Below are 57,671 nucleotides of genomic sequence, written 5' to 3'. Positions count from 1 at the left end.
CTCGCTGGAGGTGTTCTACGGGGAGCGGGTGGCGGTGCTGGGCTCCAACGGCTCCGGCAAGTCCCACTTCCTGCGGCTGCTGGCGGGCGACCCGGTCGCGCACACCGGGCAGTGGCGGCTCGGCGCGCGGGTCGTCCCCGGCCACTTCGCGCAGACGCACGCCCACCCGGAACTCCTGGGCCGCACCCTGGTGGACATCCTGTGGACGGAGCACGCCAGGGACCGGGGCGGGGCGATGTCCGTGCTGCGCCGCTACGAGCTGGAGCGGCAGGGCGACCAGCCCTTCGAGAAGCTGTCCGGCGGGCAGCAGGCGCGGTTCCAGATCCTCCTTCTGGAGCTGGCCGGCACCACGGCCCTGCTGCTCGACGAGCCCACCGACAACCTCGACCTGGAGTCGGCCGAGGCGCTCCAGGCGGGCCTGGAGGTGTACGAGGGGACGGTGCTGGCGGTCACGCACGACCGCTGGTTCGCCCGGTCCTTCGACCGCTTTCTGGTGTTCGGCGCGGACGGCCGGGTCCGGGAGACGCCGGAGCCCGTGTGGGACGAGCGGCGGGTGGAGCGCGCGCGGTAGCGGGGAGGCCCGGCAACCGGGCCGCTCCCCGGGCCCAGGGGAGCGTTTTGACCCGTGCGGGGGGCCACGGGTATTCTTCTGGTTCGTTATGCGTATTGGCTTGCTCTATCTCACGTGAGGGGCCCTTACGCCGGTCCACCGGGCCGACTCTCAGCGACCAGCACGCGGTTTGCGTCACCGAAGTGCGGTCAGGGCTGGCATGTCGTCCGGGTGGCCTTGTCAGGACCCCGTCCTGGGCGGCCTCGCGGTCGCGCAGGATCCCCATCACTGAAGAAGCGAAGGCTACGACCGTGCGTACGTACAGCCCCAAGCCCGGCGATGTGACGCGCCAGTGGCACATCATCGACGCGCAGGACATCGTCCTGGGCCGTCTGGCGACCACCGCCGCTACCCTTCTCCGGGGCAAGCACAAGCCGATCTACGCGCCGCACGTTGACACCGGTGACTTCGTCATCATCATCAACGCGGACAAGGTGCACCTGTCCGGCAACAAGCGGACCCAGAAGATGGCGTACCGCCACTCCGGCTACCCGGGTGGTCTGCGCTCCGTCCGCTACGACGAGCTGCTGGACAAGAACCCCGAGAAGGCCGTGGAGAAGGCCGTCAAGGGCATGCTCCCGAAGAACTCCCTGGGCCGTCAGATGCTCTCGAAGCTGAAGGTCTACGCGGGCGAGAACCACCCGCACGCTGCGCAGCAGCCGGTTCCGTTCGAGATCACCCAGGTCGCGCAGTAAGTCCGGCCACCCCCTAAGACGAAAAGAATCTGAGGAGAATCGTGGCTGAGACCACCGCCGAGACCCCGCTCGAAGAGGTTGACGTCGAGCAGTACACCACCGAGACCGAGGTTCCGGTCGAGGGCGAGTACACCTCCGAGTCCATGGCGTCCCGCTTCGGCGACCCGCAGCCGGCCGCCGGCCTGGGCCGTCGCAAGAACGCCATCGCCCGTGTCCGGATCGTTCCGGGCTCCGGCAAGTGGAAGATCAACGGTCGCACCCTCGAGGACTACTTCCCGAACAAGGTGCACCAGCAGGAAGTCAACGAGCCCTTCAAGGTGCTCGAGCTCGACAACCGCTACGACGTCATCGCCCGCATCGCGGGTGGCGGCGTCTCCGGCCAGGCCGGCGCCCTGCGCCTCGGTGTGGCCCGCGCCCTCAACGAGGCCGACGTGGACAACAACCGCGGCGCCCTGAAGAAGGCCGGCTTCCTCTCCCGCGACGACCGTGCGGTCGAGCGCAAGAAGGCCGGTCTCAAGAAGGCCCGTAAGGCCCCGCAGTACAGCAAGCGCTAAATCGCAGGCTGGCTCTTCGTACGCCCCGGCGGCACTCGGTGCCGCCGGGGCGTTCGTCTTACCGGCCCCGCCGCCGCACCGGTTCACCCACCCTGCGACGGCCGGCTCGACGACCTCGGGCGTATAACAAAGGTTCGAGCACTCAGTTTCTCGGAGGACAACAGTGGGACGACTCTTCGGTACGGACGGGGTACGCGGCGTGGCCAACGCCGACCTCACGGCCGAGCTCGCGCTCGGCCTGTCGGTCGCGGCGGCGCATGTGCTCGCGGAGGCGGGGTCCTTCGCGGGCCATCGCCCGACCGCGGTGGTGGGCCGCGACCCCCGCGCGTCCGGAGAGTTCCTGGAGGCCGCCGTCGTGGCCGGCCTCGCCAGCGCCGGTGTGGACGTGCTCCGGGTCGGCGTGCTGCCCACGCCCGCCGTCGCGTACCTCACCGGCGCCCTCGGCGCCGACCTCGGCGTGATGCTCTCCGCCAGTCACAACGCCATGCCGGACAACGGCATCAAGTTCTTCGCCCGCGGCGGCCACAAGCTCGCCGACGAGCTGGAGGACCGCATCGAGGAGGTCTACGAGCAGCACCGCACCGGTGAGCCGTGGGACCGGCCGACCGGCGTGGGCGTGGGCCGGGTGAAGGAGTACGACGAGGGCTTCGACAAGTACGTCGCCCACCTCGTCGCCGTCCTGCCGAACCGCCTCGACGGGCTGAAGATCGTCCTGGACGAGGCGCACGGGGCGGCCTCCCGGGTCTCGCCGGAGGCGTTCGCGCGGGCCGGGGCCGAGGTCGTGACCATCGGCGCGGAGCCCGACGGGCTCAACATCAACGACGGCTGCGGCTCGACGCACCTGGACCTGCTGCGCGCGGCGGTCGTGGAGCACGGGGCGCACCTGGGCATCGCGCACGACGGCGACGCCGACCGCTGCCTGGCCGTGGACGCGGCGGGGGAGGAGGTCGACGGCGACCAGATCCTGGCCGTCCTCGCCCTCGCGATGCGCGAGGCGGGGACCCTGCGCGGGGACACCGTGGTCGCCACCGTGATGTCCAACCTGGGCTTCAAGCTGGCCATGGAGCGGGAGGGCGTCCGGCTGGTGCAGACCGCCGTCGGCGACCGCTATGTCCTGGAGTCGATGAAGGAGCACGGCTTCGCCCTCGGCGGCGAGCAGTCCGGGCACGTCATCGTGCTCGACCACGCGACCACCGGTGACGGCACCCTCACGGGTCTGATGCTCGCGGCCCGGGTCGCGGCCACCGGCCGTCCGCTGGCCGAGCTGGTGAAGGTGATGGAGCGCCTGCCGCAGGTCCTGGTCAACGTCCGGGACGTGGACAAGGCCCGGGTGGCGACCTCGGGCGAGCTGTCCCACGCGGTGGTCGAGGCCGAGCGGGAGCTGGGCGCCACGGGCCGGGTGCTGCTGCGCCCCTCGGGCACCGAGCCCCTGGTGCGGGTGATGGTCGAGGCGGCCGACATCGAGCAGGCGCGCACGGTCGCGGGCCGGCTGGCCGACGCGGTGAAGTCCGCGCTGGGCTGAGGCGCGGTCCCACCGGCGGGGTCCGGGCGCGCGCCGCTCAGGCGCGGGCCCGGGCGGCTCGCCGGGTCTTCAGGCGCGGGCCGGGGGTGGTCTGCGGCAACTTCAGGCCCGGGCCCGGCGGCTCGCGGGGGCTTCAGGCGCGGGCCCGGGCGCGCCGCCAGAGGTACTTCTGCGTCAGCAGGGTCGCCGTGCCCGCGAGCACGATCCCGGAGAGGTTGAGCAGCAACTGCTCGGAGGAGCCCCGGGCCTGGGCGTAGTCGGTGTAGCTGAAGGCCACCGCCGCGTTGGCCGCCGCCGGGACGGTCGTCACCGAGATCGCCACGCCCACCAGCGCGCCGGACTTGGCCGAGGTGAGGGAGAGCATCCCCGCGATCCCCGCGAGCACGGCCACGATGAACGAGAACAGGTCCGGGTCGTACACGAAACGGGTGTTGGGCCGGTCGGCCTCCAACTGGGCCAGGGAGAACAGCCCCAGAGAGTCCATCAGGAAGCTGAACCCGGCGGTCACCAGCATCGCGGCGGCGAACCCGGCGACCAGCGCGAGGACCGAGCGCCACGCCAGCTTCGGCGCGCCCCGCACCAGCGCCGTGCAGATCCCGGCCAGCGGTCCGAACTCCGGCCCGACCGCCATGGCCCCCACGATCAGGATCGCGTTGTCCAGGACCACACCGCAGGCCGCGAGCATCGTCGCCAGGCAGAGGAAGGCCAGATAGGTGGCGCTGAGGGTGGACTCCTCGTGGGTCGCCTTGGTCAGCTCGTCCCAGACCACCGCGTCCGCGGCGTCTCCCGGAGCCGCGCGTTCCGCCTCGTCGGCCCGCCGGGACAGGGTGAGGGCGGTGTCCTCCAGGCTGATCGACCCGCAGTCGTCGATCCCCAGTCCGCGCAGGCCGGTGACGAGCGCGTCGGCCGCCTCCCGGGCGACGTCGCAGAGCACCACGTCGCCGCGCGGGTCGCGGGCGGCGCCCTCCAGCACGGCCAGATGGGCCGTGCCGGTGGTCCGCTCCAGCAGGGCGACCACCTCGTCGGTGCGGTCGGACGGCGTGATCAGTCGCAGATGCAGCACCGGGGGATCCTACGCGCGGCCCCGGCGGCCGCGGCTCACAGCTTGCGCAGGGAGAGCCGCTGCACCTTGTGGTCCGGGCCCTTGCGCAGGACCAGGGTGGCGCGCCCGCGCGTGGGGGCCACGTTCTCCAGCAGGTTGGGGCGGTTGATCGTCCGCCACATGGTGCGGGCGTAGTCCAGCGCCTCCTCCTCGGAGACCTGGGTGTACTTGCGGAAGTACGAGAACGGGTTCTGGAACGCGGTCTCCCGCAGCTTGCGGAAGCGGTTCAGGTACCAGGTCTCGATGTCCTCGGTGCGGGCGTCCACGTAGACGCTGAAGTCGAAGTAGTCGGCGAGACCGACCCGGGTGCGGCCGTCCTGGCCGGGCAGGGCCGGCTGGAGGACGTTCAGCCCCTCGACGATCAGGATGTCCGGGCGGCGCACGGTCAGACGCTCGTCGGGGACGATGTCGTAGATCAGGTGCGAGTAGACCGGCGCGGTGACCTCGTCCTTGCCCGCCTTGATGTCCGCGACGAACCGGGTCAGCGCCCGGCGGTCGTAGGACTCGGGGAAGCCCTTGCGGGACATCAGCCCGCGGGCCCGGAGCTCCTTCATCGGCAGCAGGAAGCCGTCGGTGGTGACCAGCTCGACCCGGGGGTGCTCGGGCCAGCGGGCCAGCAGCGCCTGGAGGAGACGGGCCACGGTGGACTTGCCCACCGCGACCGACCCGGCGACCCCTATGACGAAGGGTGTGCCCCGCTGGGCGCCGTGGCCGCCGCCCGCGTCGCCCAGGAAGGTGTTGAGGGCGCCGCGCAGCCCGGCGGTGGCCTGCACATAGAGGTTGAGCAGCCGGGACAGCGGCAGATAGACGTCGCGCACCTCGTCGAGGTCGATCACGTCACCGAGGCCGCGGAGCTGCTCCACCTCCTCCGCCGTGAGCGGCAGCGGCGTCTTCTCCCGCAGCGCGCTCCACTCCGCGCGGGTGAGGTCGACATAGGGCGTCGACGGGTGCTCGGCCCGGCGGTGGGCGCTCCGTGGCGGCGAAGAGATCACACGGCCCATTGTCGGGGGTGGGCTGTGCCCGTGGAGGGTGGGGTCGGTCACGCCGCGCCGGACCTGGCGACCGGACGGTTGGTCCGCTTGCGGCCGGAATGTCAGTGGCGTGGGTCACAGTTGTGGAAGGAGTGGGTGCCGAACCGCGGCGCCCGCGATGTCCGCGGAGTCGGCCGAGAGTCGCAGGAAGTCGCGAGAGGTGTCCCATGACGTACGCCATCCAGGCGGAGGGTCTGGTCAAGCGGTTCAAGGAGACGGAGGCCCTGGCCGGGGTCGATCTGGCGGCCCGCACCGGCTCGGTGCTGGGCCTGCTCGGGCCCAACGGCGCCGGGAAGACGACGGCGGTGCGGATCTTCGCCACCCTGATCGAGCCCGACGCCGGGCGGGCGCTGGTCGCCGGCCACGACGTCGTCCGCGAGGCCCGCGCCGTCCGCTCCCTCATCGGCCTGACCGGCCAGTACGCCGCGGTCGACGAGAACCTCACCGGCACGGAGAACCTGCTGCTGATAGGCCGCCTCCTCGGCCTGTCCCGGCCCGACGCCCGGGCGCGGGCGCGCGAGCTGCTGGACCGCTTCCAGCTCTCCGACGCCGCCGGCCGCGCCGCCAAGACGTACTCCGGCGGGATGCGCCGCCGGCTGGACCTCGCCGCCAGCCTGGTGGGGCGTCCGAGCATCCTCTTCCTCGACGAGCCGACGACCGGTCTGGACCCGCACAGCCGGGGTGAGCTGTGGGAGATGCTGCGCGGCCTGGTCGCCGACGGCGCGACGGCGCTGCTCACCACGCAGTACCTCAACGAGGCGGACGTCCTCGCGGACGACATCGTCGTCGTGGACAAGGGCCGGGTCATCGCCGAGGGCACGCCCGACCAGCTCAAGTCCGAGGCGGGCGGTCAGGTCCTGGAGGTCCGCCCGCTCGCCCCGGCCGATCTGGGCGCGGTGCACGCGCTGGTCGGCCGGGCCGCCGGGCCGGGCACCCGGATCGAGGGCGACGCCGTCACGGCCCCCGTCAACGACCCGGAGCTGATGCCCGCGGTGGTCCGGGGCCTGGACCGGGAGGGCATCGCGGTGGGCGAGCTGGCCCTGCGGCGCTCCTCCCTGGACGAGGTCTTCCTCGCCCTCACCGGCCACCGGGCCGAACCCCGCGAGGAAGGCGCCGGCGGCGACGGCTCCCGGCCCGACGAGCCCGACGGCTCCGGCCCGGGCTCCGGCTCGGGGGACGGGTCCCGGTCCACATCCCGGGACGAGAGCGGGGCGGCGAAGGCGGTGAGTTCGGCATGACCGCCGTGACGGCCGCCCCCACCGCACCCGTGGCGGGCCCCGGCCGGGCCGGGCCCCTGACCTGGGCGCGCCAGACGCTGACGATGGCGTGGCGCAGCCTGGTGGCGGTGAAGCACAACCCGCTGGAGCTGGTCGACTACAGCGTCACGCCGATCATGTTCGTGCTGCTCTTCACCTATGTGCTGGGCGGGCAGATGGCGGGCTCCACCGACGCCTATCTGCAGTACGCGCTGCCCGGAATCATCGTGCAGAACACCCTGTTCATGACCACCTACACGGCCATGGCGCTCAACACCGACCTGACCAAGGGAGTCTTCGACCGGCTGCGCAGCCTCCCCATCGCCCGCTCCGCCCCGCTGATCGGGCGCATCACGGCCGACCTCACCAAGCACATATGGGCGATGCTGCTGATGATCGGCCTCGGCCTGATCATGGGCTTCCAAATCACCGGCGGGCTCGGCGGCTTCCTGCTCGGCGCGGTCCTGCTGGTGGTGTTCGCGGCGGCGGTCTCCTGGGCCGCGGTCCTCATCGGGATGCTCGCGGGGGACGCCGAGAAGGTCCAGGCGTTCGCGTTCACCCTGATCTTCCCGATCACGTTCACCAGCAGCGCCTTCGTCGTCGTGGACACCATGCCCGGCTGGCTCCAGGCATGGAGCGATGTGAACCCGGTGACCCATCTGTCGGACGCCTACCGAGGGCTGCTGGGCGGCGGCGCGGTGGCGGAGCCGGTGCTGTGGTCGCTGGTGTGGGCCGTGGGCATCGCCGCGGTGTTCTGCCCGCTGGCGATGCGGGCGTACCGGGCGAAGGCGTGAGCGGGCCCCGGAGAGACCGGCGGGGTGCGGGCCGGGTCACTCGGTCCGGGCGGGGACCCGGCCGGCGGCGATCGCGTCGAGCAGGGCCCGGTGGTCCCGCTCGTTCTGGTCCGCGTAGCGCTCGGCGAACTCCGTCAGCGCCCCGTCGAAGACATCGCTCCCGCCCAGGTAGGCGGCGATGGCGATGCGGTCACCGGAGCGCGCGTGCGCGCGGGCCAGCGTCCAGCCGCACAGCTCCCCGAAGACCCGCATCCCGCGCGGTGCCATCCGGGAGGCGTCCACCACGAACTTCCAGTCCCGCAACTGGCGCAGGTAGAAGTCCCGGGTGCCGCCGTCGATCCCCTCGGCCCGCTGCCAGCCGAGGAAGATGTCGCTGGCCGCCTGCATCAGCCGCTGCCCCGCGACCACGCGCTCGCCCTCGGTGGCGTACTCGGAGTTCCCGAGGTGCGGGGCGAGGACGGAGACGCCCGCCTCCTTGGCCTGGATGAAGAGGGGGTCCTCCTCGTCCCGGCCCAGCAGCAGCACGATCCAGCAGCGGGTGCCCACACTGCCCACGCCGACCACCTTGCGGGCGATGTCGACCGGGGTGAACTGCGAGAGCAGATGCTGCCGGTCGGTCGGCAGGCTCGCCCGGTAGCCGAGCAGCAGATCGGTGATCCGCTGCCGCAGCACGCCCTCCTCCACATCGGGCAGCAGGTCGGTGAGCGGGGTGACCACGGGCGGATCGGGCGTGATGCGGCGCTCCCCGTCGATCACGGAGGTCAGCTTGGCGAAGGCCTGGAGGTTGTCGTGCCGGCGCGCCGAGACCAGCGAGCGCTCCAGCTGCTTGCGCCCCCGGGTGGGCAGCCGTCCCGAGGCGAGGCCCGCGAGCTGGTCCGCGTCCGCCCGTGCGTACCAGACGTCCAGCAGGCGCATCCCGGCGAAGCGGCGCATCTGCTCGCGGTAGGAGCGCACGGTGGCGCGGACGACGCGGCGGCGCTGCACGGTGGAGAAGCCGTTCTCCCGTCCTGCGATGACCAGGCTGGCGGCGAGGCGCTTGACGTCCCACTCCCAGGGGCCGGGCAGGGTCTCGTCGAAGTCGTTGATGTCGAAGAGGAGCCGGCGCTCGGGGGAGGCGAGCAGGCGGAAGTTCAGCATGTGCGCGTCGCCGCAGAGCTGGGCGCGCAGGCCCGAGTCGGCGGTGGCGGCCAGGTCCCCGGCCATGATCGCGGCGGCGCCCCGGAAGAAACGGAACGGCGTCTCGGACATCCGGCCGTAGCGCAGCGGCACCAGGTCCGGCACCCGGGTCGCCGACTGCTTCTCGATGACGTCGACGGGGTCGGGGCGGTGCCGGGTGGGCGCGAACTCGGCGTGCGAGGAGCGGGGCGCCCGGTTCCGCGCCGCCCGCCCGCGCGCGGCGCGCTCCGCGGGGGAGAGCCGGACCTGCCGGGTCGCGGTCATGGTCGGGGTGCTCGCCACTGCCGTTCCGGGCTTGCGCTTCATGGCGGTCCTCGCGTTCCTGGCGCTCTCGGGGTGGCGGGCCCGCCCCGCGGGGCCCGGTCCGTTTCCAGGAGAACCCCGCGCCCCGGCCCGCGCACCCCGGGCCGACGCGCACGGCCCGGACGGCGCGCGGCGCGAGCGGCCCGGCCCGGGCGGTGCGCGGCGCGTGCGCCCCGGCCCGGGCGGTGCGCGGCGCGAGCGGCCCGGCCCGGGCGGTGCGCGGCGCGTGCGGCCCGGCCCGGGCGGTGCGCGGCGCGAGCGGCCCGGCCCGGGCGGTGCGCGGCGCGTGCGGCCCTCATGGCCCTTCGTCGGGATCGGGCCGGGCTCGCGTGCCCTGGCACCGCGCCTCGCCCCGTCGTCCGGGCTCACGAGCCCGGCACCGAGCCTCGACGGGTGGTCGTCACTCGCCATGGCTCTGCCATGGCTCAGCCGTGTCTCGCCCCCTGGCCTTCGGCCCCTGGCTTTCGGCCGGGAGGTACCACCGTCCTCCGCCCTGCGATCCGCCTGGGCCCCCGCGGGCCCGGGGAGGCCCCATGCCCCGGACCCCGCTGCCCCGGAGCCCGCTGCACCGGACGCCGCTCACCCTCCGACCCGATCCAAAAGAAAGGCCATAGGCTGCCGCCATGTGCGGAATCGTGGGTTACGTCGGCGGACAGTCGGCGCTCGAAGTGGTCATCGCCGGGCTCAAGCGGCTGGAGTACCGCGGGTACGACTCGGCCGGGGTCGCGGTCCTCGCGGACGGCGGGCTCGCCGCGGCGAAGAAGGCGGGGAAGCTCGTCAATCTGGAGAAGGAACTGGTGGAGCGGCCGCTGCCGAGCGGCTCCACGGGCATCGGGCACACCCGGTGGGCCACCCACGGCGGCCCCACCGACGCCAACGCCCACCCCCACCTGGACAACGCGGGCCGGGTGGCGGTCGTCCACAACGGGATCATCGAGAACTTCGCCGCCCTGCGCGCCGAACTCGCGGAGCGCGGCCACGACCTGGCGTCCGAGACGGACACCGAGGTCGTCGCGCACCTCCTCGCCGAGGCGTTCTCCTCCTCCGGCGATCTCGCCGAGTCGATGCGCATGGTGTGCCGGCGGCTGGAGGGCGCGTTCACCCTGGTCGCCGTGCACGCGGACGAGCCGGACGTGGTAGTCGGCGCCCGCAGGAACTCGCCGCTGGTGGTCGGCGTCGGCGAGGGGGAGTCCTTCCTCGCCTCGGACGTGGCCGCCTTCATCGCGCACACCCGGTCCGCGATCGAGCTGGGCCAGGACCAGGTGGTGGAACTCCGCCGCGACGGCGTGACGGTCACCGGTTTCGACGGCGCGCCCGCCGAGGTGCGTTCGTACCACGTCGACTGGGACGCCTCCGCCGCCGAGAAGGGCGGCTACGACTACTTCATGCTCAAGGAGATCGCCGAGCAGCCCAAAGCGGTCGCCGACACCCTCCTCGGCCGGATCGACGCCTCCGGGGTGCTGAGCCTCGACGAGGTCCGCATCCCGGCGCACGTCCTGCGCGAGGCGACCAAGGTCGTCGTGGTGGCCTGCGGCACCGCGTACCACGCCGGTCTGATCGCCAAGTACGCCATCGAGCACTGGACCCGCCTCCCCTGCGAGGTCGAGCTGGCGAGCGAGTTCCGCTACCGGGACCCGATCCTGGACCGGCGGACCCTGGTCGTCGCGATCTCGCAGTCCGGCGAGACGATGGACACGCTGATGGCGCTGCGCCACGCGCGGGAGCAGGGCGCGCATGTGCTGGCCATCTGCAACACCAACGGCTCGACCATCCCGCGCGAGTCCGACGCCGTGCTCTATACGCACGCCGGCCCGGAGGTCGCGGTCGCCTCCACCAAGGCGTTCCTCACCCAGGTCGTGGCCTGCTACCTGGTCGCGCTCTACCTGGGCCAGGTGCGCGGCACCAAGTGGGGCGACGAGATCCGGGACGTCATCCGGGACCTGGCGGGCATCTCCGGCCAGGTGGAGCGGGTGCTGGAGACGATGGAGCCGGTGCGGGAGCTGGCGCGTTCGCTGGCGCACAAGAACACCGTCCTTTTCCTCGGCCGGCACGTCGGCCACCCGGTGGCCCTGGAGGGCGCGCTCAAGCTCAAGGAACTGGCGTACATGCACGCGGAGGGCTTCGCCGCGGGCGAGCTGAAGCACGGGCCGATCGCGCTCATCGAGGAGGACCTGCCGGTCGTGGTGGTGGTGCCCTCGCCGCGCGGGCGCTCGGTCCTGCACGACAAGATCGTCTCCAACATCCAGGAGATCAGGGCCCGGGGCGCCCGGACCATCGTCATCGCGGAGGAGGGGGACGAGGCGGTCGTCCCGTACGCGGACCATCTGGTCCGCATCCCGGCGACGCCGACCCTGCTCCAGCCGATGGTCGCGACCGTCCCCCTCCAGGTCTTCGCCTGCGAGCTGGCGACCGCCCGGGGCAACGAGGTGGACCAGCCGCGCAACCTGGCGAAGTCGGTGACGGTGGAGTGAGCCCGGCACGGCGGATCACGGGCGGGGCGGGAGGCCCCGGCCGGTGATCATCGGGGTGGGGATCGACGTGGCGGAGGTCGACCGCTTCGCCGCGGCGATGGAGCGCACACCGGCGATGGCCCGGCGGCTGTTCGTGGACCACGAACTCCTCCTGCCGAGCGGCGAACGCCGGGGGTATGCCTCCCTCGCGGCGCGCTTCGCCGCGAAGGAGGCGCTCGCGAAGGCACTGGGCGCGCCTGCCGGGCTGCTCTGGACGCACGCGGAGGTGTACGTCGAGGACTCCGGGCGCCCGCGCCTGCGCGTCAGCGGCACGGTCGCGGCCCGGGCGGCGGAGCTGGGGGTGCGCTCCTGGCATGTTTCGCTCAGCCATGACGCGGGGGTGGCGTCGGCGGTGGTGATCGCGGAGGGCTGAGCACGGGCGGTCGGCGGTCGGCGGTCGTGTGGCGACGGCCTGTGTGGTGCCGGGCCCACACGGTGTGGACCCGGCACGTGTTGGCCCGGCACGTGTGCGGTGGGTCCACATGGGCCCGGCACGTGTGCGGTTCGTCCGTGAGGTGTCCGCAGGTGGCCTGGCCCGTGTGGGGCGGGTCCGTGTTGGGTCGGCACGTGTTGGCCCGGCATGTCTGGGGCGGGCCCGAGCCCCGGCGGGTTCGCCGCCGCCGGTCGGGGCAACTCGGCTCCGCGGGGCGCCACTTGCCCGCGCCCCGCGTCCGACCGGGGCAGGGGCCGGTGGGGCAGACTCGGGGCATGCGTACCGCGTACACCGTCGAAGCCATCCGTCACGCCGAGGCCCAGCTCATGGCGCGGCTCCCCGACGGGGCGCTGATGCACCGCGCCGCCGCCGGGCTGGCCGCCGCCTGCGCGGGACTGCTGGGGCGGGTGTACGGCGCCCGCGTCGTTCTCCTCGTCGGCAGCGGCGACAACGGTGGCGACGCCCTGTTCGCGGGCGCCCGCCTCGCCCGGCGCGGCGCCGGGGTGACGGCCGTGCTGCTGGCCCCCGGCCGCGCGCACAGGGCCGGGCTCGCCGCCCTCCGCGCCGCCGGCGGGACGGTCGCCGACGACCCGTTCGAGCCCCTGGCCGGTGCGGACCTCGTCCTGGACGGGATCACCGGCATCGGCGGCCACGGCGGACTCCGCCCGGACGCCGTCCCCGTCGCCCGGGCCGCCCGCGGCTCGGACGCCGTCGTGGTCGCCGTCGACCTGCCGAGCGGCATCGAGGCGGACACGGGCGAGGTCCGGGGCGAGGCCCTGCGCGCCGATCTGACGGTCACCTTCGGGGCGTGCAAGGCGGGGCTCCTCGTCGACCCGGCGCGGGAGCTGACCGGGACCGTCCGCCTGGTGCCCATCGGGATCGAGGACGACCTTCCCTCCGTGCCGGAACTGGAGGCCCTCCAGCACGTGGACGTGGCACGGCTGCTGCCGCTGCCCGCCGCCGAGAGCGACAAGTACCGGCGCGGGGTCGTCGGCGTCGTCGCCGGGTCCGCCCGGTACCCGGGGGCGGCGGTGCTGACCGTCGCGGGGGCGCTGCGCGGCGGCGCGGGGGCCGTCCGGTACGCGGGGCCGGGTGCCGACGCGGTGATCGCGCGCTTCCCGGAGTGCCTGGTCACCGGGGGCCGGCCGAGCGAGGCGGGCCGGGTCCAGTCCTGGGTCGTCGGCCCGGGCATCGGCGAGAACCGGGACGCGGTGCGCGAGGTGCTCGCCTCGGACGTACCGGTCCTGGTCGACGCGGACGGCCTGCGCCTGCTGGAGGCGGCCGAGGTACGGGGCCGGACCGCGCCCACCCTGCTGACGCCGCACGCCGGGGAGGCCGCGGCCCTGCTCGGCGCCGCCCGCGAGGAGGTCGAGGCGGCCCGCCTGGCGTCCGTCCGCGAACTGGCGGCCCGCTACGGCGCGACGGTCCTGCTGAAGGGATCCACCACCCTGGTGGCCGACCCCGACGGGCGCGCCCCGGTGCGCGTCAACCCGATGGGCACCCCCTGGCTGGCCACGGCGGGCAGTGGCGACGTGCTCTCCGGCCTCGCGGGCTCCCTCCTCGCGACGGGCCTCGGCGCCCGCGACGCCGGCTCCCTCGCCGCGTACCTCCACGGCCTCGCCGCCCGCCTCGCGGCCACGCGGGGCGTCCCCCTGACGGCGTACGAGGTCGCCGCGGCCCTCCCGAACGCCTGGCACGACATCCACGAGGGCGCCGCCCCGCCCGCCTCCCTGACCTGAATCCACCGGGCGGACCGGTCCGGGCCGGGGTGTGTGCAGGGCGCACATGTGGGGGGCGCGCCGTGTCGACAGGGCACACCCCCTGGCAGGCCGGCATCCATGTGCCCCGGGCTCATGTGCCCCAAGCCCATGTGGCGCCGCCCCATGTGGTGGCCCTCCACCGCCCGGTCCCGCGCTCCCGGCCGCGCGCCACGCCCGGCCTGGCGGGGGCCGGTCCGGACGGTCGCCGGGGCCCTGGAACACCCGCCCGCCCCCGCGTGTCGCCCCGGGGTGCGGGCGCTCCCCGCGCGTGGGGCGGCGGGTGCGGACGGGGCACAGGTGACGCGGGTGGCCGCCGGGCGGACGGAGCACGGCGGGGGGCTCTGAGAGACTGGGCGGGATGAGCCAGACACCGCCACCGCAGCCCGCACCGCCGAGAGCCCGTGCCGAGGTCGACCTCGGCGCGCTGCGCGCCAACGTCCGCGCGCTGCGCGCTCGCGCCCCGCGAGCCGCGCTGATGGCCGTCGTCAAGTCCGACGCCTACGGCCACGGCATGGTCCCCTGCGCCCGCGCCGCCCTCGCGGCCGGCGCCGGCTGGCTCGGCACCGCCACCCCGCACGAGGCGCTCGCCCTGCGCGCCGCGGGCATCGGCGGCCGGATCATGTGCTGGCTGTGGACACCCGGCGACCCCTGGCGCGCGGGCATCGAGGCCGACCTCGACATGTCGGTGAGCGCCCTGTGGGCGCTCACCGAGGTCACGGCCGCCGCCCGGGAGGCCGGCCGCCCCGCCCGCGTCCAGCTCAAGGCCGACACCGGCCTCGGCCGCAACGGCTGCGCCCCCGCCGACTGGCCCGCCCTGGTCGCCGCCGCCCGCGCCGCCGAGGCCGAGGGCCTGATCAAGGTCACCGGCCTGTGGTCCCACTTCGCCTGCGCCGACGAGCCCGGCCACCCCTCGATCGCCGCCCAGCTCCACGTCTTCCGCGACCTGCTGGACCACGCCGAGAAGGCCGGGATCGACCCCGAGGTGCGCCACATCGCCAACTCCCCGGCGACCCTCACGCTCCCGGAGTCCCACTTCGACCTGGTCCGCACGGGCATCGCCGTCTACGGCGTCTCACCCGCCCCCGAACTCGGCACGCCCGCCGAGCTCGGCCTGCGCCCGGTGATGACGCTCTCCGCCTCCCTGGCGCTGGTCAAGCACGTCCCGGCGGGTCACGGGGTCGGCTACGGCCACCACTACGTCACCGGGCGCGAGACGACCCTCGGCCTGGTCCCGCTCGGCTACGCGGACGGCATCCCGCGCCACGCCTCCGGCACCGGCCCGGTCCTGGTCGGCGGCGAGCGGCGACGGGTCGCCGGGCGGGTGGCGATGGACCAGTTCGTCGTGGATCTCGGTGGGCAGACGGTCGAGGAGGGCAGCGAGGTGCTGCTCTTCGGTCCGGGCGACCGGGGCGAGCCGACGGCGGAGGACTGGGCGCGGGCGGCGGGCACGATCGGGTACGAGATCGTCACCCGCATCGGCGCCCGGGTGCCCCGCGTCCACCTCGATCCGGACCCGCGAACGGACCCGGCCCCCCGGCCGGCCCCGGAAGCGGGGGCGGGCACGGAAACGGACCCGGCCCCGGCGGGGGCCACCGCCCGCTGACGAGCCCCCGCCCCGACCCAAAACCCGGACCCGGAACCCGGACCCGGAACCCGGACCCGGAACCCGGACCAGGACCGCCACGCACGACGCGTCGACGAGACGGACAGGAGAGGCACGGTGAGCGAGACCAGCACGGGGGACGTCGCCGAGGCCGCCGCGGCGGTCGCGGCGGCGGGCAGTTGGCGCCGCGCGGGCGTCGCCGGAGCCGCGATAGGCGTGATCGCCGCCGGCGCCGCGGCGGGCGTCGCGGTCGAACGCCTCACCGTCGGCCGCGGTATGCGCAAGAAGGCCCGGCTCGCCCTCGACGCGACGGGACCCTACGGCTCCCTGCGCGGCGTACCCGGCCGCGCGGTCGCCGACGACGGCACGGTCCTCTACTACGAGGTCGACGAGATCGACCCGGAGGCGGCCGCGCCCCGGCGCCGGCGCCTCTTCGGCCGCAAGGCGCCCGCGCCCGTCACCGTCGTGTTCAGCCACGGCTACTGCCTGAGCCAGGACTCCTGGCACTTCCAGCGGGCCGCCCTGCGCGGACTCGTGCGGACCGTCCACTGGGACCAGCGCAGCCACGGCCGCTCGGCCCGCGGCACCGCCCAGTCCGGCCCCGGCGCCGTGCCCGTCTCCATCGACCAGCTCGGCCGGGACCTGAAGGCCGTGATCGACGCCGCCGCCCCCGAGGGCGCGCTGGTGCTCGTCGGGCACTCCATGGGCGGCATGACGATGATGGCGCTCGCCGCGCACTTCCCCGAGCTGGTGCGGGACCGGGTGGTCGCCGCGGCCTTCGTCGGCACCTCGGCCGGCCGCCTCGGCGAGGTCAGCTACGGGCTGCCGGTCGCGGGCGTCAACGCCGTGCGCCGGGTCCTGCCCGGTGTGCTGAAGGCCCTCGGCTCCCAGGCCGAGCTGGTCGAGCGGGGCCGCCGGGCCACCGCCGACCTGTTCGCCGGGCTGATCAAGCGGTACTCGTTCTCGTCCAGGGACGTGGACCCGGCCGTCGCCCGCTTCGCGGAGCGCATGATCGAGTCCACCCCGATCGACGTGGTCGCCGAGTTCTATCCGGCCTTCACCGAGCACGACAAGTCCGAGGCGCTGGACGTGTTCGCAGGCGGCCCGGTCCTCGTCCTCGCGGGTGACAAGGACCTGGTCACGCCCAGTACGCACAGTGAGGCCATCGCCGACCGGCTGCCCGACGCGGAACTGGTCGTCGTCCCGGACGGCGGCCATCTGGTCATGCTGGAGCACCCGGAGGCCGTCACGGACCGGCTGGCGGACCTGCTGGTGCGGGCCGGCGCGGTGCCGGCAGCGGCTAACGTTGGCAGCTATGGAAGCACTGCACAGCCCGGCGGCTGACCCGGCCGCCACATCCCCCGCAGACCGGGACGGCTCCCCGGCCGAGGCGTCGTCCGCGTCCCCCGTCGAGGTCCGTTCCGTCCGCGTCCCGGTCGACTCCCCGGAGCGGATGCAGGTCCTGGGGCGCGCGCTGGCGGAGCGCCTGCGCGCCGGGGACCTGGTGATGCTCACGGGCGAACTGGGCGCGGGCAAGACCACGCTCACCCGCGGTCTGGGCGAGGGGCTCGGGGTGCGGGGCGCGGTCACCTCCCCGACCTTCGTCATCGCCCGGGTGCACCCGCCGCTGGCCGCCGGGCCGGCGCTGGTCCACGTCGACGCGTACCGCCTCGGCGGCGGGCTCGACGAGATGGAGGACCTGGACCTCGACGTCTCGCTGCCCGAGTCCGTGGTGGTCGTGGAGTGGGGCGACGGCAAGGTGGAGGACCTCTCGGAGGACCGCCTCCACGTCCTGATCCACCGCGCCTCGGGCGACACCGACGACGACCGCCGCGAGGTGACCCTGCACGGGTACGGAGCGCGCTGGGCGGACGCGGACCTGGCCGGCCTCACCGTCACCCCGGACGCCCCCACCGCCTGATCCGCCCCCGCCGTTCCGCCTGCTCCCGCCGTTCCGCCCGCTCCCGCTGCTCCACCCGTTGCCGAGGCCCGCTCCGGCATGCCGTGCTCCGCCCGCGCGCCGTGCGTTCCGACAAGGTGTCGGGAAAATGTTGCGCGGGCAGCCTTCTGCGTGATGACATGGGGCAAGACTTGGTTAGGTATACCTCACCCGTACCTCACCACGCCTGCCCCAGGAGCCCAGGAGGCGTCCATGCCGGCATCGGAGCGCGAAGCACAGTCCCCCCGGCCGTCGCGCGCGGCGGATCCCCGGCCGCCCGCCGGCCTTTCCATGCGCGACCTGCTGGCGTCCTGCGCCGCGGCGAGCGCCGTGTCCACCCCGCCGCGCGAGCTGCCCCGCACCGCCGAACCCCGGGAGACGGCACACCACCGCGACGCCGCCTGAGCCGGCGCTTCCGCTGACAGCCCGGACAGCCCCGACCAACCGGACCACCCGGCCCGGGACTCCCTAGCGGGGTTGGGGGACGACGACCTTCCAGCTACGGGCTTCCGGCTACGGGACGACGACGACCTTCGAGCCGATCGTCGCGAACTTCCACATCGCGTCGCCGTCCGCCCGCGTCATCCGGACGCCGCCCGTCTTCTTCGACGGGTCCGGACTGGCCATCGAGCCGTTCACGGCGGCGCTGAACCCGACCGCCACCCCGTCGACCACCGCGAAACGCACGACGTGCTCGACCGGCACCCCGTCCGAACCGGCGACCCTGCCCGAGCGCGAGGTGACCGTGTAGGACCCGGGCTGCGGGCTCACCGTCGAGGGCATCACCTCGAAGGTCCGCGGCTTGCCCTCCTCGCCGACCAGCCAGACGCGGCGGTCGCCGAGCCGGTACACCACCCGCTCGCCGGTCCCGGAGTCGGCCGGCACCGCCAGCAGGTCCTTCGCCTTCTCCTCGGGCCCGGCCGAGGCCTTCGCGGACGGGACCGCATGCGGGCGCTTCGAGGTGTCGAGGCTGTCGGGGACGTTGGCCTGGGCCTGGTACGCGAGAAACCCGACGACGGCCAGCGCCGCCGCCGTGAGCCCGGCCACGAGTCCCGAGCTGCTCCGTGCCACCGTGTCCCGCCTTTCGCCCGCACATCCCGATCGTGGTGACGGTAGCAGCAGCCGTGGTGTTCGAGCGGGCACCGTGCCCGCTCCCCGGGAGCCGTAGGCTGTTCGCGTGCTCTTGCTCGCCATGGATACCGCAACCGCCGCCGTCACCGCCGCCCTGCACGACGGCTCCTCCGTCGTCGCCGAGTCCACCCGCGTGGACGCCCGCAGACACGGTGAACTGCTGCTTCCCGCCGTCCACCGGGTGCTCGGCGAGGCCGGGACGACGCTCGACGCCGTCACCGGGATCGTGGTCGGGGTCGGCCCGGGGCCGTACACCGGGCTGCGTGTGGGGCTGGTGACCGCGACGACCTTCGCCTCCGTCCTGGGTGTCCCCGTCCACGGCGTCTGCACCCTCGACGGCCTCGCGTACGCCTCCGGCCTGGAGGAGCCCTTCACGGTCGCGACGGACGCGCGGCGCAAGGAGGTCTACTGGGCCCGGTACGCCGATGCCCGCACCCGTCTCACGGACGCCGCGGTGGACCGGCCCGCCGACCTCGCCGAGCAGGTCGCGGGGCAGCCCGCGGTCGGCGCGGGCGCGCTGCTGTACCCGGAGACCTTCCCGAACGCGCGCGGGCCCGAGCACGTCAGCGCGGCGGCCCTCGCCTCCCTGGCCGCCGAGCGCCTGGCGGCGGGCGGGGACGGCTTTCTGGACCCGCTCCCGCTGTACCTGCGCCGCCCCGATGCGCAGGTGCCCAAGAACTACAAGGTGGTCACCCCCCGGTGAACACGGCCGTCCTGCGGGAGATGCGCTGGTGGGACCTCCCGCCGGTGCTGGAGCTGGAGCACGCCCTCTTCCCCGAGGACGCCTGGTCGGAGGGGATGTTCTGGTCGGAACTCGCCCACGCCCGGGGCGCCGGCGCCACCCGCCGCTATGTCGTCGCCGAGCTGGACGGCGCCCTGGTCGGCTACGCGGGCCTCGCCGCGGCCGGCGGGCTCGGGGACGTGCAGACCATCGCCGTCGACAAGAGCCAGTGGGGCACCGGGCTCGGCGCCCGGCTGCTCACCGACCTCCTCCAGCACGCCACCGCCTTCGAGTGCGACGAGGTCTTCCTCGAAGTGCGCGTGGACAACACCAGGGCGCAGAAGCTGTACGAGCGCTTCGGCTTCGTGCCGATCGGATTCCGCCGCGGCTACTACCAGCCCGGCAACATCGACGCTCTCGTGATGCGCCTGACCGTCCAAGGAACAGAGAACCCCTCCCATGGCTGACGAACCGCTCGTACTCGGTATCGAGACCTCCTGCGACGAGACCGGGGTCGGTGTCGTCCGCGGCACCACCCTGCTCGCCGACGCCATCGCCTCCAGCGTGGACACCCACGCGCGGTACGGCGGCGTCGTGCCCGAGATCGCCTCCCGCGCCCACCTGGAGGCCATGGTCCCCACCATCGAACGCGCCCTCGCCGAGGCCGGCGTCTCGGCGCGCGACCTGGACGGCATCGCCGTCACCGCCGGACCGGGCCTCGCGGGAGCGCTGCTCGTCGGCGTCTCGGCGGCGAAGGCGTACGCGTACGCCCTGGGCAAGCCGTTGTACGGCGTGAACCACCTCGCCTCGCACATCTGCGTGGACCAGCTGGAGCACGGGCCGCTACCGGAGCCGACGATGGCCCTGCTGGTGTCCGGCGGGCACTCCTCGCTGCTGCTCGCGCCCGACATCACGGCCGACGTACGGCCCATGGGCGCGACGATCGACGACGCGGCGGGGGAGGCGTTCGACAAGATCGCACGCGTGCTCGACCTGGGCTTCCCGGGCGGGCCGGTGATCGACCGGCTGGCGAAGGAGGGCGACCCGGAGGCGATCGCCTTCCCGCGCGGCCTGAGCGGTTCCCGGGACCCGGCGTACGACTTCTCCTTCTCCGGGCTGAAGACCGCCGTGGCGCGCTGGATCGAGGCGAAGCGGGCGGCGGGCGAGGAGGTACCGGTGCGGGACGTGGCGGCCTCCTTCCAGGAGGCGGTGGTCGACGTGCTGACCCGCAAGGCGGTCCGGGCCTGCAAGGACGAGGGCGTGGACCATCTGATGATCGGCGGCGGGGTCGCGGCCAACTCCCGGCTGCGCGCGCTGGCCCAGGAGCGGTGCGAGCGGGCGGGCATCCGGCTGCGGGTGCCGCGTCCGAAGCTGTGCACGGACAACGGGGCGATGGTCGCCGCGCTGGGCGCGGAGATGGTGGCCCGGAACCGGCCGGCCTCGGACTGGGAGCTGTCGGCGGACTCCTCCCTCCCGGTGACCGACCCCCATGTGCCCGGCGCACATGGGTCGGACGCACATGGCTCGGACGCACATGGTGGCCACGCACATGGCCACGACCACGATCACGACCATCTGCACGAGCTCAGCAAGGAGAACCTGTACCCGTGAGCGTCGTCGCCCTGATGTGGGAGGCACGCGCGGCCGAGGGCCGCGGCGCTGAGCTGCTGGAGTGGGCACGCTCCCAGGTCCTGGCCCGCGAGCCGCTGCGCCGCGAGACCTTCCGGGCGGGCGGCGACCGGGTCCTCGTCATCACCTGGTGGGAGACCCCCGACCCGGCCGCGGACCTCCCCGAACTCCCCGAACCCGCCGCGGACGCGGTCACCCGCCCGGTGCACCGCTGGCGCTTCGAGTCGGTGGACGTATCGGTCCCGGGCCCGGGCCACGGGTAGCCTGTGGCCTTCCCCGCGGGTCCGTTCGTCCGGTCACCGGTGGTGGGCCGCGTGACCGCCGGGTAGCCGGCCTGGGACGTCAGGGGCTGCAGCACCGCGTGCCACGGTTCCTCCGGGCCGCACCGGCCGGCCGAGCAGCATCGACGGAGCGCCGTCCGTGCGGGTCAGGAAGACGGTGGCCGCGTTCGGGCCCTGGGGCTTCATCCTGCGGCGGAGCTCCTCCGGTTCGACGGCGGAGCCGCGCTTCTTCACCGTCAGGGTGCCCACCTCGCGCTCCCGCAGCAGGGCCTTCAGGCGCTTCACGCTGAACGGCAGGGCGTCGGTGATCTCGTACGCGGTCGCATACGGCGTCGGGTGCAGCTCGTCGGAGGTGAGGTAGGCGATGGTGGCGTCGATCAGGCCGCCGGAGAGGTCCTCGGCCGCCTCGGCGACGAGGTGCGCGCGGATGACCGCGCCGTCCGGCTCGTAGAGGTAGCGGCCCACCTCGCGCACCGTCGGGTCCGGCAGGCCCCGGCCGAGGAGGGTGTGCGGGCCCGGGAGGAGGGTCGCCCGGACCGTGCCGGGGGCGGTGCCGAACCAGAGGACGGCCTCCTTCACGTCGCCCCCGTCCGAGATCCACTCCGCCTCGGCGTCCTCGGGTACGGCCTCGTGGGGGATGCCGGGGGCGACCTTGAGGGCGGCGTGCGGGCGGGCGCGGGCCGCCTCGACGGCCCAGGACAGGGGCGGGGAGTACGCCTCCGGGTCGAAGATCCGGCCCCGCCCGCCGCGCCGGGCCGGGTCCACGAAGACGGCGTCGTACCCGGAGGTGTCGGCGTCCGCCACGTCGCCGCAGCGGACCTCGATCAGGTCGGCCAGCCCCAGGGCCTCCGCGTTGGCGCGGGCGGTCGCCGCGGTGAGCGGGTCGCGGTCCACGGCGAGGACCCGTATGCCGGCGCGGGCCAGGGCGAGCGCGTCGCCGCCGATGCCGCCGCAGAGGTCGGCGACGCTGCGCACCCCGAGCGCGGCGAACCGGCGGGCCCGGTGCTCCGCGACCGCGCGGCGGGTGGACTGCTCGACGCCGTTCGGGGTGAAGAACATCCGCCCCGCGTCCTCGGCGCCGAACTTCGCGGCGGCCCGCTGCCGGAGCCTGGCCTGCCCGAGGGCCGCCGAGACGAGCGCGGCCGGGTGGTCGCGGCGCAGCCGGGTGGCGAGGGCCAGTTCGTCGGCGGGGTCGTGGTCGGCGAGGGAGGCGAGCAGGTCGGCCCCCTGCCCGGTGCGCAGAGCGCTGAGGGCGGCGAGCGGGTCTTGGGGGTCGAGCGGGTCGCGGTCGTTCACCGGCCCATTGTCCACCGGGAGCCCCCGCCCCCGGCCCCGCCCGCGTATCCCGCCCCGGTCCCGGCCCCCGTCGGCCCCCGGCCCCGCCCGCGCCCCGGGCCCGTCGGCCCGCGCCCCGGGCCCGGGCCCCGGTCCGGCCCCCGCCCTCCCTCCCACCCACCCCGCGCCTCCCCTGTCCGCCTCCCCTGTCCGCCGCCCGGGGGACGGGCGGCCTCCGCGGGCGGTGTCGGCCGGGCCCGGGGACGGTCCGCTGACAGGATGCGACGCCATGCAACTAGTACGACAAAAGGGAAAGCTGATGACTTTTCGTGTGCGAGCGGCCCTCGCGGCGTTCGTCGTCGCAGCCCTGGGCGTGGGCTGCGCCGCCGAGACGCGCGGGACGGACCCGGCCGCGACCCCCGCGGCCGGCACCAGGGCCGAGGAGGAGCGCCGGGCCGCCGAGGAGGACGGCGCGGCCGGTGCCCTGGCCGCGCAGGCCGAGAAGGCGCACCGCGCCCAGGCGGCCCGCGCGGTCGCGGCGAAGAAGTGGGGCCTGGCCAGGACCCCGCTCGCCGCGCCCCCGCCCCCCGCCGCCAAGCCGCGCATCACCACCCGCAAGGGCTTCGAGGTCACCGGCGGCGCGGGTCTGCCGCCCGTCTTCACCACCGTCCCCACCAAGGAGAAGATCGTCTTCCTGACGATCGACGACGGCGCGGAGAAGGACCCGGAGCTGCTGCGGATGCTGTCCGAACTCCGGATCCCGTACAGCGCCTTCCTCAGCGACTACGTCATCAACGACGACTACGCCTACTTCGAGAAGATGCGCGACAGCGGGGTGGCGCTGCACAACCACACCCTCAACCACCGCTATCTGCCGGGCCTGTCGTACGCGCAGCAGAAGCGTGAGATCTGCGGCCAGCAGGAGAAGCTCCAGAAGCGGTACGGCACCCGGCCGCGCCTGTTCCGCCCGCCGTACGGCAACTACAACGGAGACACGCTGCGGGTGGCCAAGTCCTGCGGCGTCGAGGCGGTACCGCTGTGGGCGGCCGAGGCGTTCCCGGACCGCATGGAGTGGCGCGAGTGGGACCGCGACCTGCATCCGGGCGACATCATCCTCACCCACTTCCGCGGCAAGGGGGACTGGAAGGGCTCCATGCCCGACATGATCCGCCAGGTCATGCGCACGGTCACCGACAAGGGGTACGCCGTGGCGAAGCTGGAGGACTACGTCTGAACCGCACTCCCGGGCAGGGGCGCGACGCCGAGAACAGCCCTCCGCGGCGCGCCGCGGAGGGCTGTATTGGCACTCCGCTTGACCGAGTGCTAATCGCAGTCATAGTCTCGCTCCTGGCACTCACCACAGGAGAGTGCCAACACAGCGACGGGCAGGTCCGGCACCCGCGACGACGGATCCACCTGGTCGCCACCTCAGATCAATTGACCCCGTGAGATCTCCGAAGGGGGAGGTCGGATCGTGACGACCGCCAGCACCAAGGTTGCCATCAAGCCGCTCGAGGACCGCATTGTGGTCCAGCCGCTCGACGCCGAGCAGACCACGGCCTCTGGCCTGGTTATTCCGGACACCGCCAAGGAGAAGCCCCAGGAGGGCGTCGTCCTGGCCGTGGGCCCGGGCCGCTTCGAGAACGGCGAGCGTCTCCCGCTCGACGTGAACGTCGGCGACGTCGTGCTCTACAGCAAGTACGGCGGCACCGAAGTGAAGTACAGCGGCGAGGAGTACCTCGTCCTCTCGGCTCGCGACGTGCTCGCGATCGTCGAGAAGTAATTCACCGATTTACTTTCGAACCGCGCCCCTGGTCACCCCGCTGATTGCCGGGCGGCGAGGGGCGCGGCTCGTTTCGAGAGGACTTGAGAAAGCTCCATGGCGAAGATCCTGAAGTTCGACGAGGACGCCCGTCGCGCCCTTGAGCGCGGCGTCAACAAGCTTGCCGACACCGTCAAGGTGACGATCGGCCCCCGCGGCCGCAACGTCGTCATCGACAAGAAGTTCGGCGCTCCCACCATCACCAACGACGGTGTGACCATCGCCCGCGAGGTCGAGGTCGAGGACCCGTACGAGAACCTCGGCGCCCAGCTGGTGAAGGAGGTGGCGACCAAGACCAACGACATCGCGGGTGACGGCACCACCACCGCCACCGTGCTGGCCCAGGCCCTGGTCCGCGAGGGCCTGCGCAACGTCGCCGCCGGTGCCTCCCCGGCCGCCCTGAAGAAGGGCATCGACGCCGCCGTCAAGGCCGTCTCCGACGAGCTGCTGGCGACCGCGCGCCCGATCGACGAGAAGTCCGACATCGCCGCCGTGGCCGCGCTCTCCGCGCAGGACCAGCAGGTCGGCGAGCTCATCGCCGAGGCGATGGACAAGGTCGGCAAGGACGGTGTCATCACCGTCGAGGAGTCCAACACCTTCGGTCTGGAGCTGGACTTCACCGAGGGCATGGCCTTCGACAAGGGCTACCTGTCCCCGTACATGGTGACCGACCAGGAGCGTATGGAGGCCGTCCTCGACGACCCGTACATCCTGATCCACCAGGGCAAGATCTCCTCCATCCAGGACCTGCTGCCGCTGCTGGAGAAGGTCATCCAGGCCGGTGCCTCCAAGCCGCTGCTGATCATCGCCGAGGACGTCGAGGGCGAGGCCCTGTCGACCCTGGTGGTCAACAAGATCCGCGGCACCTTCAACGCGGTGGCCGTCAAGGCCCCCGGCTTCGGCGACCGCCGCAAGGCGATGCTCGGCGACATGGCCACCCTCACCGGTGCCACCGTCATCGCCGAGGAGGTCGGCCTCAAGCTCGACCAGGCCGGTCTGGACGTGCTGGGCACCGCCCGTCGCGTCACCGTCACCAAGGACGACACCACGATCGTCGACGGCGGCGGCGACTCGGCCGACGTGGCCGGCCGCGTCAACCAGATCAAGGCCGAGATCGAGAGCACGGACTCCGACTGGGACCGCGAGAAGCTCCAGGAGCGCCTCGCGAAGCTGGCCGGCGGCGTGTGCGTGATCAAGGTCGGCGCCGCCACCGAGGTGGAGCTGAAGGAGAAGAAGCACCGTCTGGAGGACGCCATCTCCGCGACCCGCGCCGCGGTCGAGGAGGGCATCGTCTCCGGTGGTGGCTCCGCGCTCGTCCACGCCGTCAAGGTGCTGGACGGCAACCTCGGCAAGGAGGGCGACGAGGCCACCGGTGTCGCCGTCGTTCGCCGCGCCGCCGTCGAGCCGCTGCGCTGGATCGCCGAGAACGCCGGCCTGGAGGGCTACGTCATCACCTCCAAGGTGGCGGAGCTGGAGAAGGGGAACGGCTTCAATGCCGCGACCGGCGAGTACGGCGACCTGGTCAAGGCCGGTGTCATCGACCCGGTCAAGGTGACCCGTTCCGCGCTCGAGAACGCCGCCTCCATCGCCTCCCTGCTGCTCACGACCGAGACCCTGGTCGTCGAGAAGCCGGCCGAGGAGGAGGCCGACGCGGGCCACGGCGGCCACGGCCACAGCCACTGACGCTCACCGGTGCGGCGCGCCGCACCGGTAGCGGACCCCCGGCCCCCCCGCGGACACGCGAGGGGCCGGGGGTCCGGCGCGTCGCCTGCTCCGAGGGCGCTCCCGCGTCTTCGTGAGGTCCCCGGACGGGCCGCCGCCCGGTCAGGCCGCTCCGAGCTGCTTCATCAGCCCGAGCCGGTCGAAGTGCCACCAGCCTTCCTTGATCTTTCCGCCGCTGAAGCGGAAGATCGTCGTCCCGGTCATCACGCACTCGTCGCCGCTCGCGGGAATCCCCTGGAACTCGGCCTTGTGCTTGCCGTTCCACCGCCAGAGGATCACCACGTCGTCCCCTTCGCACACCTGCCGGTCGAGGTCGAAGGTGAAGTCGAAGGCGTCGCGCCACATGGTGATGTCGCGGCGGACGACGTCGGTGCCGGTCTCGGCGTCCGCCTCGTTGGCCACGTCGTGGTCGACGTAGTCCTCGGCGAACATCTCGCCGATCGCGTCCAGGTTCCCGCCCGACACGACCTCGTGGAAGAAGCGCCGGGCGACGGCCGCGTTGAGCTGTTCCTCACGTACGACGTCCAGGTCGGTGAAGGACGGCATACCGTCACAGAGGGCCACCATCTCCCGGAACATCCGGTCGGTCTCCGGGAGTTGGGAGTTCTCCATCGCCTCCTCGTAGGAGTTGAACTCCACGATGTCGACGTAGTGCCTGCTGTTGCCGCGGTCCCGTCCCGTGACGGCGTGCCCGGTTGTCCGCTTCCCTCTGGTCTGCTCCACCCACCGCTCCATCAGCGTGTTCATGCTGTCGAAGTCGGCGGTCTCGTAGTCGATGATCTGCACGAACTTCATGGCGCCTCCCACCGCAGGGATGCTTCCATTTTAGTGACGCAGATCACATTCGCCCTGTTGGCTCAGCGTGGCCCGTACTTGCGTCCCGTCCGCGCCGTCATCCCGCCCAGGAGGCCGCGCGGCGTCAGCTTCACCACGCCCATCAGCGCCTTGTACCGGGGGTCCGGGACCGACAGGGACTTGCCCTTCGCCAGGTCCGCCAGCGCGGCCGCCACCAGCTTGTCGGCGTCCAGCCACATCCAGCCGGGGATGTTGTCCGTCCCCATCCCCGCCCGCTGGTGGAACTCGGTCCGCACGAAGCCGGGGCAGAGGGCCATCAGCCGCACCCCCGAGCCCGCCAGGTCCCGCGCCGCGCCCTGGGTGAACTGCACGACCCACGCCTTGGACGCCCCGTAGGTGCCGCGCGGCACGAACGCGGCCACGGACGCCACGTTCACCACCCCGCCGCGCCCCCGCTCCCGCATCGACTCCGTCGCGGCGGCGGTCAGCCTCAGGACCGCCTCGCAGTGCACCTTCAGCATGGTGAGTTCGTCCGCCATGGGGACGTCGAGGAAGCGGCCCTTGTTGCCGAAGCCGGCATTGTTGACCAGCAGGTCGACGGGGTGCAGGCGGTCGGCGAGCCGCTGCTCGACCGCGGTGATCCCGGCCTCGGCGGCCAGGTCGGCCCTCAGCACCTCGGCCTCGATGCCGTGGCGGTCGTGCAGTTCGGTGGCCTGCTCGCGCAGCCGTGCGGTGTCACGGGCGACCAGCACCAGGTTGTGGCCGTCGGCCGCGAGCCGTCGGGCGAAGGCGGCCCCGATGCCCGCGGTCGCTCCCGTGATCAGTGCAGTTGTCATAGGCGGCACGTTAGTGGTCCCGGTGTCGGCACCGGGTGAGAGGGCCGGTCCGCAAGACGGGCCCCGCTGCGCGTGCTGTCAGCGGGCGCCCTCGCCCGCCACCGCCTCGCCGTACTTCTCCGTGTAGGCGCGGGCGGCCCGCAACTGCTCGGGGTGCAGCGCCTCGCCCGCCGCCAGCACCTGCGGCAGCAGGGTGCGCTCCACGGTCTCGGCCCGGAACGACATCGCGACCGTCACCTCGTGGTCCGGCCGGTGCACGACCGCGATCGGGTCGCCCGCCCGGATCTCGCCCGGCACGATCACCCGCAGGTAGGCGCCCGGGGCCGAGTCCTGCGTGAAGCGCCGCACCCAGCCGCGCTCGCCCAGGTGGCTCGCGAAGGTCCGGCACGGGATGCGCCCGCTGGTGACCTCCAGGACGAGGTCCGCGCCGACGCGCCACCGCTCGCCGATCAGTGCGCCGGTCACGTCCAGACCGCTGGTGGTCAGGTTCTCGCCGAAGGAGCCGTTGGCCAGCGGCCGGCCCAACTCCCGCTCCCAGCGGTCCAGATCCTCGCGCGCGAAGGCGTACACCGCCTGGTCGCTGCCGCCGTGGTGGCGCAGGTCGGAGATCTCGTCGCCGGCCAGTCCGCTGCCGCCCTCCCCCTTGGGGCCAGGGTCGCGGACGAGGACGGGGCCCTCGACGGGGCGCTTGTCTATTCCGGTCGCGCCGTTGTCGGCGTAGTCGACGGGGCGGAGAGGGCCCACGTTCACGGTGAGAAGCTGCATGGGGGCACGCTAACCCGCACCGACTCAAAGGCACCAGGCGATATTTCTCTCATGCTCCAAGCCTCCCTTATGCTCGGTGGGTGATCGAAGCCCGCCATCTCCGCGTCCTGCGCGCCGTCGCCGCCACCGGCTCCTTCTCCGCCGCGGCCCGTGAACTCGGCTGCACCCAGCCCGCGGTCAGCCAGCAGATGAAGGCCCTGGAGACCTCCGCGGGCACCCCGCTGCTGATCCGCACCGGGCGGGAGATGCGCCTCACCCAGGCCGGGGAGGTGCTGGTCCGGCACGCCGCCGGGATCCTGGCCGGGCTGACGGCGGCGGAGGAGGAGATCGCCGCGATCGCGGGCCTGCGGGCCGGGCGGGTGCGGCTGGTGTCCTTCCCGAGCGGCAGCTCCACCCTGGTCCCCACGGCCCTGGCCGCCCTGCGCACGGACCACCCCGGCACCCGCGTCTCCCTGGTGGACGCGGAGCCGCCCCGCTCCGTCGAGATGCTCCGGGAGGGGGACTGCGACATCGCGGTGGCCTTCCGGTACGGCGGGGCCGGGGCCGAGTGGGACGACCTGGTGGTCCGGCCGCTGCTGACCGACCGGCTCGTCGGCCTGGTGCCCGAGGCGCACCCGCTGGCGGACGCGGGGACGGTGGCCATCGGGGACCTCGCGGAGGAGTCCTGGATCGCGGGTTGTCCCCGCTGCCGCCGCCAGCTCGTGGAGGTGTGCGAGGAGGCGGGCTTCGCGCCCCGGATCGACTTCGCCACCGACGACTACCCGGCGGTGATCGGCCTGGTGGGCGCAGGTCTCGGCGTCGCGGTGCTGCCGGAACTCGCCCTGGAGTCGGTGCGCTCCAAGGGGGTGCGCATGGTGGCGGTGGACCCCCCGGTGCACCGCGAGATCGTGGCGCTCACCCTCCCGGACCTGTCGCAGGTCCCGGCGGTGGCGGCCACCCTCGACCGCCTGGCGCGGGCGGCCGCGCGCTGACGGGCGGGCGGCCGCGCCGGGCGGTCGAGCGGCCGGCGCGGCCGCCCGGACCTCACGTACCGCCCGGACCTCACGTACCGTCCGGACCTCACGTACCGCCCGGATCGCACGTACGGTCCTGACCTCACGCGCGGCTTCGCCCTCGCGTGCAGGAACGTTTCTTCGATAAGTCGTCGTGTGCGGGTGTCAGCCGCGGGCGGTGCCCCCGGCACTCGTCGCGGGGACCATGCGATGGCGGGCCCGGCCCATGAGCTCCTCGCGCTCGTCCTCGGTCAGCCCGCCCCAGACCCCGTAGGGCTCACGGACGGCCAGTGCGTGCGCCGCGCACTCGGCCCGGACCGGGCAGCGCATGCAGACCTCTTTCGCGGAGTTCTCGCGTGCGCTGCGTGCCGCCCCCCGCTCGCCCTCCGGGTGGAAGAAGAGCGAGCTGTCGACCCCGCGGCAGGCCGCGAGGAGCTGCCAGTCCCACAGATCGGCGTTGGGTCCGGGAAGGCGAGAGAAATCTGCCATAGCGCATGTCCCCTTGAAACCGTGCTGGTTGGAGGGCCCTGGGTGGAACAGGGCCGGTAGGAACGGGCGGGGCCACGGGCCGGTGAGTGCCCGGATCAGCGTCCCGCGCTGTGCCAACGACCGTACATCTCCTGTGTAAGTAGATGTAAATATGACTCATTGCGAATCTAGCCATAGACACCAGCCAAAGGGAAGAAAACCGTCTGAATGGGGCACGATCTCCCGGTGGCGGCGGGGTGTGGATGCCGTGCCGGTGCGGTGACCTGGGGCGCTTCCCTCCGTAGGGGTCCGCTCACGCACGGTGCCGAAGAGGTTCACCTGAGCCGTAACTCTTTCGAGTGACCATCGTTGAGAGAGCGAGGCGGTTGAAAGAAGAAGCTGTCGGGCACATGTCCGAGAGCGTTCAACCGCACAGGTGACGAAACGTACCCAGCCTGGAGGCTCAAGGTGACGCGCATTGGCTGCGAGAGCCACGGAGGTCAGTCATGACGTCCGTCCTCGTCTGCGACGACTCCCCGCTTGCCCGAGAGGCGCTGCGCCGCGCGGTCGCGACCGTACCCGGCGTCGAGCGCGTGACGACCGCGGCCAACGGGGAGGAAGTCCTCCGCCGCTGGGGCGCCGACCGCTCGGATCTCATCCTGATGGACGTGCGCATGCCCGGCCTGGGCGGTGTCGAAACGGTCCGCAGGCTGCTGTCGGCCGACCCCGGCGCGCGGATCATCATGCTCACCGTCGCCGAGGACCTCGACGGCGTCGCCCTCGCCGTCGCGGCCGGTGCCCGTGGCTATCTGCACAAGGACGCCTCGCGCGCCGAGTTGCGCGCCACGGTCACGCAGGCCCTCGCCGACCCCACCTGGCGGCTCGCCCCGCGCCGCCTCCGCTCGGCCGAGATGGGCGCCGCGCCCACCCTGACCGCGCGGGAGATCCAGGTGCTCGAAGGCATGAGCCACGGCCGCTCCAACGCCGAGATCGGCAGGGAGCTCTTCCTCTCCGAGGACACGGTCAAGACGCACGCCAGGCGGCTGTTCAAGAAGCTCGGCGCCTCGGACCGGGCACACGCGGTGGCGCTCGGATTCCGGTGGGGCCTGGTCCGCTGAGTGGGCCGGCACGGGGTGACGGATGCCCGAGGGCATCCGTTTCCCGCGCGATGCCGCATCCTTGAGGTGTGGAGTTCCTCGGGGACGATTCGGTCGAGCGGGAGGGGAGGGCGCAGGAGATGAGTTCCGGCGCACCTGCTCATAACGCTTCGGTGCACAACACGGGAGGCGGTGCCGCGCAGGCGCCGCCGCCGAGGCACGATGGACCGATGCGTGACGACAAGGGGGCCGGCGCCCAGGGCGCCATCGGAGCGCTGGTGCACCGTGCCGTCGACGGCGACGAGCAGGCCACGCACGACCTGCTCGCGCACGTCCATCCGCTGGCACTGCGCTTCTGCCGCTCCCGTCTGAACCGGCTGCCCGGGGACGCGCGTCATTTCGCCGACGACCTCGCCCAGGAGGTCTGCGTGGCGGTGCTCATGGCCCTGCCGCGCTACAAGGACACCGGGCGCCCCTTCGAGGCGTTCGTCTTCGCCATCGCCTCGCACAAGGTCGCCGACCTCCAGCGCGCCGCGATGCGCCACCCCGGCTCCACGGCCGTGCCATCCGACGAGATGCCCGAGCGGCCGGACGACTCCCTCGGGCCCGAGGAGCGGGCGCTCCTCAGTGACGACGCCGAGTGGGCGCGCAAGCTCCTCGCCAATCTGCCGGAGAACCAGCGCGAACTGCTGGTGCTGCGCGTCGCCGTGGGACTGACCGCGGAGGAGACCGGGCAGATGCTGGGGATGTCGCCCGGCGCCGTCCGGGTCGCCCAGCACCGGGCGCTCAGCCGGCTGCGGGCGCTGGCCGAGCAGTAAGGCTCACCGCCCGCGGGTGTCCCTCACGTACACGTAGGAACGTCCAAAGCTGCTCGTGGATCTTGATCGTGGAATGAGACACGGTCGCGGCCCGTTAGCATGGACATCCGCACCGATCAAGGCCATTGGGGAAGGTGTCATGACCAACGTCGACGGAGTGCCCGAGAAATTCGCGACACTCGGGCTGACCTACGACGATGTACTGCTGCTGCCGGGTGCGTCCGAGGTGCTCCCCAACGCGGTCGACACCTCGTCCCGCATCTCCCGGAACGTGCGGGTCAACATCCCGCTGCTCTCCGCGGCGATGGACAAGGTGACCGAGTCCCGGATGGCGATCGCGATGGCCCGGCTGGGCGGCGTCGGTGTGCTGCACCGCAACCTCTCCGTCGAGGACCAGGTCAACCAGGTCGACCTGGTCAAGCGCTCCGAGTCCGGCATGGTCACCGACCCGATCACCGTGCACCCGGACGCGACCCTCGCCGAGGCGGACGCGCTCTGCGCCAAGTTCCGCATCAGCGGCGTCCCCGTCACCGACCAGGGCGGCAAGCTGCTGGGCATCGTGACCAACCGCGACATGGCCTTCGAGTCGGACCGCTCCCGCCAGGTGCGCGAGGTCATGACGCCGATGCCGCTGGTCACCGGCAAGGTGGGCATCTCCGGTGTGGACGCCATGGAGCTGCTGCGCCGCCACAAGATCGAGAAGCTGCCGCTGGTCGACGACAAGGGCCTGCTCAAGGGCCTGATCACGGTCAAGGACTTCGTCAAGGCCGAGAAGTACCCGAACGCGGCCAAGGACGCCGAGGGCCGGCTGCTCGTCGGCGCCGCCGTGGGCGCGAGCCCGGAGGCACTGGAGCGGGCACAGGCGCTCGCCGCGGCCGGGGTGGACTTCCTGGTCGTCGACACCTCGCACGGCCACAACAGCAACGCCCTCGGCTGGATGTCGAAGATCAAGTCGAGCGTGAACATCGACGTGATCGGCGGCAACGTCGCCACCCGGGACGGCGCGCAGGCGATGATCGACGCCGGCGTCGACGGCATCAAGGTGGGCGTCGGCCCCGGCTCCATCTGCACCACCCGCGTGGTCGCGGGCATCGGCGTACCGCAGGTCACCGCGATCTACGAGGCGTCCCTCGCGGCGCGGCCCGCCGGCATCCCGCTGATCGGCGACGGCGGCCTCCAGTACTCCGGCGACATCGGCAAGGCCCTGGCGGCCGGCGCGGACACCGTGATGCTCGGCAGCCTGCTCGCGGGCTGCGAGGAGTCGCCCGGCGAGCTGCTCTTCATCAACGGCAAGCAGTTCAAGTCGTACCGCGGCATGGGCTCGCTCGGCGCGATGCAGTCCCGGGGCCAGGGCCGGTCCTTCTCCAAGGACCGCTACTTCCAGGCCGAGGTCGCCTCCGACGACAAGCTCGTGCCCGAGGGCATCGAGGGCCAGGTGCCCTACCGCGGCCCGCTCGCCAACGTCCTGCACCAGCTCGTCGGCGGTCTGCGCCAGACCATGGGCTATGTGGGCGCCGGCACCATCGGGGAGATGGAGTCCAAGGGCCGGTTCGTGCGGATCACCTCCGCCGGCCTCAAGGAGAGCCACCCGCACGACATCCAGATGACGGTCGAGGCGCCGAACTACAGCAGGAAGTAGCACGGCAGGCGGGCGCGCGGGCCCCCGCGCGCACGGCGGTACCCGCTCCCCGGGGGCGGTCCCGGGTCGCCGGGGCCGCCCCCGGGTGCGTGTCGGGGATACTGGTAGCGCCAGACGTAGAGGGAAAGGCCACACACGTGACTGAGATCGAGATCGGGCGCGGCAAGCGCGGGCGCAGGGCGTACGCGTTCGACGACATCGCCGTCGTGCCGAGCCGCCGCACGCGGGACCCGAAGGAGGTCTCGATCGCCTGGCAGATCGACGCCTACCGCTTCGAGCTGCCGTTCCTGGCCGCTCCGATGGACTCGGTCGTGTCCCCGGCGACCGCCATCCGCATCGGCGAGATGGGCGGTCTCGGCGTCCTCAACCTCGAAGGGCTCTGGACGCGTTACGAGGACCCGCAGCCGCTGCTCGACGAGATCGCCGGCCTGGACCCGGAGACCGCCACCCGCCGTCTCCAGGAGATCTACGAGGCGCCGATCAAGGAGGAGCTGATCGGGCAGCGCATCAAGGAGGTGCGCGACTCGGGCGTCGTCACCGCCGCCGCGCTCTCCCCGCAGCGCACCGCGCAGTTCTCCAAGGCCGTCGTCGACGCGGGGGTGGACATCTTCGTCATCCGCGGTACGACCGTCTCCGCCGAGCACGTCTCCGGCGCGGCCGAGCCGCTCAACCTCAAGCAGTTCATCTACGAGCTGGACGTCCCCGTCATCGTCGGCGGCTGCGCCACCTACACGGCCGCGCTGCACCTGATGCGCACCGGCGCCGCGGGCGTGCTGGTCGGCTTCGGCGGCGGCGCCGCGCACACCACGCGGAACGTGCTGGGCATCCAGGTCCCGATGGCGACGGCCGTGGCCGATGTGGCCGCCGCCCGCCGCGACTACATGGACGAGTCCGGCGGCCGGTACGTCCACGTCATCGCGGACGGCGGCGTGGGCTGGTCCGGCGACCTGCCGAAGGCGATCGCCTGCGGGGCGGACGCGGTGATGATCGGCTCCCCGCTGGCCCGCGCGACGGACGCGCCGGGCAAGGGCCGCCACTGGGGCATGGAGGCGGTCCACGAGGACGTGCCGCGCGGCAAGCTGGTGGACCTGGGCATCGTCGGCACCACCGAGGAGGTCCTCGCGGGTCCCTCGCACAGCCCGGACGGGTCCATGAACTTCTTCGGCGCGCTGCGCCGCGCGATGGCGACGACGGGCTACAGCGAGCTCAAGGAGTTCCAGCGCGTCGAGGTCACGGTCGCGGACTCCCAGCACCGCCGCTGACCCGACGGGGCGCGGGCGCGCCCGCGCCCCGGCCCGGCAGCCCGAACGGCCCGGTACCGCTGAGCGGTACCGGGCCGTTCGGCATGTGCTGCCGGGGAAGGTCAGTCGTTGGCCTTCTTGGCGCCACCGAAGGCGGTGATCGCCGCGATGGCGAAGAAGACCCAGGTCATGGCCTCGGCGGACTCGGACCATGCGGTGGTCAGCAGGTCGAACAGTCGAATTGGTCGATGGAGATCTCCGGGACCTGTGTGAGATGTCTACAGCCGGTGCGCCGCCCCCACCGGGGTGGTTCCCCTTGTGTCCAGCAGGAGTTGGGCCTTCACGGCCAGGCCCTGGAGGTCGTAGGTGCGGTGGTTCTGGAGCAGGACCGTCAGATCGGCGCTGGCCGCCGCCTCGTAGAGGGAGTCCGCGCGAGGGACGGGGCGGTCGTGCACGCGCCAGTCGGGGACATGCGGGTCGTGGTAGCTGACCGCCGCGCCCATGTCCCGCAGGCGGCGGGCGATTTCGGTGGCGGGCGACCCCTGGAGGTCGGGCAGATCGGGCTTGTAGGTCACGCCGAGGAGCAGGACGCGGGCGCCGCGCGCGGACTTTCCGTGCTCGTTGAGGAGGGTGGCGCAGCGCTGGATGACGTACTGCGGCATACGGGAGTTGATGTCCTGGGCGAGACCGACCATGCGCAGGCTGCCGCCGGCGGGTGGGAGGCCGCCCGGGTCGAGGGGGACGCCGTGGCCGCCGACGCCGGGCCCCGGCCGGAACGCCAGGAAGCCGAAGGGCTTCGTCTCGGCGCAGCGGATGACGTCCCACAGGTCCACGCCGAGGGTGTGGCACAGCACCGCCATCTCGTTGACCAGGGCGGTGTTGACGTGCCGGAAGTTGGTCTCCAGGACCTTGACGGTCTCCGCCTCGCGCAGCCCCCGCGCCCGCACCACCTTCTCGGTGAGGCGTCCGTAGAACGCGGCGGCGGATTCGGTGCAGGCGGGGGTGAGGCCGCCGATGACCTTGGGGGTGTTGGCGTAGTGGTGGTCGCGGTTGCCGGGGTCGGTGCGGCTGGGGGAGTGGGCGAGGTGGAAGTCCCGGCCGGCGCGCAGGCCGGAGCCCTCCTCCAGGAGTGGGCGCAGGAACTCCTCGGTGGTGCCGGGCGGAACCGCCGACTCGAGGATCACGGTGGTGTGCGGGCGGAGCCGGGCGGCCAGGGTGCGGGCCGCCTCGGCGAGGGCGCCGAGGTCGGGGACGCCGTCGGGGCCGGGCGGGGTGGGCGCGCAGATGACGGCGGTGCGCACCCGGCCCAGCTCGGCGGGGTCGGCGACCGTGCGGAAACCGGCGGAGAGCATCCGGCGCACGTCGGCCGCGGTGACGCCGCCGGCGGGTTCCGGGTGGCCGGGGCCGGGGTGGTAGCCGATGGTCTCGATGCGGGCGGCGACGGCGGCCTGGGCGAGGGGCAGGCCGAGGTGGCCGAGGCCGATGACGGCGAGATCTGCGGGCATGGCGTTGGCCGTCCTTCCCATAGCCGGAGGGGGGTCGGTGCGCAAGTCCTGTGGGCGGAACGAGCGCACGCAATGTCAGACTAGGCGTAAATATGACCGTTATGCCGCATTGCGGCCGCGTGGCTGACCGAGTGTTATCCACAGGCGGTGGCTGAAGTCGTCGAGTGCGGACAGAATCGACGGTGAGAGCCCGACCGCAGGGACGGTGAGAGCCCGGCCGCAGGGGACGGGGCGACGGGAGGCAGCAGTGAGGACAGCGACACTGGGACCCGGGGAGCGCGCCGAGGCGCTCGCCGCCATGGCCGATCGCGAGCTGGATGTGCTCGTCGTCGGCGCGGGCGTGGTGGGCGCGGGCACCGCTCTGGACGCGGCGACGAGAGGGCTCGCCACCGGGCTGGTCGAGGCGCGCGACTGGGCCTCGGGCACGTCGAGCCGGTCGAGCAAGCTGATCCACGGCGGGCTGCGGTATCTGGAGATGCTGGACTTCGCCCTGGTCCGGGAGGCACTCAAGGAGCGGGGGCTGCTGCTGGAGCGTCTCGCCCCGCACCTGGTCAAGCCCGTCCCCTTCCTCTATCCCCTCCAGCACAAGGGCTGGGAGCGCTGGTACGCGGGTTCGGGCGTCGCGCTCTACGACGCGATGTCCGTCTCCTCCGGCCACGGCCGGGGCCTGCCCGTGCACCGCCATCTCTCGCGCCGCCGGGCGCTGCGGGTCGCCCCCGCGCTCCGGAAGGACGCCCTGGTCGGCGCCCTCCAGTACTACGACGCACAGGTGGACGACGCCCGCTTCGTCACCGACCTGGTCCGCACAGCCGCGTCCTACGGCGCGCATGTGGCGAGCCGGGCGCGGGTGGTCGGCTTCCTGCGGGAGGGCGAGCGGGTCGTCGGCGCCCTGGTGCGGGACGTCGAGAGCGGCAACGAGTACGAAGTCCGCGCCCGCCAGGTGGTGAACGCGACGGGCGTGTGGACGGACGACACCCAGGCGCTGATCGCGGAGCGCGGGCAGTTCCATGTGCGCGCCTCCAAGGGCATCCACCTCGTGGTGCCCAAGGACCGGATCCACTCGACCACCGGGCTGATCCTGCGCACCGAGAAATCCGTGCTGTTCGTGATCCCGTGGGGCCGGCACTGGATCGTCGGCACCACGGACACCGAATGGGACCTCGACAAGGCGCACCCGGCCGCCTCCAGCGCCGACATCGACTACCTGCTGGAGCACGTCAACTCGGTGCTGGCCGTCCCCCTCACCCGGGACGACGTCCAGGGGGTGTACGCGGGGCTCCGGCCGCTGCTCGCCGGTGAGTCCGACGCCACGAGCAAGCTCTCCCGCGAGCACACGGTGGCCCACCCGGTGCCCGGACTGGTCGTCGTCGCCGGCGGCAAGTACACGACCTACCGCGTGATGGCGAAGGACGCGGTGGACGCGGCCGTGCACGGGCTGGACCAGCGGGTCGCCACCTGTGTCACGGAGGAGATCCCGCTGATCGGCGCCGTGGGCTACCAGGCCCTGTGGAACTCCCGCGCCCGGATCGCCGCGCGCACCGGCCTGCATGTGGTGCGCGTCGAGCATCTCCTCAACCGCTACGGCGCCCTGACGGAGGAACTGCTCGACCTGATCGCCGAGGACCCCTCCCTCGGCGAGCCGATCGGCGGTGCGGACGACTACCTCCGCGCCGAGGTCGTCTACGCGGCCTCGCACGAGGGAGCGCGCCACCTCGACGACGTGCTCACCCGGCGCACCCGCATCTCCATCGAGACCTTCGACCGGGGCACGCGCAGCGCCCGGGAGTGCGCCGAGCTGATGGCCCCGGTGCTCGGCTGGGACGAGGCCCATATCGACAAGGAGGTCGCGCACTACGAGAAGCGGGTCGAGGCGGAGCGCGAGTCGCAGCGTCAGCCGGACGACCTCACGGCGGACGCGGCGCGTCTCGGGGCGCCGGACATCGTGCCGCTCTGATCCGGTAGGCGTGCGCGGGGTGCCAGGCGCGGCACCCCGCGCGGGGGTGAGCGGGTCCGGGAGAGGGGGAGCGTCCCAACAGGCTTGGCGCAAAAGGGTGATGGGGGTTGGCTGAGAACAGTCGGCGATCCCGCGACCAGTACAGGGGTGGGCTTCACGGCCGGTGATGGGATGGTGGGGGTGGCACCGGGGTGCGTACACGCCGGTGCGGGGCGGCCCCCGGAGCAGATCCGGTCCCGGAGTGAGGGACAATGGTCGCTCTGCCAGGGCGGGTTACCGCCTCGCGCGGGAGCGGCGGGCGCGGGCGAAGATCAGGGATCGCAGAGGGGACGCATGTCGGAGGCTGAGCAGTCGCGGGGGCCCCAGCGGGACGAGGTCGTCAAGACCGGATCCGCAGGCAAGGGCGAGGACTCCGTCAGCGGTGAGGGCACGTCGGGGGACGCGAACGTGGAGAACAAGGACCCTCGTGGCGAGGCAGGCGTGCTTGGCGAGGGCGACGACGCCGTCGCCGGGGGCGCGCGCGCCGGCGACGGCGGGGCCGACGTGCGTCCGGCGGCCACCGAGGCGAAGGACGACCCGGTGTCCGAGGACGGCGACGGGGACGAGCCCGCCGCGGGCGGGGAGCGCCCCGCCGCGGACGGTGGCACGGTCGTGCTGGGCGCGGTGGCGGCCGAGGCGCTTGCGTCGTCGGGGGGCGGGGCGAAGCCGCGCCCCTCGGACCGCGCGAAGAAGTCCGACGAGGCGCCGGCCGCCGGCTCGGCCGACGCCCGCCGAGCCGGCGGGGAGCCGGAGGCACCGGCCGGTGCCGGGACCGGTTCCGGAGGTTCCGCGTCCAACGGCGAGGCTGTGGCTGCGAACGGTGGTTCCGCGTCCGATGCCACTCCCGCGAGTGGCGGCTCCGCGCCCGGCGGCAAGGCCGGGGCTGGGGGTCGCGACTCCGCTCCCGGTGGGGCCGCGGGCGCGGCCTCGCCCGGCGGTGCGGCCTCCGAGGACCGGTCCGGCCGTGGGGCGGAGGCACCGGACCCGGCCGCAGGGACCGGGGGTGGCGGCTCCGCGCCCGGCGGCAGGGCCGCAGCGGCGGACCGGCCCGCCGGAGCCGTGCCGCCCGTCGGCGGTGGGGGCACGGCCCGGAAGCCGGAGGCGCAGGACGCGGGCGCCGTCGCGCCCGTCAAGAAGGAGACCCCCGGCAGCGGTGGGCGGCTGCTCGCGCGGCGGTACCGGCTGGACGGGGTTCTCGGGCGCGGCGGCATGGGCACCGTGTGGCGCGCGGTCGACGAGACCCTGGGCCGCACCGTCGCCGTCAAGGAACTCCGCTTCCCGAACGCCATCGACGAGGACGAGAAGCGCCGCCTCATCACCCGGACCCTGCGCGAGGCCAAGGCCATCGCGCGGATCCGCAACAACAGCGCCGTGACCGTCTACGACGTCGTCGACGAGGACGACCGCCCGTGGATCGTCATGGAACTGGTCGAGGGCAAGTCCCTCGCCGAAGTGGTCCGCGAGGACGGCGTCCTGACGCCCCGCCGCGCCGCCGAGGTCGGCCTCGCCATCCTCGACGTGCTGCGCTCCGCCCACCGCGAGGGCATCCTGCACCGCGACGTGAAGCCGTCCAACGTCCTCATCGGCAAGGACGGCCGCGTCGTCCTCACGGACTTCGGCATCGCCCAGGTCGAGGGCGACCCGTCGATCACCTCGACGGGCATGCTCGTCGGCGCCCCCTCCTACATCTCGCCGGAGCGCGCCCGCGGCCACAAGCCCGGCCCGGCCGCCGACCTGTGGTCGCTCGGCGGTCTGCTGTACGCGAGCGTCGAGGGCAGCCCGCCCTACGACAAGGGGTCGGCGATCGCCACCCTGACCGCCGTGATGACCGAGCCGCTGGACCCGCCGAAGAACGCCGGGCCGCTGGCCGACGTCATCTACGGCCTCCTCGCCAAGGACCCGGCCCAGCGGCTCGACGACGCGGGGGCCCGCGCGCTGCTCACCCGGGTGGTCAACACCCCCGAGCCGCCCGCCGCCCCGCCCGCGCCCTCCCCGGAGGAGACGCGGGTCATCCCGATCCTGCCGCCCCCCAGGGCGCCGGAGCCCAGGTCCGCCCCCCTGCCGAAGGACCAGGCCGCGGCGGACCGGGTGCGCGGTGCGCTGCGCTCCGTGCGGAACGCAGCCGCGGCGGCCAAGGCCGACGCCCGGCTGCCGGGCCGGTCCGCTTCGGCGCCCGCCGTCACGACCGCGTCCGCCGCCACGACCGGGTCCGCCGCGACGACCGTGTCCGCGGCCGGCCCGGCGTCGGCCACCGGCGGGTCCGCACCCGCCCGGCGTCCCGCGCCGGTGCGCGCGCCCATCACCGATGTGGTGCCCAAGCGCACGCTGGTGATCATCGCGGTGGTCGCCGCTCTGGCGGTGCTCTCCACGGTCCTCGTCCTCACCCTCGGCGGCGACGAGGACAACGGCGCCAAGGGAGCGGACGGTTCGACCAGGAACGACACGACGGCTTCGGCCGGCGCGGAGTCCGGTGGCGGCGACGGCAAGGCCACCGGCGGCAGCACCCCGGACGGCGGCGCCACTGCGGACAGCGGCGAGAACCCGGATGCGGGGACCGGCGAGGACGGCGGCGCGTCGGCCGGCTCGGGCGACAAGCCCGGCGAGGACGGCGGCACCGGCGAGGACGCTGGTTCCGGCGGCGGCAGCGGCACGGACGCGCTCCCCGACGGGTATGTGATGGTCTCCAACGACCAGTTCCGCTTCACCATGGCGATGCCCGGGGACTTCCGGTTCACCGGCATCGCGGGCCGCAACTCCGGCGCCAAGTTCAGCCGGAACGGCGCACCGCCGAAGATCCAGGTGGACTTCAACGACAGCCCGAAGGACGACGCCGCGTCCGCATGGGCGGCGGCCGTCGCCGGCGTCAGCGCCAGCAGCAACGGGTACAAGCACATCGGGATACGGAAGGTCGAGTTCAACGGCTATCCGACCGTCGCCGACTGGGAGTTCGAGCGCCGGGAGAACGGGCAGCGGGTCCGGATACTCAACCGCGGCTTCAAGGTCGACGCCCGGCGCGGCTACGCGATCATGATCACCTGCAAGGCCGACGCATGGGACGGCGAGGAGTGCTCGACGCTGCGCAAGACGGCGTTCGCGACGTTCCGGCCCGAGGACTGACCGGCCCACGTATCGTGGGAAACACGTATCGTGAGAGCCCGCGAACGGAATGCAGCCACAAAGGGCCGTTGAGCGACCGGATGTGACGGCTCGATGGGGTCCGCCCGGTGGTGAGGTCTCCGGAACGGCCGGGGCTGCGCGCTTGGGGAGGCGTCGTGGAGGAGTACGCGGGTCGGGTGCTCGCCGACCGCTACCGTCTGCCGCTGCCGCCGTCGGACGAGTTCGAACTGGCCGAGTCCCGTGCGTTCGACACCTACAGCGGCCATGAAGTCCTGGTGCGCCAGGTGCCGTTGCCCGAGGTCGTCGACGCGGAGGTGGTCGACGGCGACGGGCTCGCCGGCGCGGCCGTGCCCCGCCGGGCGCCGGGACGGGCCACCCGGCGGCCCACCGACCCGGCCGTGGTGCGTGCGGTGGAGGCCGCGCAGGCCGCGGCCTCCATTCCCGACCATCCCCGGCTCGACCAGGTCTTCGACGTGTTCGCCGAGGACGGGTCGCTCTGGATCGTGAGCGAGGTCGTGGCCGCCCGCCCGCTGGCCGCACTGCTCGCGGAGAAGCCGCTGAGCCCCTACCGGGCGGCCGAGGTCGCCGCCGATGTGCTCACCGCTCTGCGGGTACTCCACGCGCACGGCTGGACCCACCGGAACATCACCGTCCGCACGGTGCTCGTCTGTGACGACGGCCGGGTGGTCCTCACAGGGCTGGCGTCGGGGGCCGCGGAGGAGGCGCTGTGCGGGTACGCACCGGTGCCGGAGCCGGCGGAGTCGCCGGAGGAGGCGGGCGGCGTGGTGGAGTCGGCCGCCGGGCCCGGTTCCGAGGGCCCGGCCCGGGGTGGGCCGCCCGCGCCGGTCCGCCCGGCGGAGGCCGCGGGCCCGCCCGCGCTGCCCCGCCAGTCCGGGACCCCCGCGCCGGATGTGCGCGCCGCCCGGGCGGGCGCCATCGCCGCGTACCGGGCGGGCGCCCGCGCGGCGGCCCGCGTCCGCGACGACGAGCGCCCGGGCGGGGGCGCAGCACCGGACGGCCGTCCGGTGCAGGACGGCGTCGACCCCGACTGGTGGGCCCGCGGTCCGGGGGAGCGTCCCCGTGCGGACGGGCTGGAGCCACCGGGTTCCGGCCCGGGCCGGGGGGCGGGATACGCGAGCTCGGACGCCGGGTACGGCCGGGGGGCCGGGGGCGGCCACCCGGTCACCGGCGGTGCCGGTTCTGACGACGGCTCGGGTGGCGGCCTCGCGAGCTCGGACGCCGGGTACGGCCGCGGCGCCGAAGGCGACCGGGCAGGCTCTCACGGCCCGGCGGGCCCCGGCGGCGGGCACGCCGGTCGTGGCGGCGGTGGCGCGGGCCCGGGCGACGCGTACGGCGGTGGCCGCTCCGTGCCCGGCGCCCCCGGCGGCGGTCCCGAAGGTTCCCGCAGGGGCGACGGCCTCCGGACGCCCACCGGCCCGGGGGACGCCTACGGCGCACTGCGGCCCGGTGCCGTGGAGGAGGGCCGGCCCTACGAGGGCTACCCCTACGCCGACACGGTCTCCCCGCGCGAGTCCGACGAGTCCGACGAGTCCGACGAGTCCGGCGAGCCAGGACCGGCGGGCGGCGACCACCCCGCCGTGTACGGCGGCGTCTTCGGCGAGGACCCGGCGGAGCCCTCCGCACACGGCGGGCCGGGCTCCCGCCCGGTGGGCGGCTCCGGTTCGCGGGGTGGTCCCGGGCAGGCCGCGACCGGCCCGTACGGCGACGCCCGGTACACCCCGGTGACCCCCTACGCCGCCGCCCCCTTCCCCGGCGGCTCGTACCCCGAGGGGTTCGAGCCCGAGACCGACCGCTTCGGCGACCACCGGGGCTACGACGCGGAGGGCGCGGACGGCGACGACGGCACGGACGGCGCCGACGACGACCAGCGCCCCAGCCTGCTCCCGCCCCCGCGTGACGGACGCGCCCCGGACCACGACGGCCACGACCCCCACCACCCCGACCGTCGAGACGGCCACCCCGACCGTCGCGACGGCCACGGCGGCGCGCCCCGCGCGCGGCTCGCCGGGGTCTGGCACGACGGGCCCGGGGCAGGCCGGGACGGCTTCGGGCCGCTGCCCGCCGGCGGAGGGCGGCCCGCCCTCTCCGCCGCGCCCCCCGACCCCTACCGCGACGACCCCTACGGCGTCCGGCGGGCGTCCGCCGCTGACGGCGGACGCCCGGACCGCCGCCCCGCGCTGCCCGCCGCCCGCCGCGACGGCGGTGCCGCCGGCTGGACCACCGGCGGCGACGCGCTGCGCGCCGACGCCCAGCGGGTCCCGGTCCCGGCCGGCGGCCCCGCCGGGCCCCCGTCCGGCGGCTGGGACGAGGTCGCGGCCCCCAGCCGCGGTGGCCCCGGCTTCCACGGGCCCACGACCCCGCTCGCCGCCGAACGCGCCCGGCAGGCGCGGATCACGGTCGTCGGCGCGGTCACCGAACGCTGGGCGCCCGAGCAGGCCGGTCCCGTGCACGAGAACTGGCAACTGGCCGCCCCCGTCGGCCCCGCCACCGACCTGTGGGCGCTCGGCGCGCTGCTCTACCGGGTGGTGCAGGGCCACGCCCCCTACCCGGAGGACAGCGCCGCCGAGCTGGTGCACCTGGTGTGCGCCGAGCCGCCCGCGTTCGCGGAGGAGTGCGGTCCGCTGCGCCCCGTCGTGGAGTCCCTGCTGCGGCAGGACCCCACCGAGCGGCCCGATGTGGAGGAGCTGAGCGGCTGGCTGCGCTCCCTGGTGCGGTCCGCGCCCGAACCGGAGGCGGGCACGGGGCTGGTGCCGGTGCCGTCCGGCCCGGTCGACCCGTCGCTCCTGCCGGTCGTCCGGCGGCGCGGAGAGCTGGTCCGCCGGCGCCGCTTCGGCGGGCGGGACGGGGGCCACGGCCGCCACAAGCACCGCAAGGGCAGGGGTGCGGGGCGTCCGGTGCCCGTTCCGGAGCGGTCCGCCGGTGCCCGGCCGTTCGACGCCCCGCGCGGTCCAGCGACCGCCTCCCGCCTCGAACCGCACCGCTTCGAACCGCCCCGGCGGCCGTCGAAGCGGCAGCGCCGCTTCACGGACGACGAGTTCACGGACGAGCGGTCCCCGCGCGGCGCCGGCCGGGGCCGGGAGCCCAGGGCGCTCGGGCGGACCATCCTCCTGGTGGTCCTGCTGGCGCTCGCCGCCGCCGTCGCGTATGCCGTCCTGTTCATGCCGAAGGCGGGCGAGGAGCCGGCCGGCGGCGCCCCGGGCGCCGCGCAGCGGCCCTCCGCGGGCGCCGGACCGAGCCCCGACCGCACCGGTTCCGCGCCCTCGCCGGACGGGTCGCCCGGTTCCCAGCAGCCGCAGACCTCGGCCCCCGCGGCGGACCTCCCCGACGGCTATGTGCTGCGCGAGGACGCCGAGGGCTTCCGGGTCGCGGTCGACGAGGACTGGCGGCGCAGCCCCGTCAACGACGCCGGCCAGGTCCGTTACGTGGGCGGGGACTTCACCCTGATCGTGGTCCCCGGCCGGGACTCCGTCGCGGAGAACGGCGACGACCCGCTGACGTACCAGCGGGACCGCGAGCGGGAGTTGCGGCCCTTCCGGGAGTCGTCCTGGGCCACGGCGAGCGGGCTGAAGCGGATCGACGTGGGCAGGCAGTCCATGGCGGAGGGGCAGTTCACCTGGCAGGACAGCTCCGGCCGGGAGGTGTTCGTGCGCAACCTCGCGCTGATCGTCGGCGACCGCTACCACGTCGTGCAGGTGATCGGCCCCTCCGGCCAGCGGGAGAAGGTCACCGAGATCCACAAGCAGGCAGCGGCGACCTACCGCGTCACCCGCTGACCGGGGCCGGCCCGACGCACCGACGACCTGGCGCCCCGTCGCCCCGTCGACCCGGCGGCCCGCCCGTGCCGTAACCGGCGTCACAGTGCGGTCACTTGAGCGTTTTCCGGGTTCCCCGGTCGTGCCGCCCGTCCGTAACCTGTGGTTCCAAGGAACGGGGCGGGGGACGTGGACCAGACTGAGAGCAGTACAGGCGCGGGCAGTGGGCTGCTGCTCGCCGGGCGGTACCGCCTGGGCGAGGCGCTCGGCAGCGGCGGTATGGGGAAGGTGTGGCGCGCCCACGACGAGGTGCTGCACCGGGTCGTCGCGGTCAAGGAACTGACGGCGGGTCTGTACGTCTGCGAGGCGGACCGGCTGGTGCTGCACGCGCGGACGCAGAAGGAGGCGCGGGCCGCCGCCCGGATCAGTCACCCCGGTGTGGTCACCGTCCACGATGTGCTGGAGCACGACTCCCGTCCGTGGATCGTCATGCAGTTCGTCGACGGCCCCTCGCTCGCCGACGCGGCCCGCGAGCCCGGGCGTCTCGACGGCCCGGCGGCGGCCCGGATCGGGCTCGACGTCCTCCGGGCGCTGGCCGCCGCGCACGCGGCCGGGGTGCTCCACCGCGACATCAAGCCCGCCAACGTCCTGCTCGACGCCGGTGGCCGGGCGCTGATAACGGACTTCGGGATCGCGTCGATCGACGGCGACTCGACCATCACCCGGACCGGGGAGATCGTCGGATCGGTGGACTATCTGGCTCCCGAGCGGGTGCGCGGCCACGACCCGGGTCCGGCCTCGGACCTGTGGTCGCTGGGCGCGACGCTCTACACGGCGGTGGAGGGCGTCTCGCCGTTCCGCCGGACCTCGCCGCTGTCCACCATGCACGCGGTCGTGTCGGACGAGCCGCCCGCGCCGCGGCGGGCCGGGGTGCTGGCCCCGGTGATCGCCGCGTTGCTGACGAAGGACCCGGCCGCGCGGCCGTCGGCGGCCGAGGCGGAACGGATGCTGGCCGAGGCCGCCGAGGGGCGCGACCCGGGCGCCCTCACCCGGCCGGTGCCGGCCCCGCCCCCGACCGCGCGACTGCCCCTGCCCGGCGGTCCCCCCGGACACCCGGCCCCCGCCACGGCGCACCCCGGGGCGGGTCCCGGCGCGCCGACGCCTCCCGTCGCCTTCGGGCCGCCCGCCGGGACGCCGGCCACCGGTCCGGCACGGCCCCGGTCCGGCGGGCGGCTGCGGATGCTGGCGATCGTGGTGGTGCTGGCCGCGGTGATCGGCGGCGGCGCGGGGCTGGCCGTCCTGAAGTTCGGCCCCGGGAGTGGCGGGAGCGGCGGGACCGCGGCGGGCGCCACCGCCGGTGCCCATGGCTCCGGCGGCACCGGAGGCGACGGCAGGCAGAAGACGGGTGGCGAGCAGCGGGGCGGCGGTGAGCAGGGCGCCGGGGAGCAGACGGGGAACGGGAAGACGGACGGCACCCCGGCGTCCGAGATCCCCGAGGGCTGGCAGCGGGTGGACGACCCCGAGGGCTTCTCCCTCTGGGTGCCCGACGGCTGGACCCGGCAGACCGAGGGCAGCCAGATCGACTACACCCCGGACGACGGCCGCCACCGCATCCGGATCAGCGTCGATGCGGCCCCCGACTTCGAGAACCCCCACCTCCACATGCTCGACATGGAGGAGAGCGTGCGGCACCGGCTGCCGGAGTACGAACGCGTCGAGCTGCGCGCCAACACCTTCCGCGACCAGACCCGGGCCTCGCTCTGGGAGTTCCGCTGGACCGAGCGGAACAGGCACCCGGGCCCGCGCCGCGCCATCGACCAGATGTACTTCGGGCGGGACGGCAGCGAGTACGCGATCTACATGTCCGGGCCGGAGGACGACTGGGCGGTCACCCGCGAGCAGTTCGACATCGTCCTGCGGAGCTGGCGGCCCCCGCCCCCGCGGTGAACCCGGAACGGGACCGGACGCGGCCGACGGGAGACGACCGGCCCGGTCCGGACGCGACCGACCGCCCGCCCGCCCGCAAAAGTGTCGGAAACACGTGCCGGAAGCGCCTCGCACCCAGTACAAGCCCCTGATCAGGGCTTATGTGCCAGTGATCACTGGCGTAATCGTGTAGGGGCCGTGAAAAGCTGTTACCGACGGGTACCCAAAGTGTTGATTGCGGCATACCCTCGCCCCCATGACGGACTCGCAGGCCACCGCAACCGCCCCCGGCACCAACCCCCTCGCCCCCGCCCCCGCCGGTGCGCGCACCGCGGCCGACGTCGTGACCCCCGAGGTGGTGGCCCAGCTCACCAAGGGGGTCGTGGGCTCCGGCCGGACCGCCAACCACACCCCGTTCACCGGGGAGCGGCTGGCGGAGCTGCCCGAGTCCACCCCCGAGGACGTGGCCACGGCCTTCGAACGGGCCCGGGCCGCGCAGCGCGTCTGGGCGGCCACCCCCGCGCGCACCCGTGCCGCGGTGCTGCTGCGCTTCCACGACCTGGTGCTGGAGCGCCAGGCCGAGGTCCTCGACCTCATCCAGCTGGAGACGGGCAAGGCCCGGCTGCACGCCCACGAGGAGGTGCTGGCCGTCGCGGTCGCCGCGCGCCACTACGGGCGCAAGGCCCCCGCGTACCTCAGGCCGCGGCGCCACACCGGGGTCGTGCCGGTGCTGACCAGGACCACCGAACTGCGCCAGCCGCGCGGGGTGGTGGGCCAGATCGCGCCGTGGAACTACCCGCTGGAGCTGTCCGTCGGCGACGCGCTGCCCGCGTTCGTCTCCGGTAACGCGGTGGTCATGAAGCCGGACACCGAGACCGCGCTCACCGCCCTCTGGGCCCGTGACCTGCTGATCGAGGCGGGGCTGCCCGCCGAGGTGTTCCAGGTGGTGCTGGGCGAGGGCCCGGTCGTCGGACCGGAGGTCGTCCGGCACGCCGACTACGTCTCCTTCACCGGCTCCACCCGCACCGGCCGCGAGGTCGCCCGGGGCGCGGCCGACCGCCTGGTGGGCGTCTCACTGGAACTGGGCGGCAAGAACGCCATGCTGGTGCTGCGCGACGCCGATGTGGAGAAGGCCGCCGCCGGCGCCGTCCGGGCCTGCTTCTCCTCCGCCGGGCAGCTCTGCATCTCCATCGAGCGGCTGTACGTCCACGAGTCCGTCGCGGACGACTTCATCGAGCGCTTCGCCACCCGCACCCGCGCGATGCGGCTCGGCAACTCCCTCGCCTACGGCGCCGACATGGGCTCCCTGGTCGGGCCGCGCCAGCTGGAGACGGTGACCCGGCACGTCGAGGAGGCCGTCGCCAAGGGGGCCAGGCTGGTCGCCGGCGGGGTCGCCCGCCCCGACATCGGCCCGTACTTCTTCGAGCCCACCATCCTCGACGGCGTCTGTGAGCCCATGGCGGTGTGCGCGGAGGAGACCTTCGGCCCGGTCGTCTCGGTCTACCGCTTCCTTGACGAGGACGAGGTGATCGAGCAGGCCAACGCCACCGCGTACGGCCTCAACTCCAGTGTCTGGACCCGGGACGCCCGCCGCGGCCACGCCGTCGCCGCGAAGCTGCGCACCGGCACGGTCAACATCAACGAGGGCTACGCCCCGGCCTACGGCAGCGTCCAGTCGCCCATGGGCGGCATGAAGGACTCCGGCCTCGGGCGGCGGCACGGCTCCGAGGGCATCCTCAAGTACACCGAGGCCCAGACCGTCGCCCAGCAGCGGCTGATCCCGCTCGCCCCGGCGTTCGGGATGGACGACGAGGCGTACGCCGCGTTCATGAGCCGCAGCCTGCGCCTGATGAAGGCCCTGCGCCTGCGCTGACCGGCCCGGGACCCGGGCCGACCGGCCCGGAGCCCGCCGCCGGGTCCGCGTTCACCACCCCCGACCCGCACCCGCACGCCCGTACATCCCGACGAGGAGAGCCATGTCCGAGGTATCCCCTGCCCGAAACCAGGACCTGGAGCAGGACGAGGACGGCTACGACTACGACGTGGTCGTCGTGGGCTCCGGCTTCGGCGGCTCGGTCTCCGCCCTCCGGCTCACGGAGAAGGGCTACCGGGTCGGCGTGCTGGAGGCCGGCCGCCGGTTCACCCGCGAGACGCTGCCCCGGAACTCCTGGGACCTGAAGAACTACCTCTGGGCCCCCGCGCTGGGCCTCTTCGGCATCCAGCGCATCCATCTGCTCGGCAGTGTCATGGTGCTCGCGGGCGCGGGCGTCGGCGGCGGCTCCCTCAACTACGCCAACACGCTGTACGTGCCGCCCGCCCCGTTCTTCAACGACCCGCAGTGGAAGGACATCACCGACTGGCAGGACGAGCTGGCGCCGTACTACGACCAGGCCGAGCGGATGCTGGGCGTGCGGCTCAACCCGACGATGACGCCCTCCGACGTGCACCTCAAGGCGACCGCCGAGGCCATGGGCGTGGGGCACACCTTCCACATGGCGCCGGTCGGCGTGTTCTTCGGGGACGGGAAGGACGCCGACGGCTCGGCCCGGGCCCGATCCGGCCAGGAGGTGCCCGACCCGTACTTCGGCGGCGCGGGCCCCGCCCGCAAGGCGTGCACCGAGTGCGGCGAGTGCATGACCGGCTGCCGGCACGGCGCCAAGAACACCCTCAACGAGAACTACCTCTACCTCGCCGAGAAGGCCGGGGCGACCGTGCACCCGATGACCTCCGTCGTCGCCCTCACCGAGGACGCGCGCGGCGGCTACGCGGTGAAGACCGTCCCCAGTGACAACCGCCGCAAGGGTCCCGGCCGCACCTTCACCGCGCGCCGGGTCGTCCTCGCGGCCGGCACCTACGGGACGCAGACCCTGCTGCACCGGATGAAGGACACCGGGCTGCTGCCCCGCCTCTCCGGCCGGCTCGGGGAGCTGACCCGGACCAACTCCGAGGCCCTGGTGGGCGCGCAGACCGACGACCGGCGCTACCGCAGGCGCCACGGCACCCCGAAGGTGGACTTCACCCGGGGGGTCGCGATCACCTCCTCGATCCACCCGGACCCGGCCACCCACATCGAGCCGGTGCGCTACGGCCGCGGCTCCAACGCGATGGGCGGGATGACGGTCCTCCAGGTGCCGTACCGGGTCCGCGGGAGGGTGCGCGGCTGGTTCGGGAACATGGCCCGGCACCCGTGGCGGGCCGTGCGGGCGCTGTCCAACCGGCGCTGGTCGGAGCGGACCATCATCGGCCTGGTGATGCAGTCCCTGGACAACTCGCTGACGACGTACCGCAAGCCGGGCGGCATCGGCAAGGGACTGCTGACCGCCCGGCAGGGGCACGGCGCCCCCAACCCGAACCAGATCCCGGAGGCGACCCGGGCCGCGTCCCTGCTCGCGGAGGAGATCAACGGCTTCGCCGGGTCCAACATCGGCGAGCTGATGGGCACTCCGCTGACCGCGCACTTCCTGGGCGGCTGCCCGATCGGCGCCTCTGCGGAGACGGGTGTCATCGACCCGTACCACCGGCTCTGGGGGCACCCCGGTGTCTCGGTGGTGGACGGTGCGGCGGTCTCCGCGAACCTCGGTGTGAACCCCTCGCTCACCATCACGGCGCAGGCGGAGCGGGCGATGTCCTTCTGGCCGAACAAGGGCGACGAGGACCCGCGCCCGGCACAGGGCGAGGAGTACGCGCGGCTGGCGGCGGTGGAGCCGAAGTCCCCGGCGGTGCCGGACGGGGCGTTCGGCGCGCTGCGGCTGCCGTTCCTCGGGATGCCCGCGGTTCCGCCGAAGAAGCCGCGGGACGCCTGACGGGCCGGCCGCCCCGTGACGGAATAGGAGCACGCGCGGGCCGGGAGCCATGGGTGGGCGGCTGCGCGCCGGGAAGCAACCGGGCGGGCGGCTGCGCACCGGGAAAGACGAAGGCCGCTGCACCCCCCTCCGAGTGCAGCGACCTCCTGGCATACGCACGGCTCCCGACCGCGCCCGGCGCGGGTGAAGCCGTTGTTCCGCATGCATGACCTGTGACCCCTGGGGATGGTTGTCCCCCGAGCCGGGAATCCTGGTGTGATGTGGATCACTCCCGTGTGGGAGGCCGGTGGCGAAGGGGCTGCCACCGGGCAGCAGGGAAGGCGAAGGGCCCCGCGGGCAGTGGCCGCGGGGCCCTTCGGGCAGCACCGGCGTCAGGGCTTCACCGGTGCCGGCACGGCGCCGGGGGCAGCGCCGCGTCGGGAGGACGTCGGGAGGACAAGGACGCGGGGACGGGGAGCGGGGGAGCGAGGGGCGGGCGGGCCGTGGGCGGGCGGGACCGTATGCGGTCGGCGCCGGGCGTCCCCGGAGCCGACCGCCCTTGGGGTGACCGGGCTGCTGTCCCCTGCCGACCGGTCACGCGCGCTGGAGCGAGGTCCCACGACACACCTGCGGTGCGTCACACGCCCCAGCGGAGCCACGCGTGGATTCCTTCGGGCCCGCCCCTGGCTGGCACGGACAACGGGAACAACGAGGGGTCGCCGGGGGCGTCACGCGCCGTACGGGTGAGGGCGCACCCGAACGCAGGTGCACGCCGTACGCCCCGCCGGGGCCGCGGGGCGAACGCAGGTGCACGCGGTACGCCCCGCCGGAGCCCCGCGGGCGGGCCCCCGCCCACGGGTCCGCCGTCAGATCCGGCCCCGGCACAGCTCCAGCAGCGTCATCGCCAGCGAGGTGCCCGGCCTGCCCAGCGCCTCGCTGTAGTGCCCCAGCACCTCCATCTCGCGGGCCAGGTTCACCCGCCGGCCGCCGGAGGCGATCCGGGCGTCCTGGATGACGGCCGAGACGGCCATCCGCTCCTGGATCAGCCCGATGATCCGGTCGTCCAGCGCGTCGATGCGCTCACGGGCTCCGCCGATCACCTGCGCGGCGTCCTCGGTGCGGGCGCCGGTGCGGTCGAGTACCTCGGTCACGGGGGTCTCCTCTTCGGGGCGAGGGGCCCCGGACCGGCACGACCCGGAAAAGCCGAAGCGCCCCGGGCCTTGTCGGCCCGGGGCGCCTGGGAAGTCGCTTGTCAGTTGCTCAAGCAGCACGACCATGGCACCGGACGGGCCGGATGCCATAGGTAAAGACGACGGTGCGCTGCTGCATGGCGCCCAGTATGCCCCCCGCCCCCGCCCGGGACCGAACCGGTTCGGATGGTGAGACGAAAAGCGCCCGCACCCGCCCCGGTAGAATCGACAAATACCGACCCTCTCCCCACCGCCGGAAGGCCGCCAGTGTCATCAGCGTCCCCCGCTGCCGCGCCCGCAACGCAACCGGACACCGTCCTCGTTGTCGACTTCGGCGCCCAGTACGCCCAGCTCATCGCCCGCCGCGTCCGCGAGGCCCGGGTCTACAGCGAGATCGTCCCGTCGACGATGCCCGTCGCGGAGATGCTGGCGAAGAACCCGCGCGCGATCATCCTCTCCGGCGGCCCGTCCTCGGTGTACGCCGAAGGCGCCCCGCGCCTGGACCGCGCCCTCTTCGAGGCCGGTGTCCCGGTCTTCGGCATGTGCTACGGCTTCCAGCTGATGGCGACCGTGCTCGGCGGCACCGTCGACAACACCGGCGCCCGCGAGTACGGCCGCACCCCGCTGCACGTCAGCAAGCCCGGCTCCACCCTCTTCGAGGGCACCCCGGCCGAGCAGCCCGTGTGGATGTCCCACGGCGACGCCTGCTCCGAGGCGCCCGAGGGCTTCACCGTCACCGCGTCCACCGACGTGGTGCCCGTCGCCGCCTTCGAGAACGATGAGAAGAAGCTCTACGGCGTGCAGTACCACCCCGAGGTGATGCACTCCACGCACGGCCAGCAGGTCCTGGAGCACTTCCTCTACCGCGGCGCCGGCATCGAGCCGAACTGGACCACGGGCAACGTCATCGAGGAGCAGGTCGCGGCCATCCGCGAGCAGGTCGGCACCAAGCGCGCCATCTGCGGCCTCTCCGGCGGCGTGGACTCCGCGGTGGCCGCCGCCCTCGTCCAGAAGGCCGTCGGCTCGCAGCTCACCTGCGTGTACGTCGACCACGGTCTGATGCGCAAGGGCGAGACCGAGCAGGTCGAGAAGGACTTCGTCGCGGCCACCGGCGTCCAGCTCAAGGTCGTCGACGCCGAGGAGCGCTTCCTCACCGCACTCAAGGGAGTCTCGGACCCCGAGGAGAAGCGGAAGATCATCGGCCGGGAGTTCATCCGCGTCTTCGAGCAGGCACAGGCCGAGATCGTCGCCGAGTCCGCGGGCGCCGGCGAGGACGTCGCCTTCCTGGTGCAGGGCACCCTCTACCCGGATGTCGTGGAGTCCGGCGGCGGCACCGGCACCGCCAACATCAAGTCCCACCACAATGTGGGCGGCCTGCCCGAGGACCTGGAGTTCCAGCTCGTCGAGCCGCTGCGCAAGCTGTTCAAGGACGAGGTCCGGATGGTCGGCCAGGAACTGGGCCTGCCCGAGGAGATCGTCCAGCGCCAGCCGTTCCCCGGCCCCGGCCTCGGCATCCGCATCGTCGGCGAGGTCACCAGGGAGCGCCTGGACCTGCTGCGCGAGGCCGACGCCATCGCCCGCGAGGAGCTGACCGCCGCCGGACTCGACCGCGAGATCTGGCAGTGCCCGGTCGTCCTGCTCGCGGACGTCCGCAGCGTCGGCGTCCAGGGCGACGGCCGTACCTACGGCCACCCGGTCGTGCTGCGCCCGGTCTCCTCCGAGGACGCCATGACCGCCGACTGGACCCGGATGCCGTACGACGTCCTGGCCCGCATCTCCACCCGCATCACCAACGAGGTCGCCGACGTCAACCGTGTCGTCCTCGACGTGACCAGCAAGCCGCCGGGCACCATCGAGTGGGAGTGACCTCCCGCACCACCCGCCGGTCCGTGCCGCCGTCCACCTGCGTGGGCGGCGGCACGGCCGTTCCCGGGCCCGCGCTCCCGGGCCGGGCCCGCGCTCCCGGGTGCGGGGCCGTGTCACAGATCGTGCCGCGCGGCTGGTGAGCGGGGCGCGGTCCGCGTACGTATGGTCGGTTGACGGGCAACCACCGGCGAGGGACGGGACGGGCCATGGCACACACGCACCGGTCGGCAGCGGGCTACGGGGTCCCCGGCGAACGCCCGGCGGGCCGGCGGGACCGGGCCGCCCGGTACGCCCTGCTGCCGCTGCGCCTCTTCCTGGGAATCACCTTCGTCTACGCGGGGATCGACAAGCTGACCGACAGCGCGTTCCTCTCGGCCACCGGGCCCGGGTCGATCGGCGAGACCATGAACGCGGTGCGGGACTCCTCCGCCGTGCCCTGGCTCGTCGACCTGGCGCTGAAGAACCCCGAGGGCTTCGGGTACGCCATCTCCTTCGGTGAACTGGCCGTCGGCATCGGCACCCTGGTCGGTCTGCTGGCGCGGCTGGCCGCGCTGGGCGGGGCGCTGATCTCGCTGAGCCTCTGGCTGACCGTCAGCTGGGCGACCGATCCGTACTACTACGGCAACGACCTCGCCTACCTCATGGCCTGGCTGCCGCTGGTGCTCGCGGGCGCGTCCGTGTTCTCGCTGGACGCGCTGCTGCGGGCGCGCCGGCGGCGCACCCCGTAGTGCAGGGACCCGACGACCCCGGCGGCGAACAGACCGCCGAAGACGACCGGGAGCGCGGTGAACCAGGGCGTGTGCCAGGCGCCCGCCGCGTCTCCCGCGTAGAGGGCGGCCGTGGCCAGCGCGCTCAGGCCCGCGATCAGCCGGCCGGGCAGGAACCGGTGCCGCAGGCGCGGCTCAGGACCCGGCACGTTCCACCACCACCGATCCGACGCTCACGTTCAGTTGCAGTCGCAGGGTGCCCGCGGCCTCGGTGCCCGGGGGCGGAGGCAGGGTCCGGAGCACCTGCTGCCCCGGGGCGGCGTCGCCCACCGGGTCCGTGCCCGCCGGCAGTCTGATGTCGCCGATCCCCGTCCGGGCCTCCAGGACGAGGGTGACGTCCGCCGGGACGACGGCCCTCAGCTCTCCGAGCCCCAGGTGGGCGCTGGTGGTCAGCGTCTCGCCCGCCGGGACCGGCACCGCCGAGAGGTCGAGCGTGCCGGCGCCCGAGCCGAGGTCGTAGCGCGGTTCGACGGCGGACGCGGTGGCGGGCTTCCACACGGTCTCGCGGAAATCGGTCCCGATCCCGGGCGGCAGCGCCGTCGCCCCGGCGAGGACCCCGGCCGCCGCCAGCGTCGCCAGCACCGTGCCGAGGCCGGTCCGCCCGATCAGGCTGCTGACCAGCAGGCCGGTGCCGAGGACGGCCAGGGCCGCGACAGCGCCGATCTGGAGGCTGTCGCCCAGCGGCCGTCCGTCCCAGGCCGTCGCCGTGCCCACCACCGCGGCGATCACCGCCAGCAGTACCACCGGGCCGCCGATACCGCGCCGGCCCCGCTCGCGCTGCTTCTCCTGCCCCGGGCCGACGGCCGGGCCGCCGCCGGGGCTTCGCCGGTCGCGGGCCGCCTCGGCCACCGCGTCCTCCGGGCCCCAGAGGTAGCCGGTCGCCACCGGCCCCGTGGTGCCGTCCTTCAGGATCGGGTCGCGCCACCAGGAGGGGCCCTCGGGCGCGGGCGGGGCCTTGGTCTCGGGCGGTGCCTCGGCCACGGCGTGCGAGGTCGCCGGATCCAGACCGGCACCCTCGTCGGTGGCGAGCGTCCGGCGCTGCGACCAGACCGCGACCCCGGCCGTGGCGAGGGCCAGCATCGAGGCGAAGGCGAGCATGTCCGCGTTGCCGAGGGTGGTCAGCAGGAGCCCGCAGCCGATCAGCGCCAGCAGCACCGCGCTCAGCGAGGCCCGGTCCACCCGGCCGGTGAGCAGCCGGCGGAACTCGGTCTCGTCCTCGTCGGCGGCCGGCACCAGCAGCCAGGCGAAGCCGTAGAAGATCAGGCCGATGCCGCCGGTCGCCGACAGCACGCCGATCACCACGCGGAAGATCACCGGGTCGACGTCGCAGTGCCGGCCGAGGCCGCCGCAGACGCCCGCCACCAGCTTGTTGCGCGTGGAGCGGCGCAGCGGCTGCCGGGCGGGCGCCGGCGGGTCCTCGTGCGTCCCGGGGGGCGGGGCGGCGGTCGGCTGGCTCATGCCTCCATGGTGACGGGCCTGCCGCGGGGGCGGCAGCCGCCCCGACCCTGGACGTCCCCTGATTTCCACCCGGCAGGGGCGCGGGCGCGCGGGGCGCGCGGAACCGGGTCGTCTCAGGGTCGGTTCAGGGGGTGGCCCTGATGTCCCGCCCCGGGCGCCCGTGTGACGATCGGGGCATGCCCGTCGCCGCCGCCCGTCCGACCGAGACCGACGAGCCGCCCGTGCGCAGGCTGTACCGCAGCGCCGACGGCCGGCTGCTCGGCGGTGTGGCGCGCGGCCTGGCGGGCCATCTCGGGCTGCCGGTCATCTGGGTCCGGCTGGTGTTCCTGGTCCTGTTCATGGCGGACGGCCTCGGCGCGCTGCCGTACGCGGTCCTCTGGATCGTCGTCCCGCTCGGCGTCGGCGGCCGGGCCGCCGAGCACCGTTCCCTCTTCGCCACCGCGCCGGACGGACGACGCCGGCTGCGCAAGCCGGACCGGGGCCAACTGCTGGCCCTGTGCGCCCTGTTCGCCGGTGGCGTGATCTTCGTCGAGAACCTCCGGAGCAACACCGCCAACCGCTACATCGTGCCGACCCTTCTCATCGGCGCCGGTGTGGTCCTGGTGTGGCGGCAGGCCGACAACGCCCGCCGGGCGAGCTGGATTCCGGCCTCGGGCGGGCGGGGGCGGCTGATCCCGGCCGTCCGGGTCGTGGCGGGGGTCGCCCTGGCCGCCGCCGGGCTGACCCTGTTCGTCGTCGTCCGGGGCTCGGCCGCGCAGCTCGGCAACATCCTCACGGCGGTGATCGCGGTCGTCGCCGGGGTCGCTCTCCTCGCGGGCCCCTGGCTGGTGCGGATGACCCAGGACCTCTCCGAGGAGCGCACCATGCGCATCCGGGCCCAGGAGCGCGCCGAGGTCGCGGCCCATGTCCACGACTCCGTCCTGCACACCCTCACCCTGATCCAGCGCAACGCCGAGGACCCCGGCGAGGTGCGCCGGCTCGCCCGCGCCCAGGAACGGGAGCTGCGGAACTGGCTCTACCGGCCCGAGGGCACGGGCAAGGACGAGGACGCGGAGCCCGACACCTTCGCCGAGGCGGTCAAGCGGGCCGCCGCCGAGGTCGAGGACCAGCAGGGGGTGCCGGTCGAGGTGGTCGTGGTCGGGGACTGCCCGGTCGACGAGCGCCTCGGCGCCCAGCTCCAGGCCGGGCGCGAGGCGATGGTGAACGCCGCCAAGTACGGTGGCAGGGGAGGGCCCGTCCAGGTCTACGCGGAGGTCGAGCCGGGCTCGGTGTTCGTCTCGGTGCGGGACCGGGGGCCGGGCTTCGATCTGGACGCGGTACCCGATGACAGGATGGGCGTCCGGGAGTCGATCATCGGGCGGATGCAGCGCAACGGCGGCACGGCGCGGCTGCGGCAGGCGCCGGGCGGCGGGACCGAGGTCGAGCTGGAGATGGAGAGGGCGGACGGATGAGCGAGCCGGGCGGAGCGGGCGGCGCGAGTGCCGGGGGCCGGGGCAAGGGCGAGACGGCGGAGGGGCGGCGGGTGCGGGTCGTCCTCGTCGACGACCACCGGATGTTCCGGGCCGGGGTGCAGGCGGAGATCGGCCGGACCGAGGAGACGGGCGTCGAGGTCGTCGGCGAGGCCGCCGACGTCGACCAGGCCGTCACCGTCATCACCGCCACCCGCCCCGAGGTCGTCCTGCTGGACGTGCATCTGCCGGGCGGCGGCGGGGTGGAGGTGCTGCGCCGCTGCGCGACCCTGATGGGCGCCGCCGAGCACCCCGTCCGCTTCCTC

General features: G+C 73.9%; 48 protein-coding genes (2 of these 48 running past the window's edge). 35 read left to right on the top strand and 13 right to left on the bottom strand.

Features of this window, described 5'->3' with window-relative positions; all coding sequences use genetic code 11:
* The 4 genes from C593_RS0111660 to glmM form a co-directional block, all read left to right on the top strand.
* Positions 1-571, top strand: the final stretch of a protein-coding gene (locus C593_RS0111660) for an ATP-binding cassette domain-containing protein (RefSeq protein ID WP_018847484.1). The gene continues 1,049 nt to the left of window position 1, outside the view; the window shows 571 of its 1,620 coding nt (coding positions 1,050-1,620); the start codon falls outside the window, past its left edge; the stop codon is at positions 569-571.
* A 290-nt stretch (positions 572-861) separates the two neighbouring features.
* Positions 862-1,305 (top strand): 50S ribosomal protein L13, encoded by a 444-nt coding sequence (rplM, locus tag C593_RS0111655; protein WP_018847483.1) that lies wholly within the window; start codon positions 862-864, stop codon positions 1,303-1,305.
* 41 nt (positions 1,306-1,346) lie between these two features.
* Complete coding sequence (rpsI, locus tag C593_RS0111650; protein ID WP_018847482.1) at positions 1,347-1,859, top strand: 30S ribosomal protein S9; 513 nt, start codon at positions 1,347-1,349, stop codon at positions 1,857-1,859.
* Between the two features lie 163 nt (positions 1,860-2,022).
* A complete protein-coding gene (glmM, locus tag C593_RS0111645; protein WP_020610291.1) occupies positions 2,023-3,381 on the top strand; it encodes a phosphoglucosamine mutase in 1,359 nt (452 codons plus the stop codon).
* A 133-nt stretch (positions 3,382-3,514) separates the two neighbouring features.
* On the opposite strand, the gene C593_RS0111640 is transcribed toward glmM, so the two are convergent.
* Complete coding sequence (locus C593_RS0111640) at positions 3,515-4,444, bottom strand: DUF389 domain-containing protein (protein WP_018847480.1); 930 nt, start codon at positions 4,442-4,444, stop codon at positions 3,515-3,517.
* A 35-nt stretch (positions 4,445-4,479) separates the two neighbouring features.
* Complete coding sequence (gene coaA, locus C593_RS0111635) at positions 4,480-5,475, bottom strand: type I pantothenate kinase (protein ID WP_026277598.1); 996 nt, start codon at positions 5,473-5,475, stop codon at positions 4,480-4,482.
* A gap of 206 nt (positions 5,476-5,681) precedes the next feature.
* Between coaA and C593_RS0111630 the strand changes: the two genes are divergently transcribed.
* Together C593_RS0111630 and C593_RS0111625 are read left to right on the top strand one after the other, a co-directional pair.
* A complete protein-coding gene (locus C593_RS0111630; RefSeq protein ID WP_018847478.1) occupies positions 5,682-6,752 on the top strand; it encodes a daunorubicin resistance protein DrrA family ABC transporter ATP-binding protein in 1,071 nt (356 codons plus the stop codon).
* A complete protein-coding gene (locus C593_RS0111625) occupies positions 6,749-7,564 on the top strand; it encodes an ABC transporter permease (protein WP_018847477.1) in 816 nt (271 codons plus the stop codon). Before C593_RS0111630 ends, C593_RS0111625 begins: the two co-directional genes overlap by 4 nt.
* 36 nt (positions 7,565-7,600) lie before the next feature.
* Here the strand turns inward: C593_RS0111625 and C593_RS0111620 are convergent, their stop codons facing one another.
* Positions 7,601-9,004, bottom strand: coding sequence for a DUF2252 domain-containing protein (locus tag C593_RS0111620; RefSeq protein ID WP_106434631.1), 1,404 nt, complete (start codon positions 9,002-9,004; stop codon positions 7,601-7,603).
* A 662-nt stretch (positions 9,005-9,666) separates the two neighbouring features.
* Between C593_RS0111620 and glmS the strand changes: the two genes are divergently transcribed.
* The 7 genes from glmS to C593_RS0111585 all read left to right on the top strand — a co-directional run bounded on the left by glmS (position 9,667) and on the right by C593_RS0111585 (position 17,693).
* Entirely contained in the window at positions 9,667-11,514 is a 1,848-nt protein-coding gene (gene glmS, locus C593_RS0111615) for a glutamine--fructose-6-phosphate transaminase (isomerizing) (protein WP_026277597.1), read from the top strand.
* A gap of 43 nt (positions 11,515-11,557) precedes the next feature.
* Positions 11,558-11,926, top strand: coding sequence for a holo-ACP synthase (locus C593_RS0111610; protein WP_018847474.1), 369 nt, complete (start codon positions 11,558-11,560; stop codon positions 11,924-11,926).
* Positions 11,927-12,261: 335 nt separating this feature from the next.
* On the top strand, positions 12,262-13,725 hold the full coding sequence (locus tag C593_RS0111605; protein WP_018847473.1) for an NAD(P)H-hydrate dehydratase: 1,464 nt from the start codon (positions 12,262-12,264) through the stop codon (positions 13,723-13,725).
* Between the two features lie 379 nt (positions 13,726-14,104).
* Positions 14,105-15,349, top strand: coding sequence for an alanine racemase (gene alr, locus C593_RS0111600; RefSeq protein ID WP_018847472.1), 1,245 nt, complete (start codon positions 14,105-14,107; stop codon positions 15,347-15,349).
* A 117-nt stretch (positions 15,350-15,466) separates the two neighbouring features.
* Entirely contained in the window at positions 15,467-16,693 is a 1,227-nt protein-coding gene (locus C593_RS0111595) for an alpha/beta fold hydrolase (RefSeq protein WP_018847471.1), read from the top strand.
* On the top strand, positions 16,665-17,270 hold the full coding sequence (tsaE, locus tag C593_RS0111590) for a tRNA (adenosine(37)-N6)-threonylcarbamoyltransferase complex ATPase subunit type 1 TsaE (protein WP_018847470.1): 606 nt from the start codon (positions 16,665-16,667) through the stop codon (positions 17,268-17,270). The genes C593_RS0111595 and tsaE overlap by 29 nt, the downstream gene beginning before the upstream one ends.
* A 231-nt stretch (positions 17,271-17,501) precedes the next feature.
* Positions 17,502-17,693 (top strand): hypothetical protein, encoded by a 192-nt coding sequence (locus C593_RS0111585; protein WP_026277596.1) that lies wholly within the window; start codon positions 17,502-17,504, stop codon positions 17,691-17,693.
* Between the two features lie 108 nt (positions 17,694-17,801).
* Here C593_RS0111585 and C593_RS0111580 read toward each other — a convergent pair whose 3' ends face one another.
* A complete protein-coding gene (locus tag C593_RS0111580; protein WP_486591115.1) occupies positions 17,802-18,359 on the bottom strand; it encodes a hypothetical protein in 558 nt (185 codons plus the stop codon).
* A gap of 106 nt (positions 18,360-18,465) precedes the next feature.
* On the opposite strand from C593_RS0111580, the gene tsaB reads away from it, so the two are divergent.
* From tsaB to C593_RS0111560, 4 genes are read left to right on the top strand one after another with little or no spacing between them, the layout of a single operon-like run.
* On the top strand, positions 18,466-19,122 hold the full coding sequence (gene tsaB, locus C593_RS0111575; protein WP_026277595.1) for a tRNA (adenosine(37)-N6)-threonylcarbamoyltransferase complex dimerization subunit type 1 TsaB: 657 nt from the start codon (positions 18,466-18,468) through the stop codon (positions 19,120-19,122).
* Between the two features lie 20 nt (positions 19,123-19,142).
* Complete coding sequence (gene rimI, locus C593_RS0111570) at positions 19,143-19,607, top strand: ribosomal protein S18-alanine N-acetyltransferase (protein WP_199790027.1); 465 nt, start codon at positions 19,143-19,145, stop codon at positions 19,605-19,607.
* Entirely contained in the window at positions 19,600-20,751 is a 1,152-nt protein-coding gene (tsaD, locus tag C593_RS0111565) for a tRNA (adenosine(37)-N6)-threonylcarbamoyltransferase complex transferase subunit TsaD (protein ID WP_018847465.1), read from the top strand. The genes rimI and tsaD overlap by 8 nt, the downstream gene beginning before the upstream one ends.
* The gene (locus C593_RS0111560; protein ID WP_018847464.1) at positions 20,748-21,032 is read left to right on the top strand and encodes a hypothetical protein; all 285 of its coding nucleotides are present in this window, start codon (positions 20,748-20,750) and stop codon (positions 21,030-21,032) included. Before tsaD ends, C593_RS0111560 begins: the two co-directional genes overlap by 4 nt.
* Before the next feature lie 33 nt (positions 21,033-21,065).
* Here the strand turns inward: C593_RS0111560 and C593_RS29470 are convergent, their stop codons facing one another.
* Positions 21,066-22,346 (bottom strand): class I SAM-dependent methyltransferase, encoded by a 1,281-nt coding sequence (locus C593_RS29470; protein WP_018847463.1) that lies wholly within the window; start codon positions 22,344-22,346, stop codon positions 21,066-21,068.
* A 298-nt stretch (positions 22,347-22,644) separates the two neighbouring features.
* On the opposite strand from C593_RS29470, the gene C593_RS0111550 reads away from it, so the two are divergent.
* From C593_RS0111550 to groL, 3 genes are all read left to right on the top strand, one after another.
* Positions 22,645-23,559, top strand: a complete 915-nt coding sequence (locus C593_RS0111550; RefSeq protein ID WP_026277594.1) for a polysaccharide deacetylase family protein — start codon at positions 22,645-22,647, stop codon at positions 23,557-23,559.
* 240 nt (positions 23,560-23,799) lie between these two features.
* A complete protein-coding gene (groES, locus tag C593_RS0111545; protein ID WP_018847461.1) occupies positions 23,800-24,108 on the top strand; it encodes a co-chaperone GroES in 309 nt (102 codons plus the stop codon).
* A 96-nt stretch (positions 24,109-24,204) separates the two neighbouring features.
* On the top strand, positions 24,205-25,830 hold the full coding sequence (gene groL, locus C593_RS0111540; protein WP_018847460.1) for a chaperonin GroEL: 1,626 nt from the start codon (positions 24,205-24,207) through the stop codon (positions 25,828-25,830).
* Positions 25,831-25,971: 141 nt separating this feature from the next.
* Here groL and C593_RS0111535 read toward each other — a convergent pair whose 3' ends face one another.
* The 3 genes from C593_RS0111535 to C593_RS0111525 form a co-directional block, all read right to left on the bottom strand.
* The gene (locus tag C593_RS0111535; RefSeq protein WP_018847459.1) at positions 25,972-26,664 is read right to left on the bottom strand and encodes an ester cyclase; all 693 of its coding nucleotides are present in this window, start codon (positions 26,662-26,664) and stop codon (positions 25,972-25,974) included.
* A gap of 62 nt (positions 26,665-26,726) precedes the next feature.
* On the bottom strand, positions 26,727-27,500 hold the full coding sequence (locus C593_RS0111530) for an SDR family NAD(P)-dependent oxidoreductase (RefSeq protein WP_018847458.1): 774 nt from the start codon (positions 27,498-27,500) through the stop codon (positions 26,727-26,729).
* A 78-nt stretch (positions 27,501-27,578) separates the two neighbouring features.
* Positions 27,579-28,265, bottom strand: coding sequence for an MOSC domain-containing protein (locus C593_RS0111525; RefSeq protein ID WP_018847457.1), 687 nt, complete (start codon positions 28,263-28,265; stop codon positions 27,579-27,581).
* Between the two features lie 80 nt (positions 28,266-28,345).
* On the opposite strand from C593_RS0111525, the gene C593_RS0111520 reads away from it, so the two are divergent.
* Positions 28,346-29,236: a LysR family transcriptional regulator gene (locus C593_RS0111520; RefSeq protein WP_018847456.1), complete on the top strand. Its 891-nt coding sequence runs from the start codon at positions 28,346-28,348 to the stop codon at positions 29,234-29,236.
* Positions 29,237-29,422: 186 nt separating this feature from the next.
* On the opposite strand, the gene C593_RS0111515 is transcribed toward C593_RS0111520, so the two are convergent.
* A complete protein-coding gene (locus C593_RS0111515) occupies positions 29,423-29,746 on the bottom strand; it encodes a WhiB family transcriptional regulator (RefSeq protein WP_018847455.1) in 324 nt (107 codons plus the stop codon).
* Positions 29,747-30,231: 485 nt separating this feature from the next.
* Here C593_RS0111515 and C593_RS0111510 point away from each other — a divergent pair, with 485 nt between their 5' ends.
* The 4 genes from C593_RS0111510 (at position 30,232) to C593_RS0111495 (ending at position 34,541) form a co-directional block, all read left to right on the top strand.
* Positions 30,232-30,843: a response regulator transcription factor gene (locus C593_RS0111510; RefSeq protein ID WP_003948568.1), complete on the top strand. Its 612-nt coding sequence runs from the start codon at positions 30,232-30,234 to the stop codon at positions 30,841-30,843.
* 209 nt (positions 30,844-31,052) lie between these two features.
* Positions 31,053-31,640, top strand: a complete 588-nt coding sequence (locus tag C593_RS0111505) for a sigma-70 family RNA polymerase sigma factor (protein ID WP_018847454.1) — start codon at positions 31,053-31,055, stop codon at positions 31,638-31,640.
* Positions 31,641-31,779: 139 nt separating this feature from the next.
* The gene (guaB, locus tag C593_RS0111500; RefSeq protein ID WP_018847453.1) at positions 31,780-33,279 is read left to right on the top strand and encodes an IMP dehydrogenase; all 1,500 of its coding nucleotides are present in this window, start codon (positions 31,780-31,782) and stop codon (positions 33,277-33,279) included.
* Between the two features lie 137 nt (positions 33,280-33,416).
* A complete protein-coding gene (locus C593_RS0111495; RefSeq protein WP_018847452.1) occupies positions 33,417-34,541 on the top strand; it encodes a GuaB3 family IMP dehydrogenase-related protein in 1,125 nt (374 codons plus the stop codon).
* A gap of 257 nt (positions 34,542-34,798) precedes the next feature.
* On the opposite strand, the gene C593_RS0111490 is transcribed toward C593_RS0111495, so the two are convergent.
* Positions 34,799-36,025, bottom strand: a complete 1,227-nt coding sequence (locus C593_RS0111490; protein ID WP_018847451.1) for a nucleotide sugar dehydrogenase — start codon at positions 36,023-36,025, stop codon at positions 34,799-34,801.
* Positions 36,026-36,272: 247 nt separating this feature from the next.
* On the opposite strand from C593_RS0111490, the gene C593_RS0111485 reads away from it, so the two are divergent.
* The 6 genes from C593_RS0111485 (at position 36,273) to C593_RS0111460 (ending at position 50,637) form a co-directional block, all read left to right on the top strand.
* Entirely contained in the window at positions 36,273-37,979 is a 1,707-nt protein-coding gene (locus tag C593_RS0111485; RefSeq protein WP_026277592.1) for a glycerol-3-phosphate dehydrogenase/oxidase, read from the top strand.
* A 333-nt stretch (positions 37,980-38,312) separates the two neighbouring features.
* The gene (locus C593_RS29465) at positions 38,313-41,135 is read left to right on the top strand and encodes a serine/threonine-protein kinase (RefSeq protein WP_018847449.1); all 2,823 of its coding nucleotides are present in this window, start codon (positions 38,313-38,315) and stop codon (positions 41,133-41,135) included.
* A gap of 155 nt (positions 41,136-41,290) precedes the next feature.
* Complete coding sequence (locus C593_RS0111475; protein ID WP_018847448.1) at positions 41,291-44,929, top strand: protein kinase; 3,639 nt, start codon at positions 41,291-41,293, stop codon at positions 44,927-44,929.
* A gap of 168 nt (positions 44,930-45,097) precedes the next feature.
* Positions 45,098-46,855: a serine/threonine protein kinase gene (locus tag C593_RS0111470; protein ID WP_018847447.1), complete on the top strand. Its 1,758-nt coding sequence runs from the start codon at positions 45,098-45,100 to the stop codon at positions 46,853-46,855.
* A gap of 235 nt (positions 46,856-47,090) precedes the next feature.
* On the top strand, positions 47,091-48,707 hold the full coding sequence (locus C593_RS0111465; protein WP_018847446.1) for a succinic semialdehyde dehydrogenase: 1,617 nt from the start codon (positions 47,091-47,093) through the stop codon (positions 48,705-48,707).
* A 103-nt stretch (positions 48,708-48,810) separates the two neighbouring features.
* Positions 48,811-50,637 (top strand): GMC family oxidoreductase, encoded by a 1,827-nt coding sequence (locus C593_RS0111460; protein WP_018847445.1) that lies wholly within the window; start codon positions 48,811-48,813, stop codon positions 50,635-50,637.
* Positions 50,638-51,482: 845 nt separating this feature from the next.
* Here C593_RS0111460 and C593_RS0111455 read toward each other — a convergent pair.
* Complete coding sequence (locus C593_RS0111455) at positions 51,483-51,893, bottom strand: chorismate mutase (RefSeq protein WP_078521403.1); 411 nt, start codon at positions 51,891-51,893, stop codon at positions 51,483-51,485.
* Positions 51,894-52,073: 180 nt separating this feature from the next.
* Between C593_RS0111455 and guaA the strand changes: the two genes are divergently transcribed.
* Positions 52,074-53,672 (top strand): glutamine-hydrolyzing GMP synthase, encoded by a 1,599-nt coding sequence (guaA, locus tag C593_RS0111450; RefSeq protein WP_018847443.1) that lies wholly within the window; start codon positions 52,074-52,076, stop codon positions 53,670-53,672.
* A gap of 206 nt (positions 53,673-53,878) precedes the next feature.
* Entirely contained in the window at positions 53,879-54,400 is a 522-nt protein-coding gene (locus tag C593_RS0111445; RefSeq protein ID WP_018847442.1) for a DoxX family membrane protein, read from the top strand.
* On the opposite strand, the gene C593_RS0111440 is transcribed toward C593_RS0111445, so the two are convergent.
* Positions 54,307-54,588 (bottom strand): hypothetical protein, encoded by a 282-nt coding sequence (locus tag C593_RS0111440; protein WP_026277590.1) that lies wholly within the window; start codon positions 54,586-54,588, stop codon positions 54,307-54,309. The two genes, C593_RS0111445 and C593_RS0111440, sit on opposite strands and share 94 nt — an antisense overlap.
* The gene (locus tag C593_RS0111435; RefSeq protein ID WP_018847441.1) at positions 54,575-55,897 is read right to left on the bottom strand and encodes a PspC domain-containing protein; all 1,323 of its coding nucleotides are present in this window, start codon (positions 55,895-55,897) and stop codon (positions 54,575-54,577) included. Before C593_RS0111435 ends, C593_RS0111440 begins: the two co-directional genes overlap by 14 nt.
* 176 nt (positions 55,898-56,073) lie before the next feature.
* Here C593_RS0111435 and C593_RS0111430 point away from each other — a divergent pair, with 176 nt between their 5' ends.
* Both C593_RS0111430 and C593_RS0111425 read left to right on the top strand, forming a co-directional pair.
* Positions 56,074-57,348, top strand: coding sequence for an ATP-binding protein (locus C593_RS0111430; RefSeq protein WP_018847440.1), 1,275 nt, complete (start codon positions 56,074-56,076; stop codon positions 57,346-57,348).
* On the top strand, positions 57,345-57,671 hold the start of the coding sequence (locus C593_RS0111425; protein ID WP_018847439.1) for a response regulator transcription factor. Its footprint extends 402 nt past the window's final position; 327 of the gene's 729 nt are visible here — the first part of the coding sequence; its start codon is at positions 57,345-57,347; its stop codon lies beyond the right edge, outside the window. Before C593_RS0111430 ends, C593_RS0111425 begins: the two co-directional genes overlap by 4 nt.

This window comes from Streptomyces sp. CNT372 (genome assembly GCF_000377145.1).
Note: the sequence above shows the minus strand (reverse complement) of the source record. Positions and strands in the feature narration are given on the sequence as shown.

Coding starts and splice junctions, on each gene's coding strand:
- C593_RS0111630 (WP_018847478.1), top strand. CDS start 5,682: ATGACGTACGCCATCCAGGCGGAGGGTCTGGTCAAGCGGTTCAAGGAG.
- C593_RS0111625 (WP_018847477.1), top strand. CDS start 6,749: ATGACCGCCGTGACGGCCGCCCCCACCGCACCCGTGGCGGGCCCCGGC.
- C593_RS0111620 (WP_106434631.1), bottom strand. CDS start 9,004: ATGACCGCGACCCGGCAGGTCCGGCTCTCCCCCGCGGAGCGCGCCGCG.
- glmS (WP_026277597.1), top strand. CDS start 9,667: ATGTGCGGAATCGTGGGTTACGTCGGCGGACAGTCGGCGCTCGAAGTG.
- C593_RS0111605 (WP_018847473.1), top strand. CDS start 12,262: ATGCGTACCGCGTACACCGTCGAAGCCATCCGTCACGCCGAGGCCCAG.
- alr (WP_018847472.1), top strand. CDS start 14,105: ATGAGCCAGACACCGCCACCGCAGCCCGCACCGCCGAGAGCCCGTGCC.
- tsaE (WP_018847470.1), top strand. CDS start 16,665: ATGGAAGCACTGCACAGCCCGGCGGCTGACCCGGCCGCCACATCCCCC.
- C593_RS0111585 (WP_026277596.1), top strand. CDS start 17,502: ATGCCGGCATCGGAGCGCGAAGCACAGTCCCCCCGGCCGTCGCGCGCG.
- rimI (WP_199790027.1), top strand. CDS start 19,143: ATGCGCTGGTGGGACCTCCCGCCGGTGCTGGAGCTGGAGCACGCCCTC.
- tsaD (WP_018847465.1), top strand. CDS start 19,600: ATGGCTGACGAACCGCTCGTACTCGGTATCGAGACCTCCTGCGACGAG.
- C593_RS0111550 (WP_026277594.1), top strand. CDS start 22,645: ATGACTTTTCGTGTGCGAGCGGCCCTCGCGGCGTTCGTCGTCGCAGCC.
- groL (WP_018847460.1), top strand. CDS start 24,205: ATGGCGAAGATCCTGAAGTTCGACGAGGACGCCCGTCGCGCCCTTGAG.
- C593_RS0111535 (WP_018847459.1), bottom strand. CDS start 26,664: ATGAAGTTCGTGCAGATCATCGACTACGAGACCGCCGACTTCGACAGC.
- C593_RS0111530 (WP_018847458.1), bottom strand. CDS start 27,500: ATGACAACTGCACTGATCACGGGAGCGACCGCGGGCATCGGGGCCGCC.
- C593_RS0111525 (WP_018847457.1), bottom strand. CDS start 28,265: ATGCAGCTTCTCACCGTGAACGTGGGCCCTCTCCGCCCCGTCGACTAC.
- C593_RS0111515 (WP_018847455.1), bottom strand. CDS start 29,746: ATGGCAGATTTCTCTCGCCTTCCCGGACCCAACGCCGATCTGTGGGAC.
- C593_RS0111510 (WP_003948568.1), top strand. CDS start 30,232: ATGACGTCCGTCCTCGTCTGCGACGACTCCCCGCTTGCCCGAGAGGCG.
- C593_RS0111505 (WP_018847454.1), top strand. CDS start 31,053: ATGCGTGACGACAAGGGGGCCGGCGCCCAGGGCGCCATCGGAGCGCTG.
- guaB (WP_018847453.1), top strand. CDS start 31,780: ATGACCAACGTCGACGGAGTGCCCGAGAAATTCGCGACACTCGGGCTG.
- C593_RS0111490 (WP_018847451.1), bottom strand. CDS start 36,025: ATGCCCGCAGATCTCGCCGTCATCGGCCTCGGCCACCTCGGCCTGCCC.
- C593_RS29465 (WP_018847449.1), top strand. CDS start 38,313: ATGTCGGAGGCTGAGCAGTCGCGGGGGCCCCAGCGGGACGAGGTCGTC.
- C593_RS0111465 (WP_018847446.1), top strand. CDS start 47,091: ATGACGGACTCGCAGGCCACCGCAACCGCCCCCGGCACCAACCCCCTC.
- C593_RS0111460 (WP_018847445.1), top strand. CDS start 48,811: ATGTCCGAGGTATCCCCTGCCCGAAACCAGGACCTGGAGCAGGACGAG.
- C593_RS0111455 (WP_078521403.1), bottom strand. CDS start 51,893: ATGGTCGTGCTGCTTGAGCAACTGACAAGCGACTTCCCAGGCGCCCCG.
- C593_RS0111445 (WP_018847442.1), top strand. CDS start 53,879: ATGGCACACACGCACCGGTCGGCAGCGGGCTACGGGGTCCCCGGCGAA.
- C593_RS0111435 (WP_018847441.1), bottom strand. CDS start 55,897: ATGAGCCAGCCGACCGCCGCCCCGCCCCCCGGGACGCACGAGGACCCG.
- C593_RS0111430 (WP_018847440.1), top strand. CDS start 56,074: ATGCCCGTCGCCGCCGCCCGTCCGACCGAGACCGACGAGCCGCCCGTG.